The sequence below is a fragment of the Saccharicrinis aurantiacus genome (assembly GCF_947489045.1).
GTDB classification, from domain to species: Bacteria; Bacteroidota; Bacteroidia; order Bacteroidales; family Marinilabiliaceae; genus Saccharicrinis; species Saccharicrinis aurantiacus.
In genome coordinates, this window is record NZ_CANLCN010000030.1 from 1 (window position 1) to 46,085 (window position 46,085).

The 46,085-nt window shown below is 35.8% G+C and carries 41 protein-coding genes and 4 tRNA genes; 8 read left to right on the forward strand and 37 right to left on the reverse strand.

The annotated features are described in order from the left end of the window. Nucleotides 1-186 precede the first annotated feature (186 nt). The 34 genes from QMO11_RS20710 to tamL all read right to left on the reverse strand — a co-directional run bounded on the left by QMO11_RS20710 (nt 187) and on the right by tamL (nt 34,556). On the reverse strand, nt 187-1,761 hold the full coding sequence (locus QMO11_RS20710; RefSeq protein ID WP_282039780.1) for a hypothetical protein: 1,575 nt from the start codon (nt 1,759-1,761) through the stop codon (nt 187-189). Between the two features lie 515 nt (nt 1,762-2,276). Next, nucleotides 2,277-2,654, reverse strand: a complete 378-nt coding sequence (locus tag QMO11_RS20715; RefSeq protein ID WP_282039781.1) for an HU family DNA-binding protein — start codon at nt 2,652-2,654, stop codon at nt 2,277-2,279. An 862-nt stretch (nt 2,655-3,516) separates the two neighbouring features. Then, a complete protein-coding gene (locus QMO11_RS20720) occupies nt 3,517-3,993 on the reverse strand; it encodes an NADH-quinone oxidoreductase subunit NuoE family protein (protein ID WP_075602241.1) in 477 nt (158 codons plus the stop codon). A gap of 15 nt (nt 3,994-4,008) precedes the next feature. Then, nucleotides 4,009-5,772, reverse strand: a complete 1,764-nt coding sequence (locus tag QMO11_RS20725) for an NADH-dependent [FeFe] hydrogenase, group A6 (protein ID WP_282039782.1) — start codon at nt 5,770-5,772, stop codon at nt 4,009-4,011. 96 nt (nt 5,773-5,868) lie between these two features. After that, nucleotides 5,869-7,662, reverse strand: a complete 1,794-nt coding sequence (locus QMO11_RS20730) for an NADH-ubiquinone oxidoreductase-F iron-sulfur binding region domain-containing protein (RefSeq protein ID WP_282039783.1) — start codon at nt 7,660-7,662, stop codon at nt 5,869-5,871. A gap of 4 nt (nt 7,663-7,666) precedes the next feature. Beyond that, nucleotides 7,667-8,065 carry a (2Fe-2S) ferredoxin domain-containing protein gene (locus QMO11_RS20735; protein ID WP_075602238.1) on the reverse strand — a complete coding sequence of 133 codons (399 nt, stop codon included), beginning with the start codon at nt 8,063-8,065 and terminating at the stop codon, nt 7,667-7,669. A 29-nt stretch (nt 8,066-8,094) separates the two neighbouring features. After that, a complete protein-coding gene (locus QMO11_RS20740; RefSeq protein WP_075602237.1) occupies nt 8,095-8,643 on the reverse strand; it encodes an ATP-binding protein in 549 nt (182 codons plus the stop codon). Next, nucleotides 8,640-9,359: a PHP domain-containing protein gene (locus tag QMO11_RS20745; RefSeq protein WP_282039784.1), complete on the reverse strand. Its 720-nt coding sequence runs from the start codon at nt 9,357-9,359 to the stop codon at nt 8,640-8,642. The genes QMO11_RS20740 and QMO11_RS20745 overlap by 4 nt, the downstream gene beginning before the upstream one ends. A gap of 8 nt (nt 9,360-9,367) precedes the next feature. Next, nucleotides 9,368-9,703 carry a DRTGG domain-containing protein gene (locus QMO11_RS20750; protein WP_075602235.1) on the reverse strand — a complete coding sequence of 112 codons (336 nt, stop codon included), beginning with the start codon at nt 9,701-9,703 and terminating at the stop codon, nt 9,368-9,370. Next, nucleotides 9,690-11,066, reverse strand: a complete 1,377-nt coding sequence (locus QMO11_RS20755) for a [Fe-Fe] hydrogenase large subunit C-terminal domain-containing protein (RefSeq protein WP_282039785.1) — start codon at nt 11,064-11,066, stop codon at nt 9,690-9,692. The genes QMO11_RS20750 and QMO11_RS20755 overlap by 14 nt, the downstream gene beginning before the upstream one ends. 39 nt (nt 11,067-11,105) lie before the next feature. After that, on the reverse strand, nt 11,106-11,525 hold the full coding sequence (locus QMO11_RS20760) for an ATP-binding protein (RefSeq protein ID WP_282039786.1): 420 nt from the start codon (nt 11,523-11,525) through the stop codon (nt 11,106-11,108). 4 nt (nt 11,526-11,529) lie between these two features. Continuing rightward, on the reverse strand, nt 11,530-11,874 hold the full coding sequence (locus QMO11_RS20765; protein ID WP_282039787.1) for a DRTGG domain-containing protein: 345 nt from the start codon (nt 11,872-11,874) through the stop codon (nt 11,530-11,532). Nucleotides 11,875-12,025: 151 nt separating this feature from the next. Further along, a complete protein-coding gene (locus QMO11_RS20770; RefSeq protein WP_282039788.1) occupies nt 12,026-13,186 on the reverse strand; it encodes an exo-beta-N-acetylmuramidase NamZ family protein in 1,161 nt (386 codons plus the stop codon). Nucleotides 13,187-13,244: 58 nt separating this feature from the next. After that, nucleotides 13,245-13,565 (reverse strand): DUF3467 domain-containing protein, encoded by a 321-nt coding sequence (locus tag QMO11_RS20775; protein ID WP_282039789.1) that lies wholly within the window; start codon nt 13,563-13,565, stop codon nt 13,245-13,247. Between the two features lie 78 nt (nt 13,566-13,643). Then, a complete protein-coding gene (rpoC, locus tag QMO11_RS20780; protein ID WP_282039790.1) occupies nt 13,644-17,915 on the reverse strand; it encodes a DNA-directed RNA polymerase subunit beta' in 4,272 nt (1,423 codons plus the stop codon). Between the two features lie 80 nt (nt 17,916-17,995). Then, nucleotides 17,996-21,808, reverse strand: coding sequence for a DNA-directed RNA polymerase subunit beta (rpoB, locus tag QMO11_RS20785; RefSeq protein WP_075602229.1), 3,813 nt, complete (start codon nt 21,806-21,808; stop codon nt 17,996-17,998). A gap of 104 nt (nt 21,809-21,912) precedes the next feature. Beyond that, entirely contained in the window at nt 21,913-22,290 is a 378-nt protein-coding gene (gene rplL, locus QMO11_RS20790; protein WP_075602228.1) for a 50S ribosomal protein L7/L12, read from the reverse strand. Between the two features lie 40 nt (nt 22,291-22,330). After that, on the reverse strand, nt 22,331-22,849 hold the full coding sequence (gene rplJ / locus QMO11_RS20795; RefSeq protein ID WP_075602227.1) for a 50S ribosomal protein L10: 519 nt from the start codon (nt 22,847-22,849) through the stop codon (nt 22,331-22,333). A 25-nt stretch (nt 22,850-22,874) separates the two neighbouring features. After that, nucleotides 22,875-23,570 (reverse strand): 50S ribosomal protein L1, encoded by a 696-nt coding sequence (gene rplA / locus QMO11_RS20800; protein WP_282039793.1) that lies wholly within the window; start codon nt 23,568-23,570, stop codon nt 22,875-22,877. A 20-nt stretch (nt 23,571-23,590) separates the two neighbouring features. Further along, the gene (gene rplK / locus QMO11_RS20805; protein ID WP_075602225.1) at nt 23,591-24,034 is read right to left on the reverse strand and encodes a 50S ribosomal protein L11; all 444 of its coding nucleotides are present in this window, start codon (nt 24,032-24,034) and stop codon (nt 23,591-23,593) included. 114 nt (nt 24,035-24,148) lie between these two features. After that, a complete protein-coding gene (gene nusG, locus QMO11_RS20810) occupies nt 24,149-24,694 on the reverse strand; it encodes a transcription termination/antitermination protein NusG (protein WP_075602224.1) in 546 nt (181 codons plus the stop codon). 13 nt (nt 24,695-24,707) lie between these two features. After that, a complete protein-coding gene (gene secE, locus QMO11_RS20815) occupies nt 24,708-24,902 on the reverse strand; it encodes a preprotein translocase subunit SecE (RefSeq protein WP_075602223.1) in 195 nt (64 codons plus the stop codon). Between the two features lie 61 nt (nt 24,903-24,963). Then, nucleotides 24,964-25,036, reverse strand: a tRNA-Trp gene (locus tag QMO11_RS20820). Nucleotides 25,037-25,084: 48 nt separating this feature from the next. Beyond that, nucleotides 25,085-26,272 carry an elongation factor Tu gene (gene tuf / locus QMO11_RS20825; RefSeq protein WP_075602222.1) on the reverse strand — a complete coding sequence of 396 codons (1,188 nt, stop codon included), beginning with the start codon at nt 26,270-26,272 and terminating at the stop codon, nt 25,085-25,087. 66 nt (nt 26,273-26,338) lie between these two features. After that, nucleotides 26,339-26,410, reverse strand: a tRNA-Thr gene (locus tag QMO11_RS20830). A gap of 8 nt (nt 26,411-26,418) precedes the next feature. Further along, nucleotides 26,419-26,491: transfer RNA gene (locus tag QMO11_RS20835), tRNA-Gly, on the reverse strand. An 84-nt stretch (nt 26,492-26,575) separates the two neighbouring features. Next, nucleotides 26,576-26,658 (reverse strand) — tRNA-Tyr (locus QMO11_RS20840). A 169-nt stretch (nt 26,659-26,827) separates the two neighbouring features. After that, the gene (hpf, locus tag QMO11_RS20845; protein ID WP_282039796.1) at nt 26,828-27,127 is read right to left on the reverse strand and encodes a ribosome hibernation-promoting factor, HPF/YfiA family; all 300 of its coding nucleotides are present in this window, start codon (nt 27,125-27,127) and stop codon (nt 26,828-26,830) included. A gap of 18 nt (nt 27,128-27,145) precedes the next feature. Then, nucleotides 27,146-28,030, reverse strand: a complete 885-nt coding sequence (locus tag QMO11_RS20850) for a tyrosine-type recombinase/integrase (RefSeq protein WP_282039799.1) — start codon at nt 28,028-28,030, stop codon at nt 27,146-27,148. Between the two features lie 71 nt (nt 28,031-28,101). Next, entirely contained in the window at nt 28,102-28,293 is a 192-nt protein-coding gene (gene rpsU / locus QMO11_RS20855; protein ID WP_075602219.1) for a 30S ribosomal protein S21, read from the reverse strand. Between the two features lie 204 nt (nt 28,294-28,497). Further along, on the reverse strand, nt 28,498-29,328 hold the full coding sequence (locus tag QMO11_RS20860) for a ComEA family DNA-binding protein (RefSeq protein WP_282039801.1): 831 nt from the start codon (nt 29,326-29,328) through the stop codon (nt 28,498-28,500). 175 nt (nt 29,329-29,503) lie between these two features. Next, complete coding sequence (locus QMO11_RS20865) at nt 29,504-30,820, reverse strand: sodium-dependent transporter (protein WP_282039802.1); 1,317 nt, start codon at nt 30,818-30,820, stop codon at nt 29,504-29,506. A gap of 97 nt (nt 30,821-30,917) precedes the next feature. After that, a complete protein-coding gene (gene fbaA / locus QMO11_RS20870; protein WP_282039803.1) occupies nt 30,918-31,994 on the reverse strand; it encodes a class II fructose-bisphosphate aldolase in 1,077 nt (358 codons plus the stop codon). 255 nt (nt 31,995-32,249) lie between these two features. Then, the gene (gene tamL, locus QMO11_RS20875; protein WP_282039804.1) at nt 32,250-34,556 is read right to left on the reverse strand and encodes a translocation and assembly module lipoprotein TamL; all 2,307 of its coding nucleotides are present in this window, start codon (nt 34,554-34,556) and stop codon (nt 32,250-32,252) included. 218 nt (nt 34,557-34,774) lie between these two features. Here tamL and QMO11_RS20880 point away from each other — a divergent pair, with 218 nt between their 5' ends. Next, on the forward strand, nt 34,775-35,536 hold the full coding sequence (locus QMO11_RS20880; protein WP_282039805.1) for an RNA methyltransferase: 762 nt from the start codon (nt 34,775-34,777) through the stop codon (nt 35,534-35,536). A gap of 98 nt (nt 35,537-35,634) precedes the next feature. On the opposite strand, the gene QMO11_RS20885 is transcribed toward QMO11_RS20880, so the two are convergent. Continuing rightward, complete coding sequence (locus QMO11_RS20885) at nt 35,635-36,495, reverse strand: DUF4437 domain-containing protein (protein ID WP_282039806.1); 861 nt, start codon at nt 36,493-36,495, stop codon at nt 35,635-35,637. A gap of 258 nt (nt 36,496-36,753) precedes the next feature. On the opposite strand from QMO11_RS20885, the gene QMO11_RS20890 reads away from it, so the two are divergent. From QMO11_RS20890 to QMO11_RS20910, 5 genes are all read left to right on the forward strand, one after another. Continuing rightward, a complete protein-coding gene (locus QMO11_RS20890; protein WP_282039807.1) occupies nt 36,754-38,055 on the forward strand; it encodes a Na+/H+ antiporter family protein in 1,302 nt (433 codons plus the stop codon). Between the two features lie 45 nt (nt 38,056-38,100). After that, on the forward strand, nt 38,101-39,345 hold the full coding sequence (locus QMO11_RS20895) for a threonine/serine exporter family protein (RefSeq protein WP_282039808.1): 1,245 nt from the start codon (nt 38,101-38,103) through the stop codon (nt 39,343-39,345). Between the two features lie 107 nt (nt 39,346-39,452). After that, complete coding sequence (locus QMO11_RS20900) at nt 39,453-40,016, forward strand: 3'-5' exonuclease (protein WP_282039809.1); 564 nt, start codon at nt 39,453-39,455, stop codon at nt 40,014-40,016. 79 nt (nt 40,017-40,095) lie between these two features. Then, complete coding sequence (locus QMO11_RS20905) at nt 40,096-40,269, forward strand: Lacal_2735 family protein (protein ID WP_139314811.1); 174 nt, start codon at nt 40,096-40,098, stop codon at nt 40,267-40,269. Between the two features lie 3 nt (nt 40,270-40,272). Further along, nucleotides 40,273-40,737 (forward strand): SRPBCC family protein, encoded by a 465-nt coding sequence (locus QMO11_RS20910; RefSeq protein WP_282039810.1) that lies wholly within the window; start codon nt 40,273-40,275, stop codon nt 40,735-40,737. A 71-nt stretch (nt 40,738-40,808) separates the two neighbouring features. Here the strand turns inward: QMO11_RS20910 and QMO11_RS20915 are convergent, their stop codons facing one another. Beyond that, entirely contained in the window at nt 40,809-41,468 is a 660-nt protein-coding gene (locus tag QMO11_RS20915) for a PQLLE family protein (RefSeq protein ID WP_282039811.1), read from the reverse strand. 940 nt (nt 41,469-42,408) lie between these two features. Here QMO11_RS20915 and QMO11_RS20920 point away from each other — a divergent pair. Both QMO11_RS20920 and QMO11_RS20925 read left to right on the forward strand, forming a co-directional pair. Further along, nucleotides 42,409-43,509 carry an MBOAT family O-acyltransferase gene (locus tag QMO11_RS20920; RefSeq protein WP_345741873.1) on the forward strand — a complete coding sequence of 367 codons (1,101 nt, stop codon included), beginning with the start codon at nt 42,409-42,411 and terminating at the stop codon, nt 43,507-43,509. Nucleotides 43,510-43,515: 6 nt separating this feature from the next. Then, nucleotides 43,516-44,415, forward strand: a complete 900-nt coding sequence (locus QMO11_RS20925; protein ID WP_282039813.1) for a hypothetical protein — start codon at nt 43,516-43,518, stop codon at nt 44,413-44,415. Between the two features lie 484 nt (nt 44,416-44,899). On the opposite strand, the gene QMO11_RS20930 is transcribed toward QMO11_RS20925, so the two are convergent. Further along, on the reverse strand, nt 44,900-45,934 hold the full coding sequence (locus QMO11_RS20930) for a hypothetical protein (protein ID WP_282039815.1): 1,035 nt from the start codon (nt 45,932-45,934) through the stop codon (nt 44,900-44,902). Nucleotides 45,935-46,085 lie beyond the last annotated feature (151 nt).

Consider the following 46,085-nt stretch of genomic DNA (forward strand, 5'->3'; position numbering starts at 1 on the left):
AGAAGTTTTTTTTCATAGATTAGGGTTTAGGTTAAAAGAAAGGGATTCAACAACGGTTGAAATCCCTTTTTTTATGCTTAAAAATGTATTTCTATTTTAATCTAAAACAAAGAAGACTTACATCCATACCTGAGTATAAAAATAAGTCTTCTGAGAAATAATTAATTTTGATTACAACCTAGATAGTTAATTACTAAATTGATCGCTAAATTTGAGTTTATAAGTTGTTTTCACTGTTTTACTATCCACTAGCTCTAATTGTATTTTCACGTTATCAATTCCCTCTTTAACACCTAGGATATCTTGCCTAAGCAAAATATAGCTTGAAAGTTTTTTATTTAACAAATCAGGAAAACTAGTTTTATAATTCTTATTCTTTTGCTTTAGCTCATCTGCAGAATGAGTTCCTGCAATCCAATATTCGTTATCAATAACTAAATAAATAGGTTTTTCTGTAAGACTTTGTTCTACGAAAACATAGGTATCCTCCTCTAGTTTTTGCAATATTTCAAATTCTTTACATAAAAGATCTAATAGGCGCTTCCCTTTTTGCTGATTTGGCATTTTTAACACTGCCTTAAAATGTAGTTCTTTTCCGTAATAACTAGTCTTTACAAAATTTCCCGATATTAAAAAGTTATTTAACATCTTAACTACGTCATCATCTAATGCCAGCATTGCTAATTTGCCCAATTTTAATTCTTTGTCATAATCGGTTACGTAATAATCGTACAAAATCTCTCTCAGATTTAAAGCATCTATACTATAGGTTGCCAGATTAGCTGAATCTGAAGACGCAATATATTGTAACATCTTACTATCGATATTTGTATATAAATTTTGCTTACGATTTTTATTGCTAGAAATTTGTGCTAGCTCTACCCCATCATTTGTTGACTTAGCAGTATACCATGTTTCATCAAATATATTATAGATGGCCATTGCCCTTTTAAAATCATCATAATTTGATGAAAAACTTCCAAACATATCTTTACCAGCCAAAGCTATTCCACCGAAATAAGTAATTCTCCATATTTCATCATTCTTCACATAAGAAACAATTGGATTATTTTGAATCTCTTGTTTAAACTTTATTGGTCGCTTCACCGATTGTATATCTTCACCATTGGATAAACGCGTTTTATCGGATTGAATCAAAGCGGTGAAGAATGGTTCAACATATGCATCATCCAACACTTTTAATGAATCAATCTTATCATAAATAACATTTCTATCTTCATAATCCATGTTAGGCTTATCTAATAAACCATAGAGTTCAGTTACTTGAGTTCTTATATCTTGACTGATATAAGAATATGGTGTGAAGATCTTTAAGGTAGCATATTGATTTCCTGTATATAAATAAGCATATCGCTTGTTTTCTCCATCCCCCTGAAGTGTAATAAAGTTACCTTGCATGCCTGTTATTGATAAATCCAGATCGGATAAGCTAGATTTCATGAACTCTAAATCAAATTCCTTAGATGCTTTAAAGTTTACTGTAAGAGCCATGTGAGCCTCGTACATTTGTGCATAGATATTTAATTCGCTAAACTGCTCAAGCAGCTTTTGCTGTTCTTCTCCAATCTCTTTACCAAAGACCTGATATAACGAGTCGGATTGTATTTCTGAGGCATTCATATAAAACATAAAAACAAGACTATCGCTCGGTGTATTCAGTAAAAGTCGGTTCTCTGTTTTTTTTGCTTCAAGTTGTAATTGCATTAGTAATACAAATACAATTAATAGTAATTTACGCATTGTAGTTAATGTGTTAGTTAAAATTGCTTCTATAATTTTGCGCAAATATATTAATCTAAGTACACAATATAACCAATAACGGAATTAACTATTTTAACCTACAGACAAGCATTACACACGATCTTTTTTTAACAATTGACTGATACTTTATTATGCACCATATTAATTTTTAGAAAAAAAGTTGGTTTAAGATAAATTATTTCAATTCTTGAAAAATTTGGCACACACTTTGCAATATTCCATACCGAAGAGCAAGAGAGTTTTTCATAGATTAGGTTAGGGTTTAGGTTATAAGATGGGAATGTTTCTAAAACATTCCCTCTTTAAAACTCACCTCAAAGTAAGACATAAGAAGTTTTTTTTCATAGATTAGGGTTTAGGTTAAAAGAAAGGGATTCAACAACGGTTGAAATCCCTTTTTTTATGTGCTTATTCGTAAGTTAACTCCAACTTTTTTTGCACAAAAAAAAGCCATCCCTTTCGGAATGACTTTTACCTAACCTTAACCCACCAAACTAAATTACTTTAGTATACTCTACGTATTTCATTTCTTTTTTAACAGACGTACTTGGCTGATAACTTATTTTATTACTTTTTATTAAGTCTTTTTTAAATTCCTCTTCTGTATCAGCACCTGCGCTACTAATATTAACCATAAATCGGCCTAGATCGCCTAGTTCAACAGTTGCTCCCTCTTTTAAAAATTCGGGTAATATTTTTGTGAAAGCTACTAATGTTGTTTGTGTATCAAGCTCATTTACCGGAGATACTTCAGAGATTCGTTTGGCTAATACATCAAGAGTAACATTTTTTGGCCGTACAATGGTAGCATAATGCTTTTTAGGAAGTTCTGGTTTCCCAGGAATGGGTTTGGTAACTACTTTGTAATCCATGATTAAGTTTTTTTTGTGATTAATAGATATTTGATTCTAAAGACACTCGAAGATAATATAGTTTATTGTTAAACTAAAATCAATTCTGTTATTTAAAGCGATTCTAAACAAAACATAGTCGCTCAACTACATACTAATTAATGAATAAGGAGCTTTTTTGACATCTTAAGGAGGGTTTTTATTTTACCTCAGTACTATTTTAAAAAATGGACAGGTGCATTTTCATTTTTCGTCAGGTGCATTTTCAAAAACGGACAGGTGCATTTTTAAAAATGCACCTGTCCGTTTTCACACACACAAACAACACTTGTTTATCAGATAGTTACAGCGAAACAAAACAACAACTTATAGGTTCTAAGAAAAAAAATTAAATAAAATACAGCTAAAAAGATATTTTTGATGAGTTGCATTATAAATATGACCAATAATTAGTGAAAGAAATGAAAAAAAACCGATTAACAAAGCTAAAAACACGACTCAAGATTAAACATAACTGATATTGATTATTGTTAAATTTATAATAGATTTCTGTAGTATTATGATGTTCTAATAGATAATTTGAAATGTAAATTGAAGTTTAGTGGCTTATACCAATATTACCATAAGTTGGTATTAGAATAAACTCAGCTTATGGAACTGAACTAAAACGCTACTTACCAAAATTACTCTGCTAAAGCTTCAAAGACGGAGCGTGAAGGATTGCAACGAATACCCCACAGCGAAGGAACGAAGCGAGGAGTAGCAGTGAAAAGCCTGACCCGAAGGGGCACGCCATGATATGAGTTGAATACAAAATTGCCACACAAATACAGTTTGCATGGCAATAGTTGATATTTATATTTTGTGCGAATTAGCTTATGTTTTATTGATATTCGTTGATTATTTGTTGCACTTCTTCGATGGTGACACGGCCATATACTTTACTGCCAACGGTTACTACGGGTGCCAAACCGCAGGCGCCTACACAACGAAGGCTACTGACGGAGAATTTGCCATCGGGTGTGGTTTCGCCTATTTTTACGTTTAGGATGCGCTTAAACTCATCGAGGACTTTTTCGGCACCACGCACGTAGCACGCGGTTCCCATACATACTGAAATGGGGTGCTCGCCCTTAGGCGACATGCTAAAGAAGGAGTAAAAGGTGACTACGCCATATACGTGAGCCACATCAACGCTGAGTTGCTGTGCGATTATTTCTTGCACTTCGGCGGGTAGGTAACCAAACAATTCTTGTGCTCCGTGTAGGATGTTGATGAGTTCGTTTTTCTGATTATCGAATTTAGCACAAACTTGTTTGAGTTCTGTTACTTTACTATCTGCTAATTTTATTTTTGTCATCTCTTAGTCTTTACTCTATTTCACTTTAGGCTTTTTATCAAAGTAATGTGTGTGCAATAATTTATGCGCCTTTTCGCCACATGGCTCTCCTAAAAACTCATCGTACAACTTGATGATAAAAGGGTTTTGATGCGATTTGCGTATGGCTTTTCCTGCATCTTCGCGATAAATTGCTGCTGCCCTTTGCTTTAAAATATTAGTATCTCCATGGTGGTAAGGCTGCCCTGCCCCACCGATGCATCCACCTGGACAGGCCATTATTTCGATGGCGTGAAAGGTGGATGTGCCTGCTTTTACCTCATTGAGCAACTGACGTGCATGTCCTAAACCGTGGGCGATACCTATTTTTAGAGGAAATCCATCGAAATCGACCGTTGCCGAACGAATACCTTCGAAACCGCGGAGTTCATGAAAGTCGACTTTCTCAAGGGTCTTTTGGGTATGTAACTCGTAGGCGGTGCGCACAGCTGCTTCAATTACGCCACCAGTGTTGGCAAATATAACACCTGCTCCGGTAGATTCGCCCATTGGATTATCAAATTCTTCGTTATGTAGTTCGTTAAAATTTAGATTGGTTCCTTTTATCATTTGCGACAGCTCGCGTGTGGTGATGGATAAATCAACATCGGGATTACCATTTACTTGAAACTCCTTGCGCTGCGACTCGTACTTTTTAGCCAAGCAGGGCATTACTGAAACCACCACAAGATCTTCGCGTTTTAGCTTCATTTGCTCAGCTAAATAGGTTTTGGCAATGGCACCAAACATTTGCTGTGGCGATTTGGCGGTGGATGGCACATCGAGCATATCGGGGTAGTTGGTCTCAAAAAAGTTAACCCAGCCCGGGCAGCACGATGTTAATATGGGAAGTTTTACATTTTTATCGCCTGCCAAATGTTTTTGTAGGCGGTTTAATAGCTCGGTTCCTTCTTCCATTATGGTGAGGTCGGCGGCAAAGTCGGTATCGAACACTTTATCGAAGCCTATTTTTTTGAGTGCCGAAACCATTTTACCAGTTACTAGGGTGCCGGGTTCTAGTCCGAACTCTTCGCCCAAGGCAGCGCGAACTGCCGGAGCGGTTTGTACTATTACTGTTTTATTGGGGTTTACCAAGGCGGCAATTACCTTGCGAGTATTATCGATTTCGGATAGTGCTCCGGTTGGACAAACGGCCACACACTGCCCGCAGTAGGTGCAGGTGGATTGTTCTAAATCCATTTCGAAGGCGGGTGCTACCACCGACTCGAAGCCTCGATTAATGGCCGATAGGCAGCCCACAGTTTGTACTTGTTTGCACATCATTTCGCAACGACGGCACATAATACACTTGTCCATATCGCGTATAATGGCTGGCGACTTATCTTCTTTATATTTTGATTGCTCGCCCTGATAAGGGATTTCGCGTATGCCCAGTTCTTGAGCTCGTGTTTGTAAATCGCACTTACCGCTTTTAACACAGGTAAGGCACTCGGCAGGATGATCGGACAAGATGAGTTCCATTACTGTACGGCGTGCATTTATTACACGCAATGTATGTGTGCTTACTTGCATACCTTCGGTACATATGGTTTTGCAGGCTGGGGCTAGGTTTTTACGACCTTCTAACTCAACTACACATATACGGCATCCGCCAGGTTTATTCTCATAACCTACATGCTCAAGTTTCATGTGGCAAAGCGTGGGTATATTAACGCCTATCTGCTTGGCTGCATCAACAATGCTTGTGCCTTGGGCTACTTGCACTGTTTTATTATCTATAGTTAATTTTATTTGACTCATAACTTTTAGTTGTTAGTTATTAGCTCTTAGTTACTACCCAATATTGTTGAGCTCATCGCAAAAATTCAAGGCTGTCCAGTTAATAGAACTCAATCATTACTGAATACTGATGGCTCCAAACTTACATTTGGCAAAACATGCACCGCACTTTATACACAATTGGGCATTGATTAGGTGAGGCTGTTTTTTATCGCCCGTAATTGCATTAACCGGACAAACATGAGAACACAAGGTACATCCTACACATGTTTCGGCATTTATTATATATTCTTTTAAAGCTTTACATTGCTTGGCGGGGCATTTCCCTTGATGAACATGAGCTAGATATTCTTCGGGGAAGTTATCCATTGTTGACAATACCGGATTTGGCGAAGTTTGCCCTAGTCCACATAAGGAGGTATCCTTAATTACATTAGCTAGGTTACGTAGATTATCCAGATCCTCAAACTGAGCTTTTCCCTTGGTAATTTTGTCGAGAATTTCATACAAACGCTTATTGCCTATACGGCAAGGCGCACATTTGCCGCAGGATTCTTCTACTGTAAAATCGAGATAGAACTTAGCTACGGATACCATACAGTCGTCCTCATCCATTACAATCATACCGCCCGATCCCATCATTGAACCCGAGTCTAATAGATTATCGTAATCAATGGGTACATCTAAATGTTTCTCTGTAAGGCATCCGCCTGATGGCCCACCAGTTTGAACCGACTTAAACTTTTTCCCATCTTTTATACCTCCACCAATATCGAATATTACCTCACGCAAAGTGGTACCCATAGGGACCTCGATTAAACCAACATTATTAATTTTCCCGGCCAGGGCAAAAACTTTGGTTCCTTTGCTCTTTTCTGTTCCAATGGATGCAAACCAAGCAGCACCTTTATTAATAATTACCGGAACGTTGGCAAAGGTTTCTACGTTATTTACATTGGTGGGCTTACCCTTATAACCTTTTACCGATGGAAAGGGTGGCTTTACTGTTGGTTCACCGCGCAGGCCTTCCATAGATTGTATCAGAGATGTTTCTTCGCCACACACAAAAGCACCAGCTCCGTAACGTATTTTTACATCGAAACTAAATTCTGTTCCGAAAATATTATCTCCTATTACTCCAAGGTCTCGTGCTTGCTCAATGGCTATTTTTAATCGCTGAATGGCCAGTGGGTATTCGGCTCTGATATAAATAAGGCCAACAGATGCTTTAATACAATAGCCACAAATAGCCATAGCTTCGAGCACTGAATGTGGATCGCCTTCAAGTATAGAGCGATCCATGAATGCTCCCGGGTCTCCCTCATCGGCATTACATACCACATACTTTTCTACACTTTCAACCTTATTAGTGATTTCCCATTTTAAACCCGTTGGGAAACCTCCCCCTCCACGACCTCGCAAACCTGATTGCTTAATAATAGCAATACAGTCCTCGGGTGTCATCTCAGTAATTACCTTACCCAATGCTGCGTAGCCATCACGTGCTACATACTCGTTAATATTCTCGGGATTGATAAAGCCACAGTTGCGAAGTGCTATTCTGATTTGCTTTTTATAGAAGTCCATATGCTTAGAATCGGAAATGCGGGTAGCATCTTCGGGATTCTCGTACAACAAACGCTGAACTTGTCGGCCCTTTATAATATGCTCTTCTACTATTTCTTTTGCATCTGCGGTTTTAACTTGCGTATAGAAAGTATTGTCGGGTATCATTTTTACAATAGGCCCCTTTTCACAAAAGCCGAAACACCCTGTACGCACAACCTGAACTTCATTTTCTAATTGATTTTGACTTACGGCCGCTTTTAATTCCTGTACAATCTCTTCTCCTTCAGAAGCTCTACATCCTGTTCCCGCACAAACCAATATATGATTTTTGAATTTAGCCATAAGGTTATTTGTTATCTGGTGTAGAATAAATGCCTGGAATAATACCATCGACCAATTTACCGGCAATAATATGTTGATCGATGATTAATTGGGCTCGCTCTTTTTTTACATTTCCGTATACCACCGGATCAGCTCCCGGAAGTTGTACCTCAATGGTAGGTTCGGAGTGGCAATAGCCCATACATCCGGTTTGTGTTACCACGGCATCTATCTTTCGCCTATATAGCTCCTCCATTATAAAGCTCATGGTTTCTTTGGCTCCTGAAGCAATACCACATGTAGCCATGGATACTTTAATTTGCACCAGCTTTTCGGGGGTATCACTGTTCTCTCTCAGACTTAGCTCCGATTGCAAGGATTCTCGCATCCTTTTCAAATCTTCTAGTGTTTTAACTTTTGCCATATCCTTTGGGTATTTAATGTAGATTTTTTTTATAATTCAACACCTATCAATTCAAGGTTCTCTTCAATCATTTGCTTTATAAATTGGTTTATTTTAGGATGAGAAATTGACACATTCTCTAAAGAGTTAATAATTTCCTTTGTAGTTAAAATGTACTTTTCATCATTAAAGGAATGAGAATAAATAATATTTACATTCGGATTACCGGAGATTATCAAAGCGATGGTATCTGCAATATCGCCTAATGGCGGCCTGTCGATATGCGAGCGTACAAACACAGCAGTTAGTTGAGTTCCTTTACCTATTTCAGATTCAATAGTTATCCCACCATTTGTTAACTCTGCATTTTGCTGCAACAAAGGAATACCAAGACCTACTTTACGGGTTTTTCGGGAAGTAAAGAAGGGATCCATTGCCTTTTTAATGGTAGCTTCACTCATTCCACACCCATTGTCTTCAATTCTCAAGCTGAGAATATCATAATCCATATCCTCCATCAATATGATTTTAACTTCTGTAGATTTTGCTCTTACTGAGTTACCAACAATATCTAAAATATGCATAGATAAATCTCTCATAAACCTTTCTTTAAAGTTTCTTTTATGGCTTGAAACGTTGGAGCTTCAAGCTGTATGTTATTACAATTTTGTCCTATCTGTTGCAATTCATGCGCATCTGAGTTTGTAAGTATGCTATACTGAGCTGCCCATTTGTGCAGCTTACATAAAGCATCGATATCAGTACCTTTAAAAACCTCGATAGCGTTTACTGACAAATTTGTTGGCATAAATCCCAATTGACTGATTAAGCTATTACGAGCCTTATTAATATGAGCCGGAATAAAAATACCGCTAAGCTCTTTTACCTTAATTGCTATCTCGTCAATGGTTTGCTTTAAACCAACTATTAGTAAGCGTTCTTCAATGCCAATTATCTCATTAAACTGATTTACCCATACCTGATCACCAAACTTTTTGGATTGATTTTTTATGTAGGGCAAATGTTGATCTATATATTCTTGAAATAAAGCCAATTCTGTGTAACTCTCAAAATAAGCCAAGCAGTGTACCTCCTCTTTACTGCTAACTTCAACTCCTAAAAGAACTTTTATACCATTTTTCTTTCCTAGTACATCAACTACTTTGCATTGTTTGGTTGAATTATGATCTGTTATTCCAATTATATCAAGCTTCTTTTTTATTGCTTCTTTTATAATGTTATCAGGACTCATATCTAAACTAGCACAAGGAGATAGCACTGTATGAATATGTAAATCGGCCCGATAATTCTTCATTTCAATTGTTATTGATTAAGTAGCATGAATAATTTACCCGATATTTCAAAAGTCTCTAATTCTGTTCCTAAAATCGGGATACCTTCCTCTTCACTCATTTTAATTGTGCTTGCCTCCGGACTTAATCCCTTCACCATAAGTATAGCAGATGCATCTTTTAATGAGGATACCGCCATTATATTCTGATGGGTTTGTAGTGTTATCCATATATAACCTTCGTTTAAGTTTCCCATTACATCACTTAACAGATCTGAGGTATATGCTCCTAATATTTCTTTATGTAGGCCTTTATATCCCGAAAAAACTTTCAAATTCAACTGATCTACCACTTCAGATATCTTCATTTTTTGCTCCTTTCTTTTTACAGTCCTTATCTAATCTATCTTTACCCCATGTTCCTTCAATTATACGAATGGCATGATCGCTGTGAAGTTTCCTTTTCTTTTCCATCATCCGTTGCAAAAACACGCAATTTGATAGGTTTGAATGCCCTTGCACTATATCTTCAGCCAGAGTTTGACAACTCGGCGACCCACAGGCACCACAATCTATTCCGGGTAAAAAGCACATAAGATCTCTGATGCGCTCCATCTTTTTAAGAGCTTTAGAAAAATCTTTATCTAAAACTGCCGGTTTTGCCTCCTTAACCTCATATTTCAAACAGGCTTTATTATTAAATACGTCTTTACATTTATCCCAATATGACTCTTGGAAAGAATTTATCTTTAGCTTTTTAACTCGTGTTTTAATTCGCTCTACCGTTAAAAAACGATTCCCTTGCAAAAGAGCACCACCAGCGCAACCTTGGTCACAAGTTCTCAACTCTAGGAAGTCCAGTTCAGGTACCTCTCCATTCTCAAGCAACTCCAGAAACTCAATCACATTATTAATTTCATCAACGGCTAAACCTGTCCCATCAATCTGACTAAGTTCACCGCGCGACAAACTCCATTTTATGCTATCCTGAGTGAGCTCAGACAATAAAGGATTTTTTGTAGTGCACGAATTATTATTTTTAATGGCACCATAAATACGGTTGTACAAGAAACTCATATTAATAACCCCATTAATATTTGAATTACTCGATGACAAATTATTCTTAATAGATGCTATTTTAGCTGCACATGGTGTTATATAAAATATCCCGATTTCGTTTTCGGGTATCCCTTCTTCAACCAATAATTTTCGATAATAAATAGCCGATGCATCAATTGGGGGTAATGTATCTACTAAGTGCGGTAACAAGAGCGGAAACTTTACTTGAATAAGACGTACTACAGCAGGGCAAAAAGTAGAAATAAGTGGCTTATCTGTGTCTTCCGAAATTTGGTAGTTAATCAGCTCTTTAATTACCGGAGCCATATCTTCCGCATGGTATACATGAGTGAAGCCCAATTTATTCATCTCACCAAAAATCTCTTCTTCGCTAATATTGGTCGGAAACTGACCTGTAAGAACCGCTGGTACGAGAGCTACACGATACTTATACTCGTAGATATTACTAAAGTCATCTTGATCGACATAAATGGCATTTACTGGGCAATTTTTCAAGCATTCACCACAATCGATACACTTATCTATAAGTATATGCGCTTTACCATTATTAACTCGAATTGAGTTTGTAGGACATACATGCATACAATGGGTACAACCGTAACATACATTATGGTCAACCTTTATTGCATGATATGTATATTGCTCATTCATACCTTATAATTAATGAATTTGCACTCTAATCGTTTTCCTTTATTCTGTCAACTTAACTTTTAAACAAAGAGTAGTTCCTAAATTAATTTCACTCTCAAGAGTAAGTTCATCCACGTTTTTTTTAATATTTGGCAACCCCATTCCTGCACCAAAGCCCATTTCTCTAACCTTGGCCGAAGCTGTTGAGAATCCCTGAGTCATTGCTAAATCAATATCTTCTATTCCTGGTCCTTCATCCTTAAGCAACATTGTAATATATTGATCATCTATATCTATAGTAACATGACCTTGATAAGCATGAGCCACAATATTCACCTCTGCCTCATATAAAGCAATAACAACTCGTTTAATAATTTTGGCATTCACGTTTAACTGCTTCAATGTTTTTTTCACACAACTAGCAACATTACCGGCTTTGGTAAAATCTCCTCCTTCAACGTTATAATTAGTGCGCATCATAAGGCTAAAATATTGGTTTTAACTCATGTGCATATAATAAACCCGATATATGAAACATCGATAAATCTGATTGTAATAATGAGATATGATTTTCTTCAGCGAGACGAATCATATCGTTGGAAATAGCTTTACCTCTAACAATCAAAATATAATTGATATCAGCCATTTCTGCAGTTCGGATGGTCTGTAAATTTGATAGTCCTGTAATAAGTAATACATGATCCGAATCTTGCGTAAGTACATCACTCATCAGATCACTTGAGAAGGCAAATTCTATAATATTATCAATATTAGATTCGCCACAGATCAGTTGAGCCCCAGTTACCTCTATAATTTCTTTTATAGTCATAGATAGATGTAAACTTTATTAAAGAATTATTTCTTTAATACTCATAAATTTACATTCTATCAGTAAGAAAACAAAAAGCAAATGTTAGTATATAACAATATATATCCAATCTAAATAGATGGAATAATGTTCGTTAAAGCGGTACTAAAAGCTATTCTTTCGGATACAATAGATATTTATCGCGAAGCTTCGAATAATTTGAAAGGTCATCCTGCCAAGAAGCTCGTATCTCTAATTCGCTTTTACCTTCTTTTAATTGTTGTATTAAACTTGAATTACCAACTAATAAATTAAAGAAACGTTTGTTAGTGAAGAATTCACTCTTATCAGGATAAGCTCTGTAAAATTGAAGAAGGTAATCTAAAGAGAAAGTTGACTGATTTGAACTATTTCGTAAATCAAAACCATTACATTCTACATTCTCATGTTTAGGATATTTCGACATCCCATCAATACTCTGGGGTGTGAAAGTATAATCGCCAATACTTGAGTTTGGAAAACCAATTATTTCAAAAGGAGAATAGGTTCCTCTGCCTATACTAATTTGAGTTGGCTCAAATAAGCATAAAGAAGGATATAAACGTATGGAATTATAGTTTGGTAAATTTGGAGAAGGCTTAATGGGTAATTTGTACTTTGTACTATGATTCCATCCTTTCATCTTTATCACACTTAAATCACATGTTAAGCTATCGGATAACCATGATTCTCCATTAATCATCATCGCTAATTCTCCAACAGTTAAACCATGTACTATTGGAATAGGGTGCATTCCAACAAAAGATTTATATTCTGATTCTAAAACAGGGCCATCGAAATAATCACCATTGGGATTTGGCCTATCCAACACGATAAATGGAATATTCTTATCAGCGCAAGCTTCCATTACATAATGCATTGTACTAATATAAGTATAAAACCGAACCCCCACATCTTGCAAATCAAATAGTACTATATCAATACCTTCAAGTTGATCAGGTTTTGGCTTTTTATTACTCCCGTACAATGATACAATTGGAATTCCTGTTTGCTCATCGATAGAGCTATTTACTTTTTCACCAGCATCGGCCTTTCCTCTAAATCCATGCTCTGGAGAAAATATACATTCAATACTAAAATTATTCTCTAATAATACATCTACTAAATGCTCATTATTTACAAGCGAAGATTGATTAACTACCAAGCCAATATTTTTATCCCTTAATAAAGAATAATAACTACTTGTACATTCTGCACCAACCTTTAAATGATCAATATTTTGGGCAGTACAGGCAATAGTAAATAACAAAAGAAAAAATAATATAAAACGCATATTGAAGAGTGATTAACTGAAAACAGGCTACCCGCATAGGTAACCTGTTATTAATATTTTATGCTTGTCCTGGTGTTCCGAAGTTCATTGGAATATTTCCTGCCTGGCCACCACCATCAATATCTTTAATCGGTCCATGCATCGACTCAAATTTACTGATATTATCTTGTAAAGCACGCATTAACCTTTTGGCATGTTCTGGTGTTACAACCACTCTTGATTTCACCTGAGCCTTAGGCATACCAGGCATAACTCGTATAAAGTCTAAAACGAATTCTGAAGTAGAGTGCGTAATAACTGCAAGGTTAGCATATGTTCCTTGCGCTACTTCATCGTTTAACTCGATATTCAATTGATTTTGTTTTTTCTGATCTTCCATATTTATGTCTGTTTATATCAATAAAAAAGGGAAGTATAAAAATACTTCCCTCAAATATAATAGTAAATAAATATTTATCTATTCATTTTCTTGAACTTCAGCACGACTTGTTAATTTTTCGTACTCCTCTTGAGAACCAACTACTAGATTGTTAAATCTACGCTGTCCTGTACCTGCTGGAATTAAGTGACCACAGATCACATTTTCCTTCAATCCTTCAAGTTTGTCAACTTTACCAGATATAGCAGCTTCATTAAGCACTTTAGTTGTTTCCTGGAAGGAAGCAGCTGACATGAAACTCTTAGTTTGAAGAGCAGCACGCGTAATACCTTGTAACACCTGACTTGATGTTGCTGGTACGGCATCTCTAGCTTCAACTAACTTCATATCTCTACGTTTTAATTGAGAATTTTCATCTCTTAAACGACGAGCTGTTACAATCTGACCTGCTTTTAAGTTCTCTGAATCTCCGGCCTCTACTACTACCTTCTTAGCGTAGATACCATCATTCTCTTCCATAAATACAAGCTTATCAACAATCTGCTTCTCTAAGAACTTAGTATCACCTGGATCAACAATATCCACCTTACGCATCATCTGACGCACAATAATCTCAAAGTGCTTATCATTAATTTTCACACCTTGTAAACGATATACATCTTGAACCTCATTTACAATATACTCTTGTACAGCTGTAGGTCCCATGATATGAAGAATATCTGAAGGAGTTGTAGCTCCATCCGATAAAGGAATACCTGCACGAACGTAATCGTTCTCTTGAACTAAGATTTGTTTAGAAAGAGGTACTAAGTACTTCTTAACTTGACCATTCTTAGAGGTAACAATAATTTCGCGATTACCACGTTTAATTTTACCAAAAGTAACCTCACCATCAATCTCAGAAACAACTGCTGGATGTGAAGGGTTACGAGCCTCAAATAACTCGGTAACACGAGGAAGACCCCCTGTAATATCACCTGCTTTACCAACAGCTCTTGGTATCTTAGCAACAATCTCTCCCGTTTTAACTTTAGCACCTTCATCAACAGAAATATGAGCTCCTACGGGTAAGTTGAATGTTTTCAATACCTCTCCAGACTCATCAACAATCTTTAATGCCGGGTTTTTCGTTTTATCACGAGTTTCAATAATTACTTTCTCACGGAAACCTGTTTGTTCATCAGATTCCTCTTTATAAGTAACACCATCAAGTAAATTATCAAAGCTAACAGAACCTGCTTTCTCTGAAATAATTACTGCATTATATGGATCCCACTCACTAATCAGCTCACCAGCTTTAACTTCTTGGCCATTCTTAACGAATAATTTAGAACCATATCCGATTGGGTGATTAGCTAATGCAATACCTGTATTCTTATCAATAATACGCAATTCAGCCAAACGACCAATTACCATATCAACATTTCTACCTTCTTCATCTTTACTAGCAACTGTACGTAACTCCTCAAACTCAAGAATACCATCGTATTTTGCAACAATGTTATTCTCAGAAGAGATATTACCAGCTGTACCCCCTACGTGGAACGTACGAAGTGTAAGCTGCGTACCTGGCTCTCCAATAGATTGAGCTGCAATAACACCAACTGCTTCACCAATATGAACAGAGGCTCCTGTTGCAAGGTTACGTCCATAACACTTGGCACAAACCCCTTTTTTAGATTCACAAGTTAGCACAGAACGTATTTCTACGCGCTCAATTGGTGATTCGTCAATAGCTTTTGCCATAACCTCGTCAATTTCTTCACCCGAGGTTACAATGATATCTCCTGAATTAGGATGATAAACATCGTGAACTGAAACTCTACCTAAAATTCGCTCATATAGTGTTGCTACAATGTCTTCGTTATTCTTCACATCTGTAGCAATTAATCCTCTTAAGGTACCACAGTCATTTTCTTGAATAATAACATCCTGTGATACATCAACTAAACGACGTGTTAAGTATCCAGCATCGGCAGTTTTAAGAGCCGTATCTGCAAGACCTTTACGCGCACCGTGAGTAGAAATAAAGTACTCTAGTACAGATAGTCCTTCCTTAAAGTTAGAAAGAATTGGATTCTCAATAATCTGTCCTCCTGCAGCACCAGACTTTTGAGGTTTAGCCATAAGCCCCCTCATACCTGAAAGCTGACGAATCTGTTCTTTAGAACCCCTCGCTCCAGAATCAAGCATCATATATACCGAGTTGAAACCTTGACGGTCAGAACTTAATTGGTTCATCACCGTATTCGTTAACTTGGCATTTACATGCGTCCAGATGTCAATAATTTGGTTGTAACGTTCATTGTAAGTGATGAATCCCATATTATAGTTATTCTTCACTTCCTCAACTTCATTATAACCGCCTTCTACTAAGGTTGCTTTTTCATCAGGAATAATAACATCACCAAGGTTAAACGAAAGTCCACCTTCAAATGCCATTGTATACCCCAAATTCTTAATATCATCTAAGAAATCAGCAGTACGTGGTGTACCACATGTTTTCTGTACATGACCAATAATATCACGTAATGCTTTTTTAGTCAATACGTCATTAATGAAACCTGCTTCGCGTGGAGCAAACTCATTAAATAAGATACGACCAACAGTTGATTTTACCATTTGAAGTTCAGGCACGCCATCTTCATTCAAATCATAACCTTTAACTTCAACTTCAGCATGTAAATCTACTCCGCCTTCGTTAAAAGCAATTTTTACTTCCTCAAGAGAGTAGAATTTTAATCCTTCTCCTTTTGCACCTTCACGTTTCTTAGTCATATAGTATAAACCAAGAACCATATCCTGAGATGGTACAGTAATAGGAGCACCATTCGCAGGGTTCAAGATGTTTTGAGAACCTAACATTAACATTTGTGCTTCCAATATAGCAGCATTACCAAGTGGTAAGTGTACGGCCATCTGGTCACCATCAAAATCGGCATTAAATGCAGAACATGCTAACGGATGTAATTGTATCGCTTTACCCTCAATAAGTTTAGGTTGAAATGCTTGTATACCTAAACGGTGAAGAGTTGGAGCACGGTTAAGTAGCACAGGATGACCTTTAATTACGTTTTCAAGAATATCCCAAACTACAGGATCTTTTCTATCAACAATCTTCTTAGCTGACTTAACTGTTTTTACAATTCCTCTTTCAATTAATTTACGAATTACGAAAGGCTTATAAAGCTCGGCAGCCATGTTTTTAGGAATACCACACTCATGCATTCTTAATTCTGGTCCCACAACAATTACAGAACGCGCTGAATAATCAACCCTTTTTCCAAGTAAGTTTTGACGGAAACGTCCTTGCTTACCTTTTAAACTATCTGATAATGACTTTAAAGGTCTATTAGCATCTGTTTTAACTGCATTTGCCTTACGTGAGTTATCGAATAATGAATCAACAGACTCTTGAAGCATACGTTTCTCATTACGTAAAATTACTTCTGGAGCTTTGATTTCAATTAATCTTTTCAAACGATTATTTCTGATAATTACACGACGGTAAAGATCATTTAAATCGGATGTTGCAAAACGTCCACCATCCAATGGCACAAGAGGTCTTAATTCTGGTGGAATAACCGGAACTACTTTTACTATCATCCACTCAGGACGATTACGACCAACTGATGCACGGAAAGATTCAACAACTTGAAGACGTTTTAATGCCTCGTTTTTACGTTGTTGAGATGTTTCAGTATTTGCTTTATGTCTTAAATCATAAGACAATCCATCTAAATCAATTCTTGATAAGATCATATGAAGTGCATCAGCACCCATCTTAGCAATAAATTTATTTGGATCATCATCTTCAAGATGTTGGTTTTCTCTTGGAAGAGTATCTAAAATATCAAGATATTCCTCTTCTGTTAAGAAATCCATATAGCTAATTCCATCTTCAGACTTAATACCTGCCTGTATTACTACATATCTTTCGTAGTAAATGATAGAATCTAATTTCTTTGTTGGTAAACCTAATAAATAACCAATTTTATTAGGTAATGATTTAAAATACCAGATATGTGCAACAGGTACAACTAAAGAAATATGCCCCATTCTTTCACGACGCACTTTCTTTTCTGTAACCTCAACACCGCATCGATCACATACGATACCACGATATCTTATTCTCTTATATTTACCACAGTGACACTCATAATCCTTTACAGGACCGAATATTCTTTCACAGAATAATCCATCTCGCTCTGGTTTATAAGTTCTATAATTGATGGTCTCCGGTTTAAGAACCTCACCACTAGATCTCTCTAGAATTTCCTCAGGTGAAGCTAAGCCGATAGAGATTTTTGTAAAACTATTTTTTACTTTCTGATCTCTTCTGAATGCCATATAACGACTTCTTAATTAATTTAATACTAAAAGGCAACCATTGAATAATGCATACACATTATTCAATGATAAAAAATGCTCTAATCAAGATTTACACTTAAACCTAGACCTCTAAGCTCATGTAACAATACATTCAACGATTCTGGAATACCTGGTTTCGGCATTGGATCACCCTTAACAATCGCTTCATAAGCTTTTGCACGACCCATTACATCATCAGATTTAACAGTTAGAATCTCTTGTAGTATGTTTGCAGCACCAAATGCTTCGAGTGCCCAAACCTCCATCTCTCCAAAACGCTGACCACCAAATTGTGCTTTACCACCAAGAGGCTGTTGCGTAATTAAAGAGTAAGGACCGATAGAACGAGCATGCATTTTATCTTCTACCATGTGTCCAAGCTTCAGCATGTAAATAACGCCTACTGTTGCTGGTTGGTGGAAACGTGCACCTGTACCTCCATCATGAAGATATGTTTTACCATATTGTGGAATTCCTGCCTTATCAGTCCAATAATCCATATCAGCCATTTTGGCACCATCAAAAATTGGTGTAGCAAACTTAACACCTAACTCTTTTCCAGCCCATCCAAATACAGTTTCATATATCTGACCAAGGTTCATCCTTGAAGGTACCCCTAATGGATTCAGTACAATATCAACTGGTGTTCCGTCTTCTAGGAAAGGCATATCCTCAACTCTAACGATACGAGAAACGATACCTTTATTTCCATGTCGACCGGCCATTTTATCCCCTACTGTAATCTTACGTTTTTTAGCAATATATACTTTTGCTAATTGTACGATACCTGCAGGTAACTCATCACCAATTGTCAAGTTATATTTTTGACGTTTTTCCTTCGCCTCAAACTCTTGGAACTTCAATAAATAGTTATGAACCATTTTTTGAATTAATGCATTCTTCTCTGCATCAGTTGTCCATTTATTTGGGTTGATATTATGGTAGTCAATATCATTAAGGATCTTTTGAGTAAATTTAGTTCCTTTAGAAACGATATCTACATCAAAATAATCTTTAACACCTTGAGACGTTTTACCATTTACTATGGTAAATAATTTATCAACCAAACGAGTTCTTAAATCTAAAACTGAACGATCAAACTCTTCATCAATTTTAGCAATTAATGGCTTGTCTGAAGAACGTGCTTTTCTATCTTTAATAATACGAGAGAAAAGTTTTTTATTAATAACTACTCCTTTCAATGAAGGAGAAGCTTTTAATGAAGCATCTTTTACATCTCCAGCTTTCTCACCGAAAATGGCACGTAGTAATTTTTCTTCAGGAGTTGGATCACTTTCACCCTTTGGAGTAATCTTACCAATTAAGATATCACCAGGGTTAACATGCGCACCAACTCTAATTAATCCATTCTCATCAAGATCTTTAGTAGCCTCTTCACTTACGTTAGGAATATCTGAAGTTAATTCTTCCAAACCTCGTTTAGTGTCACGTACTTCTAAAGAATATTCATCAATATGAACAGATGTAAAAATATCATCACGAACAACTTTTTCAGAGATCACGATAGCATCCTCAAAGTTATAACCTTTCCAAGGCATAAACGCCACTTTAAGGTTACGTCCTAGTGCTAATTCTCCTTTTTCTGTAGAATATCCTTGTGTTAAAATATCACCAGCTTTAACTCGTTGACCAGGTAAAACCATAGGTTTTAAGTCAATACAAGTGTTCTGGTTCGTTTTTTGGAATTTCTGAATAGAATATCGCTTAGTATCTGTATCAAAACTAACGAATCTTTCATCATCAGTAAGATCATACTTTACAACAATTTCCTCAGCATCAACGAAATCAATAACACCATCTTTTTCTGCAACGATGTTAGTACGAGAATCGCTAATTAATTTTCCTTCTAATCCAGTACCAACAATTGGTGCGTCTGGTTGCAATAATGGAACTGCCTGACGCATCATGTTAGATCCCATCAAAGCACGGTTTGCATCATCATGCTCAAGGAATGGAATTAACGAAGCGGCAACCGAAGCAATCTGATTTGGTGCAACATCCATTAATTGAATTTCCTCAGGCGCAACAACCGGATAATCAGCTTCCTCACGAGCCTTGACTCTAGAGTTAACAAATTTCCCAACTTCATCAAGAGGAGCATTCGCTTGCGCGATAAGTAATGTTTCTTCCTCTTCTGCACTTAAATATTTAACACCATCAGCTGAAAGATCAACTTGTCCATTATCAACTTTACGATATGGTGTTTCGATAAATCCTAAATCATTAATTTTTGCAAATACACAAAGAGATGAAATAAGACCAATATTTGGACCTTCTGGTGTTTCAATCGGGCAAAGACGGCCATAATGTGTGTAGTGAACATCACGAACCTCAAAACCAGCTCTTTCACGAGAAAGACCTCCAGGCCCTAAGGCTGACATACGTCTTTTATGAGTTATCTCTGCCAACGGATTTGTTTGATCCATAAACTGAGATAGAGCATTTGTTCCAAAGAAACTATTAATAACAGAAGATAATGTTTTACTGTTAATAAGTTCAATAGGTGTAAATACCTCATTGTCTCGAACATTCATACGCTCACGAATTGTTCTAGCCATACGAGCTAAACCTACACCAAACTGATTAGATAATTGCTCACCTACAGTACGTACACGACGATTACTTAAGTGGTCAATATCATCTACTTCAGTTTTAGAGTTAATAAGTTCAATTAAATATTTGATGATCTGAATGATATCGGGTTTTGTCAATACCTTAGTATCCATTTCAGTATCTATACCCAACTTCTTATTCAATCTGTAACGGCCAACTTCTCCAAGGTCATAGCGTTTATCAGAAAAGAATAGTTTGTCAATTACATCACGAGCTGTAGCCTCATCAGGTGGCTCAGCGTTTCTTAATTGACGATAAATATGAAGAACAGCCTCTTTCTCAGAGTTACACGGGTCCTTCTGTAAAGTATTATATATAATTGCAAAATCTGAAAGATTCTGGTTTTCTTTATGTAAAAGAATTGTTTTACTACCAGAGTCAACGATTTCTTCAATATGCTCGGTTTCAATAACTGTTTCACGATCGATTATAACTTCGTTACGCTCGATTGAAACAACCTCACCTGTATCTTCATCTACGAAATCCTCAATCCATGTTTTAAGAACACGTGCTGCTAGTTTACGACCAACAACTTTCTTTAAACCAGATTTAGAAACTTTTATTTCATCTGCAAGGTCGAAAATTTCAAGGATATCCTTATCACTTTCGTAACCAATGGCACGTAATAAAGTAGTTACAGGTAATTTCTTTTTCCTATCAATATAGGCGTACATCACACTGTTAATATCAGTAGCAAATTCAATCCACGAACCTTTAAAAGGAATTATACGTGCAGAATATAATTTGGTACCGTTAGCATGAGTACTTTGACCAAAAAACACACCTGGTGAACGATGCAGCTGCGATACAACAACTCGTTCTGCTCCATTAATAATGAAACTACCTTTGTCTGTCATGTATGGTACAGTTCCAAGATAAACATCTTGTACGACTGTATCAAAATCTTCGTGTTCTGGATCAGTACAATATAACTTTAGTTTTGCTTTTAAAGGCACACTAAAAGTTAAACCACGCTCAGTACATTCTTGTATACTATAACGAGGTGGATCAATACCAAAATCAAGAAACTCTAATACGAAATTATTTCGTGTATCTGTAATTGGAAAGTTTTCAGCAAAGACTTCGTAAAGTCCTTCGATACGTCTTTCCTCTTGTGTAGTTCCGAATTGAAAGAATTCTCGGAACGATTTTAATTGTACTTCTAAAAAATCTGGATACTCTAATTGATTTTTTATAGAAGCAAAGCTAATTCTTTCGCTTGTATTAATTGGAGTCATTTATTAACGAATTAATTGAACTTAATAACATAAATGCATAAAAAGGCATAGGAACTTATCAATGATAAGTCCCTAAACCAACCCTATATTATAGGTAGTAGTAATTACTTAAGTTCAACTTCAGCTCCAGCTTCAGTTAATTGAGTTTTTAAAGCTTCAGCTTCTTCTTTAGAAACTTTTTCTTTTAATGGAGCAGGTGCTTTGTCAACTAATTCTTTAGCTTCTTTAAGACCTACACCAGTCATTTCTTTAACTAATTTTACGATAGCTAGTTTTGAAGAACCAGCTGATTTTAAAATTACGTCAAATTCAGTTTGCTCTTCAGCAGCACCGGCATCACCACCAGCGGCAGGACCAGCAACAGCAACAGCTGCAGCAGCAGGCTCAATACCATATTCGTCTTTAAGGATCTCTGCAAGCTCGTTAACGTCTTTTACTGTTAAGTTAACTAATTCTTCTGCAAGCTTCTTTAAATCTGCCATTTCTCTAAATATTAAAATATTAATTCTTTACTTTTTTTACTTATTCTTTTTCGGCTAATGTCTGTAAGACACCATGTATTGTTGAACCACCTGATTGAAGTGCCGAAATAACATTCTTCGCTGGTGATTGTAATAGACTGATGATATCGCCTAGTAATTCGTCTTTAGACTTAATTGTAGCTAGGGCTCCTAATTGGTCTGCACCTATATACAATGATTCTTCAACGTAAGCACCTTTTAATACTGGCTTTTTATTAGCCTTAGCAAAATCTTGAATTAATTTTGCTGGTACATTACCTACATTTGTGAAGAAAACAGCTGAAGATCCAACTAGAGATCCATAAAGTTCTTCATAGTCACCTTCTGTTTGATCAAGAGCTTTAACGAATAGTGAGTTTTTCACCATCATCATTTTAACCTCTTTACTAAAACATAATCTACGAAGGTCACTTGTTTTACCTGCATCCATACCACCAGCATCAACCACATAAAAGTGGTTATAGTCAGCAATATTTTGCTTTAGTTCTTTTACAAGTAAGCTTTTATCTTCCTTATTCATGATTCCTTTTTTCTGTAGTTAAACATTAAGCATCTACCGACTTGGCGTCAATACGAACACCGGGACTCATAGTACTAGAAAGACCAATACTTTTCACATAAGTACCTTTTGCTGAACTTGGCTTAAGTTTTAGAATAACATTCATAAACTCTTTTGCATTTTCAACAAGCTTTTGCTCATCAAAGGATACTTTTCCAACTGAAGCGTGAATTATACCGAATTTATCAACTTTAAAGTCAATTTTACCCGATTTTACTTCCTGAACAGCCTTACCAACTTCCATTGTAACAGTACCACTCTTAGGGTTTGGCATAAGACCACGAGGACCTAAAACACGTCCTAATTGTCCAACTTTAGCCATAACACTAGGCATAGTAATAATCACATCAATGTCAGTCCAGCCACCTTTGATCTTTTCAACGTATTCATCCAATCCAACGTAATCAGCACCTGCAGCTTTCGCTTCTTCTTCCTTATCTGGAGTACAAAGTACAAGAACACGAGTTTCTTTACCAGTACCATGAGGAAGCGTACAAATACCTCTTACCATTTGGTTTGCTTTTCTTGGATCAACACCTAAACGTACGTCAATATCTACCGAAGCATCAAATTTAGTAGTGGTAATTTCCTTTACCAATTTGGCTGCTTCTTCGAGAGAATATTGTTTTCCCGCTTCGATTTTATCTAACGCTAACTTTTTACTTTTTGTTAGTTTTGTCATAACTCCAAAATGGTATTAAATTAATTATCACCTGGGAATTCACCATCAATGGTGATACCCATACTTCTGGCAGTTCCAGCAACCATACGCATACCGGATTCTACTGTAAAACAATTCAAATCAGCCATCTTATCCTCAGCAATTGCTTTAACTTGGTCCCAATTTACTGATCCAACCTTTTTACGGTTTGGCTCAGGAGAACCTCCTTTAAGCTTTGCAGCATCTAAAAGTTGAACAGCTGCTGGTGGTGTTTTAATAACAAAATCAAAAGATTTGTCAGTATACACCGAAATAACAACTGGTAAAACTTTACCTGCTTTTTCTTGAGTTCTGGCGTTGAATTGCTTACAAAACTCCATAATATTTACACCTTTGGCACCTAATGCAGGACCTACAGGTGGTGAAGGGTTTGCTGCTCCACCTTTTATCTGTAATTTGATAAAAGTTTCTACTTCTTTAGCCATGTAGCAATTCTTATTAATTATTATATATATTAAAGGCGTGAACTAAACTTGTGTTGCAGTGGATAAGAGATAAATCTCTTATGGAAGCTTAACGTACAATTTAGAATAATTCAACTACTCTTTCTCAACCTGTAGAAAACTCAATTCCAATGGTGTTTTTCTTCCGAAAATTTTAACCATTACTTGAAGCTTTCTCTTTTCTTCATTTACTTCTTCGATAATTCCATTAAAACCATTGAATGGACCGTCTATTACTTTAACGGTTTCTCCAACAAAATATGGAATATCTAAATCCTCTTCAGTATCTGATAACTCATCAACTTTACCAAGAATCCTATTTACTTCGGACATACGTAAAGGTACCGCACTATTATCTCTATCACCTAAGAATCCGATAACATTTGGAATACTTTTAAGAATATGAGGAATCTCTCCAACAAGTGCAGCCTCAATCATTACATATCCTGGGAAGTAGTTACGCTCTTTACTGATTTTTTTACCATTACGAATTTGGTAAACTTTCTCAGTTGGAATTAAAACTTGAGCAATATAATCTTGAAGATTTAAACGCTCAATTTCATTTTCAACGTATTCTTTAACTTTTTTCTCTTTACCTCCAATGGCTCTTAATACATACCATTTTTTATCGACGCTACCCATCTATTACCAATTGTTAGTAAAGTTGTTTATATAACCAATCTAGTGTATTATCGAACGAAACATCCATTCCCCAAACAATAAGTGCAATTATAGTTGAAGCTACCATTACAATTAATGCACTATTTTGAAGCTCAGGCCAAGTTGGCCACGACGTCTTGTGAACTAATTCCTCTTGAACGTCTTTGAAATAATTAACAATCTTACTCACTGGATTATAATTTTATCTGAATACAAAGCATCATAAAAATGCTTAAATCTTTCTTTCTCTGCACGGGTTAAGAGACTCGAACTCCTGACACCTGGTTTTGGAGACCAGTGCTCTACCAACTGAGCTAAACCCGTATAACAAGAATAATGGAAGGATTTCTCCTTCCATTATCACCTATATTGTTACTCTACAATTTCAGTTACCTGACCTGCACCTACAGTTCTACCACCCTCACGGATAGCGAAACGAAGACCTTGATCGATAGCTACTGGGTAGATAAGCTCAACAGTGATTGTTACGTTATCACCTGGCATTACCATTTCAGTACCTTCTGGAAGAGAAATCTCACCAGTTACATCAAGAGTACGTAAATAAAACTGAGGACGGTATTTGTTATGGAAAGGAGTGTGACGACCACCTTCTTCTTTCTTCAATACATAAATCTCAGCTTTAAACTTAGTGTGAGGAGTAATTAATCCTGGAGCACCAAGAACCATACCTCTTTTGATTTCAGTTTTGTCGATACCACGTAATAATAAACCTACGTTATCACCAGCTTCACCTCTATCAAGAATCTTACGGAACATCTCTACTCCAGTACATACAGTTTTCTTTCCTTCAGCACCTAAACCGATAATTTGCATTTCATCACCAGTGTTGATTACACCAGACTCAATACGACCTGTTGCAACAGTACCACGACCTGTAATTGAGAAAACATCCTCAACAGGCATTAAGAAAGGCTTATCAATATCACGTGGAGGAAGAGGAATCCATGTATCAACAGCTTCCATAAGCTCCATAATCTTTTCAGACCACTTAGCATCTCCATTAAGTCCACCTAAAGCAGAACCTTGGATTACAGGAGTGTTATCACCATCAAACTCATAAAAGTCTAACAACTCACGAATTTCCATTTCTACTAACTCTAAAAGCTCTTCATCGTCAACCATGTCAACTTTGTTCATAAACACAACTAGTTTAGGAACGTTTACCTGACGTGCAAGTAGAATGTGCTCGCGAGTTTGAGGCATAGGACCATCAGTAGCAGCAACTACAATAATAGCACCATCCATCTGCGCAGCACCAGTTACCATGTTTTTCACATAATCGGCGTGACCTGGACAGTCAACGTGTGCATAGTGACGGTTTGCAGTTTGATACTCAACGTGAGCAGTATTAATTGTAATACCTCTTTCTTTCTCCTCAGGAGCGTTATCAATTTGATCAAAATCTCTTGCTTCTGATAACCCAGCTTCAGCCAAAACTTTTGTAATAGCAGCTGTTAAAGTGGTTTTACCGTGGTCTACGTGACCGATAGTACCGATGTTCACGTGAGGCTTTGACCTGTCAAAATGTTCTTTAGCCATAACTCGAATAATTAGACAATTAAAATATTAACTATTAATTTTTATAAAAAACCGAACCAGAAATAGAGCCAATGATGGGAATTGAACCCATGACCTCTTCCTTACCAAGGAAACGCTCTACCCCTGAGCTACATCGGCGGAAAAAGAGCGGGAGACGGGATTCAAACCCGCGACCCTTAGCTTGGAAGGCTAATGCTCTATCAGCTGAGCTACTCCCGCTTTTGCTTCGGGGCTACAAAGGTAATGATTTATTAATCAAAAACTTCGCAAACCCGAATAAAATTTAATATTTTCTGGTTCTTGTGGGCAGAGCAGGATTCGAACCTGCGAAGTCGAAAGACAACGGAGTTACAGTCCGTCCCAGTTGGCCGCTTTGGTATCTGCCCAAGTCCTTTTCGTTAAAAGAAACTTTATTTCATTTCACAGGCTGATTATATTACTATAATCAGCCTGTGATTTTATTTATTTTTTATCCTAAAAGTTTTACCTTTTTAAAACGGTGTGCAAATGTAGGATTATTTTTCCACTGCGCAAAAATAATTAGTTATTTTTTAATTATTTAGCTTTCACCTTCTCTTTGTACTTAATAAGTTGCTTTCTCAAAGCTTCACAAGAAGAATCTACAGCTTCTTCAAAAGATTTATTCTGCTTCTTTGCAAATAAATCTCCCCCAGGAACTTTCAAGTTAATTTCAGCTACCTTATTCTCACTAGATTCAGCTTTATCAAGCTTCAATATAACTTCAGCATCAATAATACCGTCAAAAAACACATCTAATTTACTCACCTTCTGCTCAATAAAACCTTGTAAATGATCAGCGGCGTCAAACTTCACCGATTGAATTGTAATATTCATACGTAATCCTCCTTAAATTTAAGACCGCGGATGGGCCTGTTTATATATATCAGTTATTTTTTCAAAACTACTATGAGTGTACACTTCAGTAGCAGTTAAGTTAGAGTGACCTAACAATTCTTTTATAGCATTCAAATCAGCACCCGCATTTAACAGCGACGTAGCAAAAGAATGCCTTAGAACGTGCGGGCTCTTTTTTTGCAAGGTAGTAACAGATGACAAATATTTATTAACAACTCTGTAAATTAACTTAGCATATACCGCATCTCCTTTCTTTGTTAAAAAGAAAAATCCATTATCACCAATTTCAAATTCCTGATTTCTTACTACCAAGTATTTCTTAATTAATAACAAAAGATTTGCATTAAGAGGTATATAGCGTTGCTTTTTGTATTTACCTGTAACTTTAATTTCTTTTAATGAAAAATCAAAGTCATTATCTCTTAAACCAACCAATTCAGAACGTCGCAATCCCACACCATACAATAATTCAAGAATGAGTCTATCTCTGACACCTTCATAATCGCTTGTAAAAGGGAATTCATCTAACAAAAGATCCATTTCGGACTCTCTTACAAATATTGGAATTTTTTTTGGAATCTTTGGAGTACTTATGTCTTTTGCCGGATTAATTTCGACAAATCCTTCACGCATAAGATAATTGAAGTATGATTTAAGTGATGTTATTTTACGACCTACACTTTTCGGTGCCATACCCTCACCTACCAAATAAACAACCCAACTACGAACTAGTTTACGATTGACATCAGACACATGAGTTACATCTTTCTGTTTAGCAAAAAGAATAAATTGTTCGAGATCACAGCTATATGAAGCAATTGTATGTTCAGAACTGCGCTTCTCGAACTCTAAATATTTTATAAAAGATTCTATTAAAATCATGTAAGGTCAATTGGAACTATTCGTTTAAACGAATATAACAAATTTTACACTATTGACCTTAAGAATTTAATTTAATCCTCGTTTTGTTGTAATTGCTGTATGTAAATAGCTTTTTTAACCTCTTCTCTTCTTTTAACAGAAGGTTTAGTGAAAGCTTGACGTGAACGCAAAGATCTCATCGCTCCAGTTTTCTCAAATTTTCTTTTGAATTTTTTTAATGCTCTCTCGATGTTTTCGCCTTCTTTAATTGGAATAACAATCATAACTATCTCCTTTGATTTTTTATTTTCTCTAAATTTTATTACTTAAAACTCAAATAATCAGAAACTTCTGAGCACACAACGGTACACTTGTTGATTATTTGCAGGTGCAAAGAAAGCAAAGTTTTTTCACGTCAACAAACTTTACGAATTCTTTTTACATCTAAACTTAACAAACCTAATGATAATGTACTAATTTACAACGCACTACCAAGCTATTATATAAGGAATTATTTTACCCAACCCACTTCCTGTCAATTGTTTATAAAATTCAGATATTTCGCCACTACCCTTATATTCTTCGTACAATTTCAATACTTTTTCTGCTTGTTTTCTATTGAGATATGCATGCTTGGCTAACATGGTTATATTATACTCAGACAAGTCTATTTTACGTATATCTTTCTGCGAAGCATAAAACTCAACTTTAATCACTACGCAAAGCGGTTTATTAATTCCATAAACCTCATCAATTTGTTTCATATCATAAAAACCACCAAGGGCCTTACGGAAATTAATTATACGAGATGCCAATTTTGAACCAAGTCCATTTACCTTAACAAGATCACTGTAAGTTGCCTTATTAATATTTAGCTTACTTTTCTTATTAGGTATAAACTTAGTCTCAACTTTAGGGGCCTGCACTATCCTAACATAAGGTGAAATTTTATTATACAGAGTACTATCAACACCATAAATCTTTTTTAGGTCAGTTGTTTTTTTGAAACTACCACCTGCTTTACGATAAGATAAAAGATTTTTGGTTTGATACGAATTAAAACCCAATTTCATTAAGTCTTCCTTAGAAATAAGGTTAGGATCAAAACTAAACAATTGTAGAGGTCGATCACGTTGTTCCTTGAGTGAATCATTAAGCGCATTGAAGTACCTTTCATATTCAGTTACTTCTTTTTTGTAAATAGATTCGAAATATGATGGCAAAAGACCCCTTACTATTAATAGTATAACAATAAGCAGCACAAGAACTATAATACCCCTTTGTTGCGATCGAGTATATAAAAACAGTTTATCAAACATAGATTAGGTTTTAACGGGAGCTTAAAAAAAGTAAGCGCTATCATTTTTAATAATCAAAGACACCTTTTTACATAAAACGAACTTCAATTATTAAAACAATAACGCCACTATTAAACTTGTAGTTTATTAGCTCTTATAAAAATAAGAACATTACTAGAAAAAGCAAATTTGCATTTTAAAAGACACCTAAGCTTTGTAATAAAACAATAGCTACTGCTACAGGAGCAATGTATTTTACAATAAGCATTATAACTTTAAACATAGCCACCTTTTTACCGTGACTCTCTAACTCTGCTCTTACAACTTCCTTATCTAAAACCCAACCAACAAAAATTGCTATTAAAAGACCTCCGAAAGGCAACAGCAAATTAGAGGATGTCCATTCAAAAAGATCAAATAACTTTGGTGACACCACACAAAACACGCCTAAAACCGTAATAGAAACAGCAGCTAAAACTGTTGCTTTTTTACGCTCAAGCTTTAATTCCTCAGAAAAATAGGCAACTACTACCTCAAGTAACGAAACCGATGAAGTTAAGGCAGCAATTAATAGCAATATAAAAAAGGCTACTGCAAAAACATATCCGCCCATCATTTGACTAAAAACTTGTGGTAAAACTACAAACACTAAACCTGGGCCTTCACCCGGCTCAATACCAAAAGCAAACACAGCAGGAAAAATAGCCACCCCCGATAAGATTGCAATTAATGTATCAGCAAAAGAAACCGACACTGCAGTATTCAATAAATTTTCTTTTTTTGAAATGTAAGATCCGTAAGTTGCAATAACACCCATACCTATACTTAAAGAGAAGAAAGCTTGCCCAAGCGCACTTAGAATTACATCACCAGTAATCTTACTAAAATCAGGCTTAAATAAAAATTCAATCCCAGCCATTGCCCCATCTAAGGTAACAGCCCTTAAACAAAGAACAACTATAATTACAAACAACAAAGGCATTAGCACCTTAGTATATTTTTCAATTCCGTTTTGAATACCTCCACGCACAATAAATGCGGTCATTGCCATGAAAACAACAAGGTAAAAAATTGGCTGAATAGTAGACCCTGAGAATGTATCGAATAAAATTTTAAGCTCTGCATTACTCTGCCCTGCTAATTGATTAGTTACTGCAAGCCATATATACTCTACAGTCCAACCAGCAACCACTCCATAAAATGACAATATTAAGAAAGCTGCTGCAACCCCCATAATGCCGACAATTTTAAAAAAAGGAGCTTTGGGGGCTAAAGATGGAAAAGCCCTAAATGCATTCACCTGTGCTTTTCGCCCAATCATTAACTCAGATAGCATTACTGGAATTCCAATAAGAACAATAAAAAATAAATACAATAACAAAAAGGCCCCTCCGCCATTTTCTCCAACAACATATGGGAAGCGCCAAATGTTACCTAAACCTACTGCCGAACCTGCTGCTGCTGCTATTACACCAAACTTACTTGAGAATCCATCTCTATTACTATGAGCCATAATGAATTAATAATGTTTACAAAGTGCAAATATATTGAAAAAAGAAAGCCCCCACCAAAAATGGTGAGGGCTTTAAAGTTATTTTGTACTATTTAACTTATAGTACGTCAATACAGTTAAGATCGCTGTAAGCAACTTTTAATCTTTCAACTAAAGAAACTTGACCTTTTCTTAACCATACACGTGGATCGTAATATTTTTTGTTTGGCTTATCGTCACCATCTGGGTTACCGATTTGACCTTGTAAGTACTCACGGTTTTCAGCTTCGAATACGCGGATACCATCCCAAGTAGCCCATTGTGTATCTGTATCGATGTTCATTTTAACAACACCATAACCGATAGCTTCGCGGATTTCTTCTAAAGTAGAACCTGATCCACCATGGAATACAAAGTTTACTGGATTTGAAGATAAACCATGCTTCTCCTCGATGAATTTTTGAGAGTTATCAAGAATTTTTGGAGTAAGAACAACGTTACCTGGCTTATATACACCGTGTACATTACCGAAAGAAGCAGCAATTGTGAAGTTAGGACCAACTTCTTTTAATACTTCGTAAGATTGGTTTACTTCTTCTGGTTGAGTATAAAGTAAAGCGTTGTCAACATCAGAGTTATCAACACCATCTTCTTCACCACCTGTAATACCTAATTCAATCTCGATAGTCATACCGATTTTGTTCATTCTTTCGAAATAAGCTTTACAAGTTGCTAAGTTTTCTTCTAAAGGCTCCTCAGAAAGGTCTAACATATGAGAAGAAAATAATGGCTTACCTGTTTCTTCGAAATGCTTTTCACCAGCATCTAATAACCCGTCAATCCAAGGTAATAATTTTTTAGCAGCGTGGTCAGTATGAAGAATCACTGGCACACCATAAGCTTCAGCCATAATATGTACATGCTTAGCAGCAGCTACAGCACCTAAAATTTGAGCTTCTTGACCTGCAAGACCAATACCTTTACCTGCACAGAAAGCAGCACCACCGTTTGAAAGCTGAATGATAACTGGAGAGTTAACTACTTTAGCAGCTTCTAAAACACCGTTAATTGAATCAGTACCAACAACGTTTACTGCTGGAATTGCAAAACCGTTTTCTTTTGCTACTTGAAATAACTTTTGTACATCATCACCAGTAACAACACCTGGTTTTACTACATCTAAAACTTTTTTCATCGTGTCTTTATTTATAATAATTTAGAGACCTTCCTGTTAAATATGCAACAGGCAACATATATTAATTAACTTATTTTCTTCTTATCTATAATTTCTGATAAGCAATACTCTGTTTATGAATTAATAAACGGACAAAACTGACAGAAATCATATTTGTTGCGCAAAAGTACAAAATTATTAAGAAACTGTATATTAATTATAATTAAAATACACGATGCTTTATAGCAGAAAACATAATACGCAGCAATATTTAGTTTAAAAAGGATAACCTATTGCAAAATTAAAAGCTAAATCATCCCAAACAAAGGCCCGATTAGCAGGAATCCATCTCTCGCCTTTGGGTAAAACAGGGTCTTTTAATTTTACTCCCATATCCAAACGAAAAACAAAATATTTCATATCAAATCTTGCTCCTAACCCTGTACCAACAGCTAACTTTTCAACAAAATTATTGAATGCAAATTTACCCCCTGGTTGACTTTCTTCTTCTCGAAGGTTATAAACGTTACCCACATCTAAAAAAACAGCTCCTTCAAGAGCACCAATTAATTTAAAACGATGCTCAATATTAAACTCTATTTTAATATCACCAACCTGATTGTAAAAACTCAAACTATCAGAGCTAAATGAACCGGGCCCTAGACCGCGAACAGGCCATGCTCTAATACTATTTGCTCCTCCAGAAAAATAACGCTCTTCAAACGGCAATACATTTAAATTACCATACGGGAAGCCAATACCAATAAACATTCGGTAAGCTATGCTGTTTACAGAATTTACGTATTGATGGTAGCGCAAATCGATATCACCTTTAATGAACTGAGCATAACGAATTCCTAAGACTTCGTAATATCCCTCCTCTTCTTTATTTAAGAATGAATGCGCTACTAAGTCAAATATATTTCCTCCTTCGCTAAAATTAAAATTCGCGTATAAAAAGTTTTTACGGACACCTACTTGTTGCTCATTATAAACGATTGAATAAGATAATCCTCCTATTAAGTGATCTTGATAAGAATACTGCAAGTAATTATCTTTTATCTGCTCCCAGAATTCAGGATGTATATCTGATACAATTACATAATTCAGTCCAAATGGTGTAAAGGAGTGAGAAACATACTTATTCCCTTTCCATAGATACCCAATACGCGCATTGGCGATAGTTCTTGTATAATCTGGTCTACGCTGATAATTATAGGATCCACCAAGCGATGTTTTAGGGTTATAACGTTTCCTAAAACTTGAAACTTTAAATGGCATCCAAAATTTAGGGAAAATAATACGCGTTTCAGCACGTACTTCAACTGTATTAAACCCTTCTTTTTCTCTAGTTTGCTGATTTTGAGCCGAAGCACCAAAGTTAACATTAAACTCCTCTGCACCTTTAAAGATATTTTTATGCTGATACTTTATATTACCTCCAGCCCCAAGGTTACCCGATGAATTTATTCCTTCTATTTCCACAGCGTAAGACTGTGGCTTGGCTGGCACTAATTGTACATTACATTGCAACCACTTAACATCACCTTTCGCAGTATCCGGAGCTTGAACCTCCTGAAAACTCACATTAATAAATCTATAAATACGCAGACTTGAGAGTAAACTATGGGTTCTTTTTACCAAACTGGCTTGATAGGTTTGTCCTGGAACTATATAGTTAGAATTATAAATAACCTCAGGTTTCACATTCATTTCACCATCATGCAGAAAGTAGAGCCCTTTGTATTTTAGAGTATCAAAGCCTGCAAAATATTCATTTTGATCTTTAACTACTTTCTTAGGATCAACTCCTAGTCGGAAATAAACATCTTTTATATTATAGGTAGGATGATTATAGAGAGAATCCTCACCATTTGTTATTTCTAATCGCGCTTTACTGATAATTAAGGAATCGTTTACTAGATAGTTACCCAAAGTTGTATCTACCTTAAAATGGATGGCTTCCTTAGAAAAACCGTAATAACCATTCTCTTGCAAATATTTTGTAATTCGATCCCTTTCAGCATCGTGCAATGTCACATCAAAAGGCGACCCATTCTTAAGCAAACTGTTTAGCGAATCTGATTGCACCAAGGCCTCAATATCAGCATCGTTACTTTGAACTGCAAAATCATTTACTTTAAATTGTTCGCCTGCATTTATATCGTAAATAACCTTTAGCTTTTTAGCGCGTTTCTTTTTAACACTATCAACTACTACTGAATGATAATACCCTTTATTACGCATATAAATAGATAACTGATCAGTAGTTTGATCTGCTAAAAAACTATCGTATACAATAGGAGCTTCACCGGAAGACTTTAATTTTTTGTTAATCCACTTTGAAGAATCCTTCCCGGCTAAATTGTACAACCACAAGTGAAATTTAAGTCCCCCTAAAATAGTTACATTAGAGTGCTGCTTAATAAATGGTTTATAAGCATCCTTGGAAATACCCTTTGCCGTATTTTTAACCTCTACTTTAGTTAACAAGTAAGATCCATCAGGTACATTTCGTGTAGATTTACATCCAACTAAAATTAAAACTGAGACTAAAACAATATAAACTCTAAAACTTCTCAATGGTTAATTTGAAATATTTATTTTTGCAATACATAACAGGGCACTAAAATACTATAACATTTAGGCATTCTTATAAAATATTACACCAAAATTGTTTTTAGGTTCATTAAATATGAAACCTCAAAGAACACCATCAATTTTGAAGCAATATTTTTAAAAAGAAAACAGTGTGATACGAATTGCTTACTTGTTTATAAACAGCCATAAATACTAAAAAAATGATTACAAATAATCAGATAAAACTAATTAACTCACTAGCTAAGAAAAAACACAGAGATGCAAATCAACTTTTTATTGCTGAAGGTGATAAGTTAGTTTATGATTTATGTGTTAATAATCATCCAATTGAACATATTTATGCGACTTCTGAATGGATTCATTCACATTCTATATCTAGCTCAATACCTATTTCAGAAACCAACAATCAATATCTGAAGAAGGTAACACAACTTAAAACGGCACCGCAAGTTATTGCCCTTTGCAAAATTAAAGAAGATACTACTGATAAAATTGACCTTAGTAAAGAATTGGTTATTGCCCTAGATAACATCCAAGACCCTGGGAACCTAGGTACGATTATTAGATTGGCTGATTGGTTTGGCATCAAGCATATTGTTTGCTCAAATGAGACTGTAGATGTTTATAACCCAAAAGTTGTTCAAGCTACAATGGGGGCCATAGCCAGAGTCAACACCAACTACACCGTGCTCACTAATTTTTTAGAAGATATTAAGGAAGATGTTCCTGTGTATGGTACTTTTTTAGATGGCGATAATATATACCAGTCTGAATTAAGCACCAATGGTATTATTGTGATGGGTAACGAAGGACAGGGCATCAGTTCTGAAATTGCTCAGTTAGTGAACAAGCGCTTATTAATACCCAATTTTTCGGATACACCGAATACTTCTGAATCGCTAAATGTATCTATGGCCACTGGCATTACCTTATCTGAATTCAAACGTAATTTATCTCATTAAATAAATAAGCTTCTAAGTTGTTTTGTCTATAGTCAACAACTTAGAGGCTTATTAACTCTGCTCCGTGTGTTTCAATTATTTCAAAGCGATGCGGTAAACTACTTAACGGACACAACACGATACTTCCCCTTACTACGTATGTAAATAAGAACTTCAGCATTGGTATTATTACTAAGCTGATGAACGCCACCTCCTGTTGATGCAAAATAACTCCCGGGAGATAAAAGTTTCTCTGAAGTTTGTGTTTTAGATGAATAGCCGGGCTCCCCGTTTATTACAACAGCCTTAAAACTTTCTCCTGCTGAAATAACTTTCCCTTTAAATCCTGCGGGCAACTTTATAAGTGAGCCATTCAAATCGCTTACTGCCTCATCCCATAAAAATGTGACCTGAGCGGTATTATTTGTGTTAGCTTCTGACTGCACCCACTCAATATCTGCTGCATTCAGCCATACTAAATTCGACTCCTCTACATTCACAGGATGCTCTTCACTATCAAAATGCTCCTCTTCGGGTAAAACCAAATAAGGACCTTCTTCAATTTCTATGTAAGCCAAAGTATAATTACCTTCTGCAGCAGTGATGTGCACTTCACCTTTAGGTTGTGTCCAAAACGACCCGGCAGGCATCCACATTTTTGCAGCTTCAGGATCATCGTTATGCAACACCCCACTAATGACAACACCCCGATATGAGACATTATGAATATGAGGTGGCGATGAAAATCCATCATTGGGTTTAAGCAAAAATCCAGTGGCTTCCTTACCCTTTCTATCCCCCCACAGGGTACCTGCTTTGGGAGCTAGATCTCCTCGTTTTGGATTCAAGTGCGTCCACTCCACATCAGAAGCCAATACCAACTCATAGTTCGCTGTGTCAATTGGTTCTTTACTATCTTTTGTTGCATTATTGCATGAGCTAAATAATGCCAACATTGCAAAAATCTGTATCAATTTCATACCTAATCATTAAAAGTCTATTGTCCAAAGGGTCAATATTCGATTTGGATTCATTCTCATCAAAACATTCCCATATTATAAGTAACACAAACATAGGCACTATGTTGATTCCATAAGATGTAAGAAAATGGGTAATTATTGTATAATACAAGGATAAATACGAACTACTAATAACAAGCTAAGATTTCAAATAGTATGAATATTCGCCTTAACTTATCTATTTTTGTGCAATACATAGTTTGAAATAATATGAATGGAATGGAAATACTCCTAAATCCGGTTGTTGTAGCGGTTATTGTTATGATAATACTTTGCCTAGCGCGCATGAATGTAATACTCTCGCTAATTATTGCGGCTTTAGTTGGAGGTGCTATGGCCAACAAATCGCTTGAGGAATCCATCAACCTGCTTATTCAAGGCATGGGCGATAATGCCAAAACTGCATTGAGCTATCTTTTATTAGGCGCTTTTGCTGTGGCCATTGAAAAAACAGGTGCAGCATTATTGTTAGCGCGCAAAGTAACCCAAATTACCAAGGGCAAAAAAGGAATTCTTCTTTTAGGCATTACCTCTCTTGCTTGCGCTTCTCAAAACCTCATCCCCGTTCACATTGCCTTTATTCCTATTGTGATCCCTCCGCTTTTGCACCTCATGAATAAAATGAATCTTGATAGAAGAGCTGCTGCCACCGCACTTACCTTCGGCTTAAAGGCTCCGTATATTATGATACCGGTTGGTTTTGGCTTGGTATTCCATAACCTCATTCAAGAACAAATGACCGCAAACAAGCTTGCCATAGAAACCAATCAAATTTGGAAAGCCCTTTTTATTCCAGGCTTAGGAATGATTGTAGGCTTATTGTTTGCTCTATTTATAAGTTACCGTAAAGCCCGAATTTATAAAAACATCCTCCCCAACGAAGAAAAGGAAGAAGAGTTAAAGTTTGAGAAGAAACATCTATTCACATTATTGGCGGCTATTATTGCCTTTGTGGTTCAGTTGATAACTGACTCCCTTGTTTTAGGGGCCATTGCTGCGCTTATAACCATGTTTGCCACTAGGGCAATCACTTGGAAGGTATTAAACGAATCGGTGAACGGCGGTATTGCCATGATGGGATTTGTGGCCATTGTAATGCTCGTAGCTGCTGGTTTTGGTAATGTAATACGCGAAACGCAAGGGGCAGGACAATTGGTAGAAGCCATACAAAGTAGCATTGGACATAGCAAAGTAATTGCGGCTACGCTTATGTTGGTGCTCGGTTTATTCTTAACCTTGGGTATTGGCACTTCTTTTGGAACTGTGCCTATTTTAGCGGCTTTATTTTGTCCCTTGGGAGAGTCCTTAGGATTTTCAACCATGGCCATTGTTGCGCTATTGGGCACTGCCGCTGCCTTGGGCGATGCTGGTTCTCCCGCTTCGGATAGCACCTTGGGACCTACTGCCGGACTGAACGTTGATGGACAGCACGATCACATTTGGGATACCTGCGTACCAACATTCCTGCATTTTAATATTCCGCTTATTATATTTGGAGTAATTGCTGCCTTGGTATTATAAATCCTGACCAAAACTTAACTACAATTTAAAACCGATCAATCTCCTATGGAAATAAATACAAAAGCGCCGCTTGACGATAAGGCTACTAAACTAAAATATCAGTTTATCATCAACTTTGGAAAGGCGGCGCATGCCTATGGTTCATCTTCCATTAGGTTGGAGATATATCTTGGGAGATTATCTGATGTTTTAAAAATAGATGGCCATTTTAGAGTTACCCCAAATCAACTTATTTTTGCTTTTAACGAAGAGGATAAAATTGGCCAGACTACTCACCTATCGTCTGTTATTAGTGGCAGCTTCGACATGCACAAATTAGCTAAGCTAGATGAACTTGCGAGCGAACTTGATACCGGTGAAATATCCATTGAGGAAGCTTTTAACAGACTTAAGGAAATACAAAAACTAAAGAATCCATTTGGATATAGTTGGACCGGACTAAGTTATATTTTTGCAGGAGTTGGTTTCGCCGGAATTTTATCTGGCAGCTGGATGGATGTGTTATTCTCGGGATTAATGAGCTTAATTGTTTATGGCATTGTACTGATTTCTAAAAATTCGAAAGAGCGATGGGCCAGTTTAATTCCTATAAGCACTGCCTTTGTGGTAGCTGTGCTATCTGTATTATTAAAACACTTTTTTATTAGTGAGCTCAATTATATTGCCGTAACCTTATCAGCTATTATTATTCTAATTCCAGGTTATTCGGTAAGTATCGGCATTTCAGAATTAGTGAATAGTCATGTCATATCAGGCTTAACCAATCTGATAAATGGCCTCGTTTATTTATTAAAACAATTTGTAGGCGCATGGGTCGGCTTCACCCTAGTATTGGCATTTATAAATGTAAACCCTGCCGTTGCACAACCCATTGATCCCATTTGGATGTGGATGCTCATCCCAATATTAATTATAGCATTGCCAATAGTATTTCAAACTTCAGCCAACGATTTTGGATGGGCCGTGCTATCATGTGCGATGGCATATTTAGGCTTTTTGTTGGGAAGCGAGCTTGGAGATAACAACATAGGCGTTCTCATAGGGGCTGTTTTAGCAGGAATTTTTGCCAATACTTGGGAGTGGAAAACTAAAAAACCTGGCTCAATTGTATTGCTTCCGGCAATTATGATACTTGTGAGTGGTAGTATCGGATTCCGAGGACTTGTTTCGGTGGCTCAAGGAGACGCAGATGGTACTGCGCAATTTCTCGAAATGTTTATTATTGCTGCCACCTTAGCGGCAGGTTTTATTATTGCCGATGCTTTAATTAAACCTAAATACAATCTGTAAATTATTCCCATTCGATAGTATTTTTTAAGCCAAAAGCAGGCTTGTGATATGGGTATTACTTTAATAATAATTATAATTGTTCCGCAATTAATCATAAGCCAATACAAATGAGCAAAATTCTAATTTTAGATATAGAAACAACAGGCTTTCAGAACCAAGGAGGAAGCATAGTAGAAATAGGCATTGTTGAATTATGCCTTGAATCGGGAAATGTAAAAACAATTTTTGATTCGCTTATGCGCGAGGATATTTTAACAGCAAAACACCGCGAAGAACCAATGGGTTGGATTTTTCGCAACTCTACCCTTACAGTTGAAGAAGTACGAGATGCTCCACTAGCCAAAGATATACTACCACAGGTGCAAGACGTTTTAAACCAATATCCATTGGGATGCACGGCCTATAACAAAAACTTCGATTTTGGCTTTCTAAAAAGCCGTGGTTTAGAAATTAAAGAACTGCCCTGCCCTATGATACTATCAACCGATATTTGCCAGTTGCCCAACAAAAATGGCTACGACAATTACAAATGGCCATCGGTTGAAGAAGCTTGGAAACACTTTTTCCCAACACAACCATACAATGAATTACACCGTGGTGCCGATGATGCCAAACACGAGGCTTTAATTGTGTACGAATTGTATAAGATGGGTGTGTTCGAGTTAAACTAGATAAACGCCCACATTTCAGCAAGGCTAAACCATTACTCACTTCAGGGGTTCTATTAAGGAATATTAAAACCCTGAAACCATGTTTAAGATTTTTAAAAAGAAAACGGAGCTTGAAAAACTCGAAAGCCAATATCATAAACTTTTAAAGGAAGCGCATAGCTTATCTACCACAAACAGAAAGCTAAGCGATAACAAATCGGTTGAAGCAAATCAAGTATTGGCAAAAATTGAGGCCTTAAAACTAAATAGCTAGCTTATGGGGTTTTATCAATTTAAAAGCAGTCAGTATTTTAATAATAGCCTCGATGAGCTGTGGGAGTTTATCTCGAACCCTCGCAACTTAAAAACCATTACGCCCGACTATATGGGCTTTGATATACAAACCGAGGATTTGCCCGAGAAAATGTACGAGGGTATGATAATCAAATACAAAGTTTCGCCGGCATTTGGTATTAAAACCACTTGGGTAACTGAAATAACCCATGTAAAACACCAACATTATTTTGTTGACGAACAGCGGATAGGCCCTTATAAAGTATGGCATCACGAGCACTTTTTAGAACCTACTGGTACTGGCACCATAATGCGAGATATAGTTAGCTACCAACCGCCGTTTGGTATTTTAGGAAACCTCGCAAACGCAATCCTCATCAAGAGAAAACTGAACGAAATATTCGACTACCGGTCCATGGCTTTAAAAAAGCGATTCCCACAAGACTAGGCCATAGCAAATAAAAAAGCGATACTGTAATAGCATCGCTTTTCATTTATCTGTTTTATACAACTTCTTAACTAACTTCTAACAAATATGCCTAAGGTTTCGAGTAGTTGAGGCTGATCATAAAGGGCAATTTGCGCCATATTATCAAAATCATCCATCCACTCCTTTAACTCAAAAATAGCATGATCCTTAACTTTTGTGGCATTCTGTGATTCCCCTACCTCAACCTTATAATCGCGCCTATACTCTATCAGATTATTTACCTGCTCAGCACAAGCTGTAGCTTCATCTAAACCCAAGTCTATCAAACTTGTTTTAAGCTGAATACTTTCTTTATCAATAATAACCTTGTAAAAATTAACAAACTGATTTACCAATAACTCAAAATTTGTTGGCGTATTACCTACAATACCTAAATCAATAAGTACGTTGGGTTCCTTTTTAAACAAACGCCCACATAATTCTTTATCTCTAAAATATTTGGCTTTTACAGATTCGTAAGTAGTCTCAAACAAGTTTTTAGCCTGCTTCGATTCTTTATCTTCCTTGGTTTTACTATTAAAAGCCTCACGGGCACTATTACATATGCTAAGCCCCTCTTCTATTTTAGTAGCATCGTACATAAATTTACTCATCATAGGTACAATTTTAGGATTGGTTTTAGCATTAGATAAGGCTGATTCTGCTTTTTCAATAAATTTGGCTTGACTTGTGTTTAAGTAAAATTTCATAGTTTATTTTTAAATTATTATAACGTTAACTGCATACTAAATTATCATAATAACAGATAAAAACAAACACTAACCCCCTCTATATCTTAAGGTAAATAAAAAATACCACCCTATAAATCAAGCCCAACGTGGCATTATGCCTATTGATGTTATATAACATAAGCTATAACACAATAAACGAATGAACCACTTCTCTAACTTTTTACTTTTATACCATATAATTTTACTTTTTCATGACGGAATGACTGTTTTTCATGACAATATGCGGGTTTTGGAGGGCAATATGGTACTCTAGGTATACATTATGAAGCTTTATGTGCACAGAATAAAGGTTTAAGGGGGCATTATGGAGGTTTAGGGGCTTGCTATAAGGGTATAGGTGATACATTTTATCCTGGAATACAACTCCAAAATCCCAACTAGTTTGGAGTTTAAGTTAGGGTACTTCATGTTTTTAATACCCTATTAGAGGAGCTAGAAAGGATATTTCGGCAAATAACAATTAAATCTAAAACACTGAAAATCATTTAAACTTTAAAAATTAAAGTCCTATATTGGGGCTTAAAATCTTTATCAAGAAACAATGTTATTTAATTCTATAGACTTTGCCTTATTCTTACCTATCATTTTCATTCTATATTGGTTTTTAACAAACAGAAAGCTACAATTACAAAATGCACTCATTGTCGTTGCTAGTTATATATTCTACGGTTGGTGGGATTGGAGATTTTTATCTCTAATTTTGTTCAGTACAATGGTTGACTACTCTATAGGACTCAAACTTAAAACAGAGGAGAAACAAACAAAAAGGAAAGTACTTTTATGGTCAAGCATATTAGTAAATTTGGGCTTTCTAGGATTTTTTAAATACTATAATTTCTTCCTTGACAATTTTTTAACGGCTTTCTCTTTCTTTGGAAGAGAGATAAAAGCAAATTCATTGAATATTATATTACCTGTTGGAATTAGCTTTTATACTTTTCAAACTTTGAGCTATACTATTGACGTCTATAAACGAAAGCTTGAACCAACTAAGGATTTTGTTGCTTTTTCAGCTTTTGTAAGCTTTTTCCCTCAGCTAGTTGCTGGGCCTATTGAACGCGCCACGCATTTATTACCTCAGTTTTATAAAAAAAGAAGTTTTGATTATACAAAAGCAGCAGATGGCATGAGGCAAATATTATGGGGTTTGTTCAAAAAGATTGTTATAGCTGATAATTGTGCCGATTTAGCCAATCAAATATTTAATAATTCAAACGATGTAAATGGTAGCTCTTTAGTACTAGGTGCAATCTTCTTCACCTTTCAGATTTATGGTGATTTCTCAGGTTATTCTGATATAGCTATTGGGACTTCTAGATTATTTGGATTCGACCTAATGCAGAACTTTGCCTTTCCATACTTCTCAAGAGATATGGCTGAGTTTTGGCGACGCTGGCATATATCACTTTCAACCTGGTTTAGAGATTATTTATACATTCCATTAGGAGGAAGTAGGGTAAATAAAGGGCGTGCCATAAGAAACACCTTTATCATTTTTATTGTAAGCGGCTTTTGGCACGGTGCTAATTGGACATTCATTGTTTGGGGTTTACTAAATGCACTATATTTTATACCATTGTTGGTTACTGGGAAGAACCGCAATAATTTAAATATTGCAGCACATGGAAAATGGCTCCCCTCGCTAAAAGAATTATTGCAAATATTACTCACATTTAGCTTAACCGTTTTTGCATGGATATTTTTTAGAGCTGAAAATATTCATCACGCATTTGAAATAATCTTAAATATCTTTTCAAAGGATATTTTTATATTTAACAGAGTTGATTTCCTGGGCAGCTATATGCATCCTGTAAAAATGTTAGCTTTATTAGCTGTATTCATTCTAATGGAGTGGATTGGAAGAAATGATAAATATGCTATTGAAAGATTAGCATTAAATTGGAAACGACCATTAAGATATGCTTTGTATTATGTCATTCTTATTGCAATATTTGAGTTTAGTGGTAAGGAACAAGAGTTTATATATTTTCAATTTTAGTTTAGTATGAAAAAATTTGCAATCAACATACCGAGGTTTATTATTGCTCCATTAATATTTGTTTGTACATTAATAATGATAACGCGTTACCAAGCACAAAAAATAACAGTAGGTAACTCAACTCAAATCATTATCGCAGGAGACTCACATACTGAAACAGGCCTTAACGATGAAATAATAAAAAATTCCTTAAACATTGCTCAATCTTCAGAATTATTTATTTACACCTACAGTAAAATTAAAGCAATAATAAATAATAATCCTCAAATAAATAAAGTGATTCTAGGTGTATCATTCCATTCTTTTGCAAAAGAATATGATAGATTCTTAGAAAATCCGGATAGAACGAAAGGTATGTTTCCAAGATATTTCACAGTAATGGATATTAATTCTTGCCTAGACATTCCACAAATCACCTTAAATGGTGCATATAAAATTATAAGAAGTCTCATTGATTTTCCTTTCTCAGCAAACTCTATACAAGAATATTCTTTCATTGGGAAATACTACAAGAGTTCAAAAAATAACTTAAATGATAGCACTATAAACATTGCTATACAAAGACATTATTTTTATCCCGATTATAACAAAGAAACTTCTCTCTATTCTGATTATCAACAGAAATACCTAATTAATATCGTTGAATATTGTGAAAATAACAATATTGACCTTGTGCTTGTTAATACTCCAATTTCACCTGGGTATATGGAGCGTATTCCTAAGAATTATATTTCGAATTATTATTCCCTTATAAATACTATCAAAGACAAAGTGCATTTTTATGACTTTCATGCATTAGAAATGCCACAAGAGTGCTATGGAGACGGAGATCACCTCAACTCAAAAGGGGCAGAAAAACTAAGCCTTATTTTTAATAAGATAATGAATGCTCCACTCCAGCTCTGATTCAGCCTTAATATAATACATATAAAAGGCATCACCTCACTAAATTTAATGCTTAGATTTCTCGCACTGCCTTAAGATTCCTTCGTGCCTACCAATGACAGAAAATCACATTCGCCTGTTTAATAACTCTTTATGAAATTATCATTAACATCTATTAACAAGTGACTTGATCCCTGTCATCAACTTATTATGACTAATTTTTATTGGGTGGCGGCTCGGAATGACGATAGCCTTGCGATATTGCGAAGAGTCAGCCGATAAGGTAAGCGCTTCGTCTATTAAAGGTGTAAAAACCGTTTTTACACCAGGAAAAAACCTTAAAACAATGCTCAAAAATTTAGAGTTTCAGAAAGAGTAATTAGGTAATTATAAAAATGTAAGGTGTTTTCCCTCAAAAACACCTTACATTTTTCAAAAAACACACGTCTTTTTTGAAAAAACACGTGTGTTTTTTTATGCCTTTATTTTAGGGGCTTGAGGAGGGTTACTTCCACGAATCAGGAATATCGTTAAAGTTTTCCAATTTTGTGCATCCTTTAAAACAAAACGTTCCACTTGCATTGGTATCGTCCCATAAGGTAGGCGCATTTCCTTGTAGGTTTGTGCAATCAGAAAAAGCAAGATTATAGACGCCTTGTTCTATATTATCGAATAATTGATTTGGAATGCTTTGCAGTTTATCACAATATGAAAAAGATGAGTAAAAACGTTTGGCATTTATGTTATTATGGAATAATTTTTCAGGGATGACATTTAAATTATGATTTTGTGAAAACGCGCCCTCAAAATTCTCAGCTAAAATATTATTTGTAAATAATTCTTCTGGAATAGTATGAATATTACAAGCATAAAAAACATTGGTAAAGTCTGTAGCATTTACATTTGTCTTGAATAGATCTCGAGGAATATCGGAAAGCATTGTACAGCCCCAAAAAGTTTTCCTAAAAGCATTTATATTACTTGTATACGATAAAAAATCGTTAGGAAGCGAGCTTATCTTTGTATTATTTTTAAAGGCTATACTATTTAATTGAGGTGAGTTTTTTAAACACTCATCAGAAACAGATTGTATGTTTGTGTTATTAACAATTAAATTTTCGATATCAGAAACAACAATTAATTCTTTCAGTTGCTTACTTTCCAGTGCTAATAATTTAGTTTGCTCGCTATCGTATTTTCCCTTAAATACGATATGTTGCTCCTCATTATCTACTGATTCTATAATTATTTCTTTGGTGGGTTCATCAATTCTAATTTCTCTTTCGTCATTAATAGAAATTACACCGTAAAATCCAGGCATCTGAAGTTTTAAGTCCTGATAACTTCGTTCGGTTTTTATTTCTAATAATATACTATCAGAGAAATCGACATCCGTGATTTTATCAGAACAAGAAATGCAACTAAATATTGCAAGAAAAAGAATAATTATTGGTCTCATATTATGTTTTCGCAGCAAATTCAATAAACGTGCCACCAAAACAAACTTCGATACTTTACCATCAACTTTAGTGTAATCCATACAGAAAAGCAATTAATTAAATGCTTAGATTTCTCGCGCTGCCTTAAGATTCCTTCGTGCCTACCAATGACAGGAAATTATATTTACCTGTTTAATAGTGCTTTATGAAATTATCATTAACATCTATTAACAAGTGGCTTGATCCCTGTCA

Bases quoted from the DNA above. Each gene is read 5' to 3' on its own strand.
- QMO11_RS20905 (WP_139314811.1), top strand. From the start codon at position 40,096: ATGTTTAAGATTTTTAAAAAGAAAACGGAGCTTGAAAAACTCGAAAGC.
- QMO11_RS20900 (WP_282039809.1), top strand. From the start codon at position 39,453: ATGAGCAAAATTCTAATTTTAGATATAGAAACAACAGGCTTTCAGAAC.
- QMO11_RS20710 (WP_282039780.1), bottom strand. From the start codon at position 1,761: ATGCGTAAATTACTATTAATTGTATTTGTATTACTAATGCAATTACAA.
- rpsU (WP_075602219.1), bottom strand. From the start codon at position 28,293: ATGATTGTTATTCCAATTAAAGAAGGCGAAAACATCGAGAGAGCATTA.
- QMO11_RS20865 (WP_282039802.1), bottom strand. From the start codon at position 30,820: ATGGCTCATAGTAATAGAGATGGATTCTCAAGTAAGTTTGGTGTAATA.
- tuf (WP_075602222.1), bottom strand. From the start codon at position 26,272: ATGGCTAAAGAACATTTTGACAGGTCAAAGCCTCACGTGAACATCGGT.
- rplL (WP_075602228.1), bottom strand. From the start codon at position 22,290: ATGGCAGATTTAAAGAAGCTTGCAGAAGAATTAGTTAACTTAACAGTA.
- QMO11_RS20765 (WP_282039787.1), bottom strand. From the start codon at position 11,874: ATGACTATAAAAGAAATTATAGAGGTAACTGGGGCTCAACTGATCTGT.
- QMO11_RS20715 (WP_282039781.1), bottom strand. From the start codon at position 2,654: ATGGATTACAAAGTAGTTACCAAACCCATTCCTGGGAAACCAGAACTT.
- rpoC (WP_282039790.1), bottom strand. From the start codon at position 17,915: ATGGCATTCAGAAGAGATCAGAAAGTAAAAAATAGTTTTACAAAAATC.
- QMO11_RS20895 (WP_282039808.1), top strand. From the start codon at position 38,101: ATGGAAATAAATACAAAAGCGCCGCTTGACGATAAGGCTACTAAACTA.
- QMO11_RS20880 (WP_282039805.1), top strand. From the start codon at position 34,775: ATGATTACAAATAATCAGATAAAACTAATTAACTCACTAGCTAAGAAA.
- QMO11_RS20760 (WP_282039786.1), bottom strand. From the start codon at position 11,525: ATGATGCGCACTAATTATAACGTTGAAGGAGGAGATTTTACCAAAGCC.
- QMO11_RS20860 (WP_282039801.1), bottom strand. From the start codon at position 29,328: ATGTTTGATAAACTGTTTTTATATACTCGATCGCAACAAAGGGGTATT.
- rplK (WP_075602225.1), bottom strand. From the start codon at position 24,034: ATGGCTAAAGAAGTAGAAACTTTTATCAAATTACAGATAAAAGGTGGA.
- QMO11_RS20850 (WP_282039799.1), bottom strand. From the start codon at position 28,030: ATGATTTTAATAGAATCTTTTATAAAATATTTAGAGTTCGAGAAGCGC.
- rplA (WP_282039793.1), bottom strand. From the start codon at position 23,570: ATGACAAAACTAACAAAAAGTAAAAAGTTAGCGTTAGATAAAATCGAA.
- QMO11_RS20910 (WP_282039810.1), top strand. From the start codon at position 40,273: ATGGGGTTTTATCAATTTAAAAGCAGTCAGTATTTTAATAATAGCCTC.
- QMO11_RS20770 (WP_282039788.1), bottom strand. From the start codon at position 13,186: ATGCGTTTTATATTATTTTTTCTTTTGTTATTTACTATTGCCTGTACT.
- rplJ (WP_075602227.1), bottom strand. From the start codon at position 22,849: ATGAATAAGGAAGATAAAAGCTTACTTGTAAAAGAACTAAAGCAAAAT.
- nusG (WP_075602224.1), bottom strand. From the start codon at position 24,694: ATGGGTAGCGTCGATAAAAAATGGTATGTATTAAGAGCCATTGGAGGT.
- rpoB (WP_075602229.1), bottom strand. From the start codon at position 21,808: ATGACTCCAATTAATACAAGCGAAAGAATTAGCTTTGCTTCTATAAAA.
- QMO11_RS20775 (WP_282039789.1), bottom strand. From the start codon at position 13,565: ATGGAAGATCAGAAAAAACAAAATCAATTGAATATCGAGTTAAACGAT.
- QMO11_RS20730 (WP_282039783.1), bottom strand. From the start codon at position 7,662: ATGGCTAAATTCAAAAATCATATATTGGTTTGTGCGGGAACAGGATGT.
- QMO11_RS20720 (WP_075602241.1), bottom strand. From the start codon at position 3,993: ATGACAAAAATAAAATTAGCAGATAGTAAAGTAACAGAACTCAAACAA.
- QMO11_RS20740 (WP_075602237.1), bottom strand. From the start codon at position 8,643: ATGAGAGATTTATCTATGCATATTTTAGATATTGTTGGTAACTCAGTA.
- QMO11_RS20750 (WP_075602235.1), bottom strand. From the start codon at position 9,703: ATGAAGATATCTGAAGTGGTAGATCAGTTGAATTTGAAAGTTTTTTCG.
- QMO11_RS20915 (WP_282039811.1), bottom strand. From the start codon at position 41,468: ATGAAATTTTACTTAAACACAAGTCAAGCCAAATTTATTGAAAAAGCA.
- QMO11_RS20755 (WP_282039785.1), bottom strand. From the start codon at position 11,066: ATGAATGAGCAATATACATATCATGCAATAAAGGTTGACCATAATGTA.
- QMO11_RS20725 (WP_282039782.1), bottom strand. From the start codon at position 5,772: ATGAGTCAAATAAAATTAACTATAGATAATAAAACAGTGCAAGTAGCC.
- hpf (WP_282039796.1), bottom strand. From the start codon at position 27,127: ATGAATATTACAATTCAATCGGTGAAGTTTGACGCCGCTGATCATTTA.
- QMO11_RS20745 (WP_282039784.1), bottom strand. From the start codon at position 9,359: ATGAAGAATTATCGGGCCGATTTACATATTCATACAGTGCTATCTCCT.
- QMO11_RS20890 (WP_282039807.1), top strand. From the start codon at position 36,754: ATGGAAATACTCCTAAATCCGGTTGTTGTAGCGGTTATTGTTATGATA.
- QMO11_RS20885 (WP_282039806.1), bottom strand. From the start codon at position 36,495: ATGAAATTGATACAGATTTTTGCAATGTTGGCATTATTTAGCTCATGC.
- QMO11_RS20930 (WP_282039815.1), bottom strand. From the start codon at position 45,934: ATGGATTACACTAAAGTTGATGGTAAAGTATCGAAGTTTGTTTTGGTG.
- fbaA (WP_282039803.1), bottom strand. From the start codon at position 31,994: ATGAAAAAAGTTTTAGATGTAGTAAAACCAGGTGTTGTTACTGGTGAT.
- QMO11_RS20925 (WP_282039813.1), top strand. From the start codon at position 43,516: ATGAAAAAATTTGCAATCAACATACCGAGGTTTATTATTGCTCCATTA.
- QMO11_RS20735 (WP_075602238.1), bottom strand. From the start codon at position 8,065: ATGGCAAAAGTTAAAACACTAGAAGATTTGAAAAGGATGCGAGAATCC.